54 protein-coding genes (2 of these 54 only partly in view) are annotated in these 57529 nt (G+C 61.3%); 21 read left to right on the top strand and 33 right to left on the bottom strand.

Features of this window, described 5'->3' with window-relative positions; genetic code table 11:
• From cyoB to EKL15_RS07885, 5 genes are all read left to right on the top strand, one after another.
• Window positions 1-862, top strand: the final stretch of a protein-coding gene (gene cyoB / locus EKL15_RS07905) for a cytochrome o ubiquinol oxidase subunit I (protein WP_033637313.1). It extends 1130 nt beyond the left edge of the window; only the last 862 of its 1992 coding nucleotides appear in the window; its start codon lies off the left edge, out of view; its stop codon occupies window positions 860-862.
• Complete coding sequence (locus EKL15_RS07900) at window positions 852-1466, top strand: cytochrome o ubiquinol oxidase subunit III (protein ID WP_100396221.1); 615 nt, start codon at window positions 852-854, stop codon at window positions 1464-1466. Before cyoB ends, EKL15_RS07900 begins: the two co-directional genes overlap by 11 nt.
• A complete protein-coding gene (locus EKL15_RS07895; protein WP_004940369.1) occupies window positions 1466-1804 on the top strand; it encodes a cytochrome o ubiquinol oxidase subunit IV in 339 nt (112 codons plus the stop codon). Before EKL15_RS07900 ends, EKL15_RS07895 begins: the two co-directional genes overlap by 1 nt.
• 17 nt (window positions 1805-1821) lie before the next feature.
• A complete protein-coding gene (gene cyoE / locus EKL15_RS07890) occupies window positions 1822-2712 on the top strand; it encodes a heme o synthase (protein WP_015376842.1) in 891 nt (296 codons plus the stop codon).
• A gap of 198 nt (window positions 2713-2910) precedes the next feature.
• Window positions 2911-4275 carry an MFS transporter gene (locus tag EKL15_RS07885; protein ID WP_060423360.1) on the top strand — a complete coding sequence of 455 codons (1365 nt, stop codon included), beginning with the start codon at window positions 2911-2913 and terminating at the stop codon, window positions 4273-4275.
• Window positions 4276-4309: 34 nt separating this feature from the next.
• Here EKL15_RS07885 and EKL15_RS07880 read toward each other — a convergent pair whose 3' ends face one another.
• Window positions 4310-4801, bottom strand: a complete 492-nt coding sequence (locus EKL15_RS07880) for a YajQ family cyclic di-GMP-binding protein (protein WP_025301759.1) — start codon at window positions 4799-4801, stop codon at window positions 4310-4312.
• 182 nt (window positions 4802-4983) lie between these two features.
• On the opposite strand from EKL15_RS07880, the gene panE reads away from it, so the two are divergent.
• Both panE and yajL read left to right on the top strand, forming a co-directional pair.
• Window positions 4984-5895 (top strand): 2-dehydropantoate 2-reductase, encoded by a 912-nt coding sequence (panE, locus tag EKL15_RS07875; RefSeq protein ID WP_060423353.1) that lies wholly within the window; start codon window positions 4984-4986, stop codon window positions 5893-5895.
• Window positions 5858-6448 (top strand): protein deglycase YajL, encoded by a 591-nt coding sequence (gene yajL / locus EKL15_RS07870; RefSeq protein ID WP_197785991.1) that lies wholly within the window; start codon window positions 5858-5860, stop codon window positions 6446-6448. The genes panE and yajL overlap by 38 nt, the downstream gene beginning before the upstream one ends.
• Window positions 6449-6514: 66 nt before the next feature.
• On the opposite strand, the gene thiI is transcribed toward yajL, so the two are convergent.
• Window positions 6515-7963 carry a tRNA uracil 4-sulfurtransferase ThiI gene (gene thiI / locus EKL15_RS07865; protein ID WP_047728729.1) on the bottom strand — a complete coding sequence of 483 codons (1449 nt, stop codon included), beginning with the start codon at window positions 7961-7963 and terminating at the stop codon, window positions 6515-6517.
• A gap of 160 nt (window positions 7964-8123) precedes the next feature.
• Here thiI and xseB point away from each other — a divergent pair, with 160 nt between their 5' ends.
• The 4 genes from xseB (at window position 8124) to EKL15_RS07845 (ending at window position 12301) form a co-directional block, all read left to right on the top strand.
• A complete protein-coding gene (xseB, locus tag EKL15_RS07860; protein WP_015376838.1) occupies window positions 8124-8387 on the top strand; it encodes an exodeoxyribonuclease VII small subunit in 264 nt (87 codons plus the stop codon).
• A 5-nt stretch (window positions 8388-8392) separates the two neighbouring features.
• Window positions 8393-9313, top strand: a complete 921-nt coding sequence (gene ispA, locus EKL15_RS07855) for a (2E,6E)-farnesyl diphosphate synthase (protein ID WP_203089195.1) — start codon at window positions 8393-8395, stop codon at window positions 9311-9313.
• A 34-nt stretch (window positions 9314-9347) separates the two neighbouring features.
• Window positions 9348-11213: a 1-deoxy-D-xylulose-5-phosphate synthase gene (dxs, locus tag EKL15_RS07850; RefSeq protein ID WP_055316790.1), complete on the top strand. Its 1866-nt coding sequence runs from the start codon at window positions 9348-9350 to the stop codon at window positions 11211-11213.
• 113 nt (window positions 11214-11326) lie between these two features.
• Complete coding sequence (locus EKL15_RS07845; RefSeq protein ID WP_100396223.1) at window positions 11327-12301, top strand: aldo/keto reductase; 975 nt, start codon at window positions 11327-11329, stop codon at window positions 12299-12301.
• A 32-nt stretch (window positions 12302-12333) separates the two neighbouring features.
• Here the strand turns inward: EKL15_RS07845 and pgpA are convergent, their stop codons facing one another.
• The 6 genes from pgpA to nrdR form a co-directional block, all read right to left on the bottom strand.
• Entirely contained in the window at window positions 12334-12828 is a 495-nt protein-coding gene (gene pgpA / locus EKL15_RS07840; protein WP_100396224.1) for a phosphatidylglycerophosphatase A, read from the bottom strand.
• On the bottom strand, window positions 12821-13813 hold the full coding sequence (gene thiL, locus EKL15_RS07835; protein ID WP_060440581.1) for a thiamine-phosphate kinase: 993 nt from the start codon (window positions 13811-13813) through the stop codon (window positions 12821-12823). Before thiL ends, pgpA begins: the two co-directional genes overlap by 8 nt.
• Before the next feature lie 51 nt (window positions 13814-13864).
• Entirely contained in the window at window positions 13865-14281 is a 417-nt protein-coding gene (nusB, locus tag EKL15_RS07830) for a transcription antitermination factor NusB (RefSeq protein WP_004940384.1), read from the bottom strand.
• Between the two features lie 20 nt (window positions 14282-14301).
• On the bottom strand, window positions 14302-14772 hold the full coding sequence (gene ribE, locus EKL15_RS07825) for a 6,7-dimethyl-8-ribityllumazine synthase (RefSeq protein ID WP_004940385.1): 471 nt from the start codon (window positions 14770-14772) through the stop codon (window positions 14302-14304).
• Window positions 14773-14879: 107 nt separating this feature from the next.
• Window positions 14880-15989, bottom strand: a complete 1110-nt coding sequence (gene ribD / locus EKL15_RS07820; RefSeq protein WP_100396225.1) for a bifunctional diaminohydroxyphosphoribosylaminopyrimidine deaminase/5-amino-6-(5-phosphoribosylamino)uracil reductase RibD — start codon at window positions 15987-15989, stop codon at window positions 14880-14882.
• Window positions 15990-15999: 10 nt separating this feature from the next.
• Window positions 16000-16449, bottom strand: coding sequence for a transcriptional regulator NrdR (gene nrdR, locus EKL15_RS07815; RefSeq protein WP_004940387.1), 450 nt, complete (start codon window positions 16447-16449; stop codon window positions 16000-16002).
• Window positions 16450-16624: 175 nt separating this feature from the next.
• On the opposite strand from nrdR, the gene EKL15_RS07810 reads away from it, so the two are divergent.
• Entirely contained in the window at window positions 16625-17185 is a 561-nt protein-coding gene (locus tag EKL15_RS07810; RefSeq protein WP_060440583.1) for a DUF3251 domain-containing protein, read from the top strand.
• A gap of 64 nt (window positions 17186-17249) precedes the next feature.
• On the opposite strand, the gene secF is transcribed toward EKL15_RS07810, so the two are convergent.
• The 5 genes from secF to queA all read right to left on the bottom strand — a co-directional run bounded on the left by secF (window position 17250) and on the right by queA (window position 22734).
• Window positions 17250-18218, bottom strand: coding sequence for a protein translocase subunit SecF (secF, locus tag EKL15_RS07805; RefSeq protein ID WP_019454209.1), 969 nt, complete (start codon window positions 18216-18218; stop codon window positions 17250-17252).
• Between the two features lie 10 nt (window positions 18219-18228).
• Window positions 18229-20076 (bottom strand): protein translocase subunit SecD, encoded by a 1848-nt coding sequence (gene secD / locus EKL15_RS07800; protein WP_071845295.1) that lies wholly within the window; start codon window positions 20074-20076, stop codon window positions 18229-18231.
• Window positions 20077-20100: 24 nt separating this feature from the next.
• Window positions 20101-20433 (bottom strand): preprotein translocase subunit YajC, encoded by a 333-nt coding sequence (gene yajC, locus EKL15_RS07795; RefSeq protein WP_004940391.1) that lies wholly within the window; start codon window positions 20431-20433, stop codon window positions 20101-20103.
• A gap of 33 nt (window positions 20434-20466) precedes the next feature.
• Window positions 20467-21591 carry a tRNA guanosine(34) transglycosylase Tgt gene (gene tgt / locus EKL15_RS07790; RefSeq protein WP_033647322.1) on the bottom strand — a complete coding sequence of 375 codons (1125 nt, stop codon included), beginning with the start codon at window positions 21589-21591 and terminating at the stop codon, window positions 20467-20469.
• A gap of 72 nt (window positions 21592-21663) precedes the next feature.
• Window positions 21664-22734, bottom strand: coding sequence for a tRNA preQ1(34) S-adenosylmethionine ribosyltransferase-isomerase QueA (queA, locus tag EKL15_RS07785; RefSeq protein ID WP_016928878.1), 1071 nt, complete (start codon window positions 22732-22734; stop codon window positions 21664-21666).
• 120 nt (window positions 22735-22854) lie between these two features.
• Between queA and EKL15_RS07780 the strand changes: the two genes are divergently transcribed.
• The 3 genes from EKL15_RS07780 (at window position 22855) to ggt (ending at window position 26266) form a co-directional block, all read left to right on the top strand.
• Window positions 22855-23436: an ACP phosphodiesterase gene (locus EKL15_RS07780; protein ID WP_046688353.1), complete on the top strand. Its 582-nt coding sequence runs from the start codon at window positions 22855-22857 to the stop codon at window positions 23434-23436.
• Window positions 23437-23665: 229 nt separating this feature from the next.
• Complete coding sequence (locus tag EKL15_RS07775) at window positions 23666-24268, top strand: peroxiredoxin C (protein WP_019454212.1); 603 nt, start codon at window positions 23666-23668, stop codon at window positions 24266-24268.
• Between the two features lie 234 nt (window positions 24269-24502).
• The gene (gene ggt, locus EKL15_RS07770; RefSeq protein ID WP_070915531.1) at window positions 24503-26266 is read left to right on the top strand and encodes a gamma-glutamyltransferase; all 1764 of its coding nucleotides are present in this window, start codon (window positions 24503-24505) and stop codon (window positions 26264-26266) included.
• Window positions 26267-26319: 53 nt separating this feature from the next.
• Here ggt and malZ read toward each other — a convergent pair whose 3' ends face one another.
• Window positions 26320-28143, bottom strand: coding sequence for a maltodextrin glucosidase (gene malZ, locus EKL15_RS07765; RefSeq protein ID WP_100396226.1), 1824 nt, complete (start codon window positions 28141-28143; stop codon window positions 26320-26322).
• A 247-nt stretch (window positions 28144-28390) separates the two neighbouring features.
• On the opposite strand from malZ, the gene EKL15_RS07760 reads away from it, so the two are divergent.
• Together EKL15_RS07760 and EKL15_RS07755 are read left to right on the top strand one after the other, a co-directional pair.
• A complete protein-coding gene (locus EKL15_RS07760) occupies window positions 28391-29647 on the top strand; it encodes a mechanosensitive ion channel family protein (RefSeq protein WP_100396227.1) in 1257 nt (418 codons plus the stop codon).
• A gap of 132 nt (window positions 29648-29779) precedes the next feature.
• Entirely contained in the window at window positions 29780-30043 is a 264-nt protein-coding gene (locus EKL15_RS07755; RefSeq protein ID WP_038873243.1) for a hypothetical protein, read from the top strand.
• A gap of 32 nt (window positions 30044-30075) precedes the next feature.
• Here EKL15_RS07755 and proY read toward each other — a convergent pair whose 3' ends face one another.
• The 5 genes from proY to phoB all read right to left on the bottom strand — a co-directional run bounded on the left by proY (window position 30076) and on the right by phoB (window position 36365).
• Window positions 30076-31482 carry a proline-specific permease ProY gene (gene proY / locus EKL15_RS07750; RefSeq protein WP_019454218.1) on the bottom strand — a complete coding sequence of 469 codons (1407 nt, stop codon included), beginning with the start codon at window positions 31480-31482 and terminating at the stop codon, window positions 30076-30078.
• 73 nt (window positions 31483-31555) lie between these two features.
• A complete protein-coding gene (brnQ, locus tag EKL15_RS07745) occupies window positions 31556-32872 on the bottom strand; it encodes a branched-chain amino acid transport system II carrier protein (protein WP_038873241.1) in 1317 nt (438 codons plus the stop codon).
• Between the two features lie 485 nt (window positions 32873-33357).
• On the bottom strand, window positions 33358-34320 hold the full coding sequence (locus tag EKL15_RS07740) for a PstS family phosphate ABC transporter substrate-binding protein (RefSeq protein WP_049199839.1): 963 nt from the start codon (window positions 34318-34320) through the stop codon (window positions 33358-33360).
• Window positions 34321-34334: 14 nt separating this feature from the next.
• A complete protein-coding gene (phoR, locus tag EKL15_RS07735) occupies window positions 34335-35651 on the bottom strand; it encodes a phosphate regulon sensor histidine kinase PhoR (RefSeq protein WP_025301740.1) in 1317 nt (438 codons plus the stop codon).
• Window positions 35652-35675: 24 nt separating this feature from the next.
• Complete coding sequence (gene phoB / locus EKL15_RS07730) at window positions 35676-36365, bottom strand: phosphate response regulator transcription factor PhoB (RefSeq protein WP_004940438.1); 690 nt, start codon at window positions 36363-36365, stop codon at window positions 35676-35678.
• Window positions 36366-36580: 215 nt separating this feature from the next.
• Here phoB and sbcD point away from each other — a divergent pair, with 215 nt between their 5' ends.
• The 3 genes from sbcD to licT all read left to right on the top strand — a co-directional run bounded on the left by sbcD (window position 36581) and on the right by licT (window position 42141).
• On the top strand, window positions 36581-37813 hold the full coding sequence (gene sbcD, locus EKL15_RS07725; protein WP_087763275.1) for an exonuclease subunit SbcD: 1233 nt from the start codon (window positions 36581-36583) through the stop codon (window positions 37811-37813).
• On the top strand, window positions 37810-41061 hold the full coding sequence (gene sbcC, locus EKL15_RS07720; RefSeq protein ID WP_203089193.1) for an exonuclease subunit SbcC: 3252 nt from the start codon (window positions 37810-37812) through the stop codon (window positions 41059-41061). Before sbcD ends, sbcC begins: the two co-directional genes overlap by 4 nt.
• Before the next feature lie 231 nt (window positions 41062-41292).
• A complete protein-coding gene (gene licT / locus EKL15_RS07715) occupies window positions 41293-42141 on the top strand; it encodes a BglG family transcription antiterminator LicT (RefSeq protein ID WP_100396230.1) in 849 nt (282 codons plus the stop codon).
• Here licT and EKL15_RS07710 read toward each other — a convergent pair.
• From EKL15_RS07710 to mak, 3 genes are all read right to left on the bottom strand, one after another.
• Window positions 42138-42524: a type II toxin-antitoxin system VapC family toxin gene (locus EKL15_RS07710; protein ID WP_033637281.1), complete on the bottom strand. Its 387-nt coding sequence runs from the start codon at window positions 42522-42524 to the stop codon at window positions 42138-42140. The two genes, licT and EKL15_RS07710, sit on opposite strands and share 4 nt — an antisense overlap.
• Window positions 42521-42754, bottom strand: a complete 234-nt coding sequence (locus tag EKL15_RS07705) for a type II toxin-antitoxin system Phd/YefM family antitoxin (RefSeq protein ID WP_049199831.1) — start codon at window positions 42752-42754, stop codon at window positions 42521-42523. Before EKL15_RS07705 ends, EKL15_RS07710 begins: the two co-directional genes overlap by 4 nt.
• Window positions 42755-42856: 102 nt before the next feature.
• The gene (mak, locus tag EKL15_RS07700) at window positions 42857-43771 is read right to left on the bottom strand and encodes a fructokinase (protein ID WP_060440588.1); all 915 of its coding nucleotides are present in this window, start codon (window positions 43769-43771) and stop codon (window positions 42857-42859) included.
• Window positions 43772-43987: 216 nt separating this feature from the next.
• Between mak and rdgC the strand changes: the two genes are divergently transcribed.
• Complete coding sequence (gene rdgC / locus EKL15_RS07695; RefSeq protein WP_004940461.1) at window positions 43988-44899, top strand: recombination-associated protein RdgC; 912 nt, start codon at window positions 43988-43990, stop codon at window positions 44897-44899.
• A 65-nt stretch (window positions 44900-44964) separates the two neighbouring features.
• On the opposite strand, the gene ppnP is transcribed toward rdgC, so the two are convergent.
• From ppnP to EKL15_RS07640, 11 genes are all read right to left on the bottom strand, one after another.
• Window positions 44965-45255, bottom strand: coding sequence for a pyrimidine/purine nucleoside phosphorylase (ppnP, locus tag EKL15_RS07690; protein WP_004940463.1), 291 nt, complete (start codon window positions 45253-45255; stop codon window positions 44965-44967).
• A 211-nt stretch (window positions 45256-45466) separates the two neighbouring features.
• Window positions 45467-46144, bottom strand: coding sequence for an AroM family protein (locus EKL15_RS07685; protein WP_060423313.1), 678 nt, complete (start codon window positions 46142-46144; stop codon window positions 45467-45469).
• A gap of 4 nt (window positions 46145-46148) precedes the next feature.
• On the bottom strand, window positions 46149-47078 hold the full coding sequence (locus tag EKL15_RS07680) for a DUF1177 domain-containing protein (protein WP_060440589.1): 930 nt from the start codon (window positions 47076-47078) through the stop codon (window positions 46149-46151).
• Window positions 47079-47112: 34 nt separating this feature from the next.
• The gene (locus EKL15_RS07675) at window positions 47113-48669 is read right to left on the bottom strand and encodes an OPT/YSL family transporter (RefSeq protein WP_060420419.1); all 1557 of its coding nucleotides are present in this window, start codon (window positions 48667-48669) and stop codon (window positions 47113-47115) included.
• Between the two features lie 219 nt (window positions 48670-48888).
• Complete coding sequence (locus EKL15_RS07670) at window positions 48889-49662, bottom strand: IclR family transcriptional regulator (protein ID WP_060423304.1); 774 nt, start codon at window positions 49660-49662, stop codon at window positions 48889-48891.
• 253 nt (window positions 49663-49915) lie between these two features.
• A complete protein-coding gene (locus EKL15_RS07665; RefSeq protein ID WP_100396231.1) occupies window positions 49916-50707 on the bottom strand; it encodes an energy transducer TonB in 792 nt (263 codons plus the stop codon).
• Window positions 50708-50709: 2 nt separating this feature from the next.
• Window positions 50710-52041, bottom strand: a complete 1332-nt coding sequence (locus tag EKL15_RS07660) for an HlyD family type I secretion periplasmic adaptor subunit (RefSeq protein WP_064290409.1) — start codon at window positions 52039-52041, stop codon at window positions 50710-50712.
• Window positions 52038-53816 (bottom strand): type I secretion system permease/ATPase, encoded by a 1779-nt coding sequence (locus EKL15_RS07655; RefSeq protein ID WP_201965192.1) that lies wholly within the window; start codon window positions 53814-53816, stop codon window positions 52038-52040. The genes EKL15_RS07660 and EKL15_RS07655 overlap by 4 nt, the downstream gene beginning before the upstream one ends.
• Before the next feature lie 72 nt (window positions 53817-53888).
• Entirely contained in the window at window positions 53889-54455 is a 567-nt protein-coding gene (locus EKL15_RS07650; protein WP_033642038.1) for a heme acquisition protein HasA, read from the bottom strand.
• Window positions 54456-54533: 78 nt separating this feature from the next.
• Window positions 54534-57233, bottom strand: a complete 2700-nt coding sequence (locus EKL15_RS07645; protein ID WP_100396233.1) for a TonB-dependent receptor — start codon at window positions 57231-57233, stop codon at window positions 54534-54536.
• 156 nt (window positions 57234-57389) lie between these two features.
• Window positions 57390-57529, bottom strand: the 3' portion of a protein-coding gene (locus tag EKL15_RS07640; protein ID WP_060440594.1) for a FecR domain-containing protein. It continues 814 nt past the right edge of the window; the window shows 140 of its 954 coding nt (coding positions 815-954); the start codon falls outside the window, past its right edge — the gene reads right to left on this strand; the stop codon is at window positions 57390-57392.

The raw sequence follows: 57529 nt of genomic DNA, 5'->3' as shown, positions 1-57529 counted from the left end.
CAACTCCGCGATGCTGTGGACCGTTGGCTTCATCATCACCTTCTCCGTAGGTGGTATGACCGGCGTTCTGCTGGCGGTGCCGGGCGCGAACTTCGTGCTGCACAACAGCCTGTTCCTGATCGCTCACTTCCACAACGTCATCATCGGCGGCGTGGTGTTCGGTTGCTTCGCGGGCCTGACCTACTGGTTCCCGAAATCCTTCGGCTTCACGCTGAACGAAAAATGGGGCATCCGCGCGTTCTGGTTCTGGATCATCGGCTTCTTCACCGCCTTCATGCCGCTGTACGCATTGGGCTTTATGGGCATGACCCGTCGTATCAGCCAGAACATCAACCCTGAGTTCCACCCTCTGCTGCTGGTTGCAGCCGGCGGTGCGGCGCTGATCGCCTGCGGCATCCTGTGCCAGCTGATCCAGATCTTCGTCAGTATCCGTGACCGCGAACAGAACCGCGATCTGACCGGTGACCCATGGGGTGCTCGTACTCTGGAGTGGTCAACTTCGTCTCCACCGCCGTTCTATAACTTTGCCGTAGTGCCGCAGATTCATGACCGTGATGAATTCTGGGACATGAAAGAAAAAGGCGAAGCGTATAAGAAACCGGCTAAATACGAACCGATTCATATGCCTAAGAACACCGGCGCCGGCGTGATCATCGCCTTCTTCAGCCTGGTCTTCGGTTTCGCAATGATTTGGGAAATCTGGTGGATGGCTCTGGCCGGCTTCATCGGTATGATCGTTGTCTGGATCGGCAAGAGCTTCGATCACGATGTTGACTACTATGTGCAGGTTGATGAAATCGAGCGCATTGAGAACCAACACTACGAACAAATCCGTAAAGCAGGCGTGAACCATGTCAACTGAAACTCTGACCAATCATAACGCAGCCCATGCAGAGCATGGGCACCACGACGCGGGTGGAACCAAGGTCTTCGGATTCTGGATCTACCTGATGAGCGACTGTATTTTGTTTGCGAGCTTGTTCGCAACTTATGCAGTCCTGGTGAACGGGACCGCGGGCGGTCCCTCAGGCAAAGACATCTTCGACCTGAAGTTTGTCCTAGTCGAAACTTTCCTGCTGTTGTTCAGCTCCATCACCTACGGCATGGCGATGATCGCCATGAACAAGGGTAAAGTTGGCGGTGTAAACACCTGGCTGTTCCTGACCTTCCTGTTTGGTCTGGGCTTTGTGGCGATGGAAATCTATGAATTCCATCACCTGATCGCCGAAGGCTTCGGTCCGGATCGCAGCGCGTTCCTGTCCAGCTTCTTCGCGCTGGTCGGCACCCACGGTCTGCACGTAACTTCCGGCCTGATTTGGATCATCGTGATGATGATTCAGGTGAGCAAGTTCGGTCTGACCGCGACCAACAAAACCCGCCTGATGTGCCTGAGCCTGTTCTGGCACTTCCTGGACGTGGTCTGGATCTGCGTATTTACCGTTGTCTACCTGCTGGGGGTTATGTAATGAGCCATTCATCCCATGAAACCTCTCACGGCGGCGCAAGCCACGGCAGCGTGAAGTCATACCTGATCGGCTTTATCCTGTCGATCATCCTGACGGTAATTCCATTTGCGATGGTAATGAACGGCACTGCCTCTCATTCCACCATCCTGGCGGTTGTTGTCGGTATGGCGGTTATCCAGGTGATTGTTCACCTGGTTTACTTCCTGCACATGAACACCTCATCGGAAGAGCGCTGGAACCTGGTGGCATTGCTGTTCACCGCTATGATCATCGGTATCGTTGTTGTAGGTTCACTCTGGATTATGTACAACCTCAACATCAATATGATGGTCGATTAAGAGCTGAGCTGCACGTGATGATTAAGCAATACCTGCAAGTCACTAAACCAGGAATTATTTTCGGCAATTTAATTTCTGTCGTTGGGGGATTCCTGCTCGCTTCCAAAGGGAGCATCGACTATCCCCTGTTTCTCGCCACCCTGGTGGGTGTCTCGTTGGTGGTCGCGTCGGGCTGTGTGTTTAACAACTACATCGACCGCGACATCGACAAGAAAATGGAGAGAACGAAGAATCGGGTGCTGGTAAAAGGCCTGATCGCGCCGAGTGTCACCCTGGTTTATGCGACCGTGTTGGGTATTGCGGGCTTCGCGTTGCTGTATATCGCGGCCAACCCGCTGGCCATGTGGCTGGCGGTGATGGGCTTCGTGGTTTATGTCGGCGTTTACAGCCTGTACATGAAACGCCACTCGGTCTACGGCACGCTGATCGGCAGCCTGTCGGGCGCCGCGCCGCCGGTTATCGGCTATTGCGCGGTGACCAACGAGTTCGACGCCGGCGCGTTGATCCTGCTGGCTATCTTTAGCCTGTGGCAGATGCCGCATTCTTATGCGATCGCTATCTTCCGCTTTAAAGATTACCAGGCGGCCAACATTCCGGTCCTGCCGGTGGTGAAAGGCATTTCCGTCGCCAAGAACCACATCACGGTCTACATCCTGGCGTTTATGATCGCCACGCTGATGCTGACCCTGGTAGGTTATGCCGGCTACAAGTACCTGATCGTCGCTGCGGCGGTGAGCGTATGGTGGCTCGGCATGGCGCTGCGCGGTTACAAGACCGAAAACGACAGCGTCTGGGCGCGTAAACTGTTCGTGTTCTCCATCGTCGCCATCACCTCGCTGAGCGTGATGATGTCGATCGACTTCAGCGCCACGGCGGCGCCTGAAGCGCTGGTGACCTACGTTTGGTAAGCCAAATCATCTGTGAATGGGCCGCTTTTGCGGCCCATTTTATTTGTCACGCCGAAAAGCGGCCGAACTGTAATATCTGTTAAACAACATTCGATTTACCCCCCCTGCCCTGCACACTAAAATGACGCAGCTTTACAGAAGTCATGCCATCAGGCGCTGTTTCAACGTCTGATGGCATGGTTTTTACCGAGGTTTGATGTGAACGATAATTCAATGACCCCGCAGGAGCGCCGCGCCACCTGGGGATTGGGCACCGTATTCTCCCTGCGCATGCTCGGCATGTTTATGGTACTGCCGGTGCTGACCACCTACGGCATGGCGCTCAACGGCGCCAGCGAAGCGCTGATCGGCATCGCCATCGGCATCTACGGCCTGGCGCAGGCGGTGTTTCAAATCCCGTTCGGCCTGGTGTCCGATCGCATCGGCCGCAAGCCGCTGATCGTCGGCGGCCTGCTGATCTTTGCCCTCGGCAGCGTGATCGCCGCCGCGACCGATTCGATCTGGGGCGTGATCCTCGGCCGCGCGCTGCAAGGCTCCGGCGCGATCGCCGCCGCGGTCATGGCGCTGCTCTCCGATCTGACCCGCGAGCAGAACCGCACCAAGGCGATGGCGTTTATCGGCGTCAGCTTCGGCATCACCTTTGCCATCGCCATGGTATTGGGCCCTATCATCACCCACGCCTTCGGCCTGCATGCGCTGTTCTGGATGATCGCCGTACTGGCGCTGGCCGGCATTGTCATCACCCTGGCGGTAGTGCCTTCCGCCGACACTCACCTGCTGAACCGCGAGTCCAGCATCGTGCGCGGCAGCTTCCGCAAGGTGCTGAGCAACTCGCGCCTGCTGAAGCTCAACTTCGGCATCATGTGCCTGCATATCCTGCTGATGTCGAGCTTCGTGGCGCTACCGCTGGCGATGGAAAAAGCCGGGCTGGCGGCCAGCGAGCACTGGATCGTCTACCTGGTCACCATGCTGGTATCGTTCGCCGCCGTGGTGCCTTTCATCATCTATGCCGAAAAATATCGCCGCATGAAGCAGGTCTTTATGGGCTGCGTGGCAGTGCTGTTCTGCGCCGAAGTGCTGCTGTGGCTCTCCGGCGCGCACCTGTGGGGCATCATCGCCGGCGTGCAGCTGTTCTTCATGGCCTTCAACGTGATGGAAGCCATTCTGCCTTCGCTGATCAGCAAAGAGTCACCGGCCGGCTACAAGGGCACCGCGATGGGGGTCTACTCCACCAGCCAGTTTATCGGCGTGGCGATCGGCGGCAGCCTCGGCGGCTGGCTGTACGGTTTGCAGGGGGCGGGCTTGGTGTTTATCGCCGGCGCCGTGCTGGCCGCGCTCTGGTTCCTGGTCAGCAGCACCATGAAAGAACCGCCGTATGTCAGCAGCCTGCGCATTACGCTGTCGGAACTGGCGGTGAAAGATTCGGCGCTGGAAAGCCGCCTTAAGGCGCAGCCCGGCGTGGCCGAGGCGATCGTAGTGCCGGAAGAGCGCAGCGCCTACGTCAAGGTGGATACCAAGCAGACCAATCGCGGTCAGCTGGAAGCGCTGGTCAATTCGCTGTAAAGAATCAGGGCCGGCAATGCCGGCCCTGTAGAGATTAATCGCGGAAGTTCTTGAACTGGAACGGCTGCCCCAGATCGCCGCCGCGCACCAGCGCCATCACGCTCTGCAAATCGTCGCGTGACTTACCGGTCACCCGCACTTCTTCGCCCTGGATCTGCGCCTGCACCTTCAGCTTGCTGTCTTTGATCAGCTTGACGATTTTCTTCGCCACAGAGGTTTCAATCCCCTGCTTCAGCTTGGCTTCCACGCTGTAGGTTTTACCGCTGTGGGTAAACTCTTCCGGGATCTCCAGCGCGGCGCCGTCGATGCTGCGCTTGCTCAGCTTTTCGCGCAGAATATCGAGCAGCTGCTGCACCTGGAAATCAGACTCGGTGGCAACCTTGATGCTTTGGTCTTTCTCGTTTAGCTCAAAGCTGGCCGGCACGTTGCGAAAATCCCAGCGGGTGCCGAGATCGCGGGTGGCGTTCTCAACGGCGTTACGCACTTCCTGCATATCAATTTCGGAAACGATGTCGAAAGATGGCATACTTCTTCCTCCTGAATGAGTGCCTAATAGCTTAGGCGATTTTGATGCCGAGCATGATAACCGCTTTGCCGCCTCAGACAAAATCTGCTGAACGCACGCAGGGATAGCGCTTCGGGCTGCCATAAAGCCTATAGTTAATTCACGGTAATTGAGCGGTATTCCCGTGTTTCCAAGGAGACTGAATGAAAATAACCATTCTTGGTTGCGGCGCGCTCGGACAACTGTGGCTCTCCCGGCTGTATCAGCAGGGCCACGATGTACAGGGATGGCTAAGAGTGCCGCAGCCTTTTTGCGCGGTGAACGTGATAGAGCCGGAAGGCGTCTCGTTTAATCGCAACTTGCCCACTAACGATCCGCAGCACCTTGCGCAAAGCGAGCTGCTGCTGGTGACGCTGAAAGCCTGGCAGGTGTCCAGCGCGGTCAGCGCGCTGCTGCCGAAGCTGAACCCCCAGTGCGCCATTTTGCTGCTGCACAACGGCATGGGCACCCAAGAGGAGCTGCCGCCGAACGGCCAGCCGATCCTGCAGGGCACCACCACCCACGCCGCGCGCCACGAAGGCAGCACCATTATCCACGTCGCCACCGGCATCACCCACATCGGCCCGACCTCGCCGGCCGCCCAGCACCTCAGCCACCTGGCGGAAGTGCTGCATCAGGCGCTGCCCGACGTTGCCTGGCACAACAACATCGCCTCGGCCAACTGGCGCAAGCTGGCGGTCAACTGCGTGATCAACCCGCTGACGGCGCTGTACGGCTGCCGTAACGGCGATCTGCAGCGCTACCCGGAACAGATCGAAACGCTGTGCCGTGAAGTCGCCAGCGTGATGGCGATGGAGGGCTACCACACCTCCTGCGAAGGCCTGATGCAATACGTGATGGACGTGATCCACAGCACCGCCGACAACGTTTCGTCGATGCTGCAGGACATCCGCAGCCAGCGGCACACCGAGATCGACTACATCACCGGCTATCTGCTGCGCCGCGCGCGCAGCCACGGCCTCGCGCTGCCGGAGAATGCGCGGCTGTTTGAACTGATTAAACGAAAGGAAAATGAATATGAGCGTATCGGCGCTGGTCTGCCTGGCACCTGGTAGCGAAGAAACCGAAGCCGTCACCACCATCGATCTGCTGGTGCGGGCGGGCGTAAAAGTCACTACCGCCAGCGTTGCCGGCGACGGCGAGCTGACTATCGTCTGTTCGCGCGGCGTCAAGCTGCTGGCCGATGCGCCGCTGGTGGCGATCGTCGATGAGCCGTTCGACGCCATCGTGCTGCCCGGCGGCCTGAAAGGCGCGGAATGCTTCCGCGACAGCCCGCTGCTGGTGGAAAAAGTGCGGCAGATGCATCTGCAGGGCAACATCGTCGCCGCCATCTGCGCGGCACCGGCGCTGGTGCTGCAGCACCACGATCTGTTCCCGGTCGGCAACATGACCGGCTTCCCTGGCCTGAAAGACCAGATCCCGGCGGATAAATGGATGGAGCGCCGCGTGGTGTACGACACCCGCGTCAACCTGCTCACCAGCCAGGGGCCGGGCACCGCGATGGAGTTCGCGCTGAAGCTGATAGACCTGCTGCTCGGCAAGGCCAAAGCGGCGGAGATCGCCGCGCAGCTGGTGTTGATCCCGGGGATGTACGATTTTCGCGACTGAGCGGCTTGCCGATAAAAAAAGGGCTGAACACCGGTTCAGCCCTTGTCGTTTATGCCGCTCCGTGCGTTACGGGCGATAAACCTTCACGTTGCTGAAGCCTTGCTCCAGCAGGTACAGCGCCTGCAGGCGGCTCATCACGCCGCGCTCGCAATACAGCAGATAGGTTTTGCTCTGATCCAGATCGCCGAACTGGGTGCTCAGCTTGTAGAACGGTAGCGCTTTCACTTCAACCTGTTCCAGCTGCAGCGGCTTCTCTTCCTGCTCATCGTTGGAGCGGATATCCAGGATCACCTCGTCGGCGCCGAAGGCCGCGACGGTTTCCACCTCGGTCACCTGCTCCTGTGCCTGCTCGGCGATAGAGCGAATATCGACGTTCTTCGCTTCGCTCACCACCCGGTCGAGAATGCTGAAATCGAAGTGGCTCTCTTCCTCTTCGATCTTGGCCTTGATCGCTTTCACCGTCGGGCTCTTCGAAATCACACCGCAGTATTCCGGCATGGTTTTGGCGAAGTCTTCGGTGCCGATTTCGCGCGCCAGTTTGATGATGTGCTCTTTATCGTGCGAGATCAGCGGACGCAGGATCAGGGTATCGGACGCATTGTCGATCAAACGCAGGTTGGTCAGCGTCTGGCTGGAGACCTGCCCCAGCGCCTCGCCGGTCACCAGCGCCTGCACGCCGTAGCGTTCGGCCACTTGCGAAGCGGCTCGCACCATCATGCGCTTGAGCACCACGCCCATCTGGCCGTCGTCGACCTTCTCCAGGATCTCACCCACCACCGGCTCGAAGTCGATGGCGACGAAGCGCACCTTGTGCGAGCTGGCGAAGCGATTCCACAGGTAGTGCGCCACCTGCTTCACGCCGATCTCGTGCGCGGCGCCGCCCAGGTTGAAGAAGCAGAAGTGCACGCGGCAGCCGCGGCGCATCAGCATGTAGCTGGACACGCCCGAGTCGAAACCGCCGGAAATCAGCGACATTACGTCTTCCTGAGTGCCGACCGGGTAACCGCCGATGCCTTCGAGGCGGCGTTTGACCAGCATCAGCTTGTCGTCTTCGATCTCCAGGTTTACCGTGACCTGCGGGCGGGTCAGGTTAACGCGCGCGCTTTCGATGTGTTGGTTCAGGCCGCCGCCGACGTAGCGCTCCACGTCCTGCGAGTTGAACGCCTGCTTGCCGCGGCGCTTGACGCGCACGCAGAAGGTTTTGCCTTCCAGCTGGGCGCGGTAGGCTTCCAGCGTCTGCTCGAAGATGTGGTGGATATCGGTATAAGCGCGATCTTCCACCTCCAGAATATGGTGAATACCGGGAATGCGCGTCAGGGCGTCGGCAATGATCGGCCGCTGGTTTTCATCTTTGGCGCGAACTTCGATATGATCCCAGTGACGGACGACCGCCAGCGTTTCATCATACTGCTTCAGGACGTTGCGAATATTGGTCGAGAGAATCTTGATAAAGCGCAAGCGCACAGATTGGCTCTTGATGGTGATTTCCGGGAACAATTTAATGATAAACTTCATGGCGGTCTTTGTTGTCAGATAAGAATTACGGCGCGGAGTATATCACCATATCGCCGTGCTCTGCGCACAAAACCACACATGAGCGCCATGATTTGCTAATCAAGATCCGCTAGGATAGGCTCTGGCGCCACGGTTCACATGATGACGTAAAAAGAAAATTATGCCGAAAAAACCAGCACAATCAGCCAGTACAGAGCAAACTGCCAGCTTTGAAAGCGCCCTCGGCGAGCTGGAAAGCATCGTGACGCGTCTGGAGTCGGGCGAACTGCCGCTGGAAGACGCGCTGAACGAGTTCGAACGCGGCGTACAGCTGGCGCGTCAGGGCCAGCAGAAACTGCAACAGGCGGAACAGCGTGTGCAGATACTTCTTAACGACAGCGCTGACGATGCGGCGCTGGCGCCTTTCACACCGGATGCCGAGTAACCGACATGTCTGAGATCGCCCCATCGGCCGCTTTTGCCGATCAACTGCAGATTTTCCGCCAGCGCGCCGATCGCGCGCTGCTGGACTTCATCGCCCCGCTGCCGTTCAACGACGGCAACATGGTGGCGGCGATGCGTCACGGCGCCTTGCTGGGCGGCAAGCGCCTGCGCCCGTTCCTGGTGTACACCACCGGCCAGATGTTCGGCGTGTCGCTGAACAACCTGGACGCGCCGGCGGCGGCGGTGGAATGCATTCACGCCTACTCGCTGATCCACGACGATCTGCCGGCGATGGACGACGACGATCTGCGCCGCGGCCAGCCGACCTGCCACATTAAATTCGGCGAAGCCAACGCGATACTGGCCGGCGATGCGCTGCAAACGCTGGCGTTTTCGATCCTGGCCGATGCCGAAATGCCTGACGTGGCCCTGCGCGATCGGCTGGCGATGGTCTCTGAACTGGCGACCGCCAGCGGCGTAGCCGGCATGTGCGGCGGCCAATCGCTGGATCTGGAAGCCGAAGGCAAGCGCGTTGACCTGCAGGCCCTGGAGCAGATCCACCGCCATAAAACCGGCGCGCTGATCCGCGCGGCGGTGCGCCTGGGCGCGCTGAGCGCCGGCGAAGCCGGACGTGCAGCGCTGCCGCAGCTGGATCGTTATGCCGCCGCGGTTGGCCTGGCGTTCCAAGTGCAGGATGACATTTTGGACGTTGTCGGCGAGACTGAAAAAATCGGCAAGCGCCAGGGAGCGGACCAACAACACGGAAAGAGTACCTACCCGGCGTTACTCGGGCTTGACAGCGCGAAAGCAAAAGCGTGGGATCTCTATCAGGAAGCATTAGCTGCATTAGACACTTTGGCAGCGCAATCTTATAACACAGCGCCATTGCGAGCGTTAGCCAGCTTCATTATTGAACGCGACAATTAACGTATGACGTTAACTCCTCTGATATGAGTATCGAATGAGTCTTGATATAGCCAAATACCCAACCCTGGCGCTAGCGGAAAACCCCGAGGAACTCCGCTCACTGCCCAAAGAGAGCTTGCCGAAGCTGTGCGATGAGCTGCGGCAATACCTGCTGAACAGCGTCAGTCGCTCCAGCGGCCACTTTGCCTCCGGGCTGGGTACCGTCGAACTGACGGTGGCGTTGCATTTCGTCTACAACACGCCGTTCGATCACCTGGTGTGGGACGTCGGCCACCAGGCCTACCCGCACAAAATTCTGACCGGCCGCCGCGACCGTATCGCCACCATTCGGCAAAAAAACGGCCTGCATCCGTTCCCGTGGCGCGCCGAAAGCGAATACGACGTGCTGTCGGTCGGCCACTCGTCGACCTCGATCAGCGCCGGCCTAGGCATGGCGGTGGCGGCGGAGCGTGAAGGCAAAGGCCGCCGCACGGTGTGCGTGATCGGCGACGGCGCCATCACCGCCGGCATGGCGTTCGAAGCGATGAACCACGCCGGCGACATCAACCCGGACATGCTGGTAGTGCTGAACGACAATGAGATGTCGATCTCGGAAAACGTCGGTGCGCTGAACAATCACCTGGCGCAGCTGTTGTCCGGCAAGCTTTACTCCACCCTGCGCGAAGGCGGCAAGAAAGTGCTGGCCGGCGTGCCGCCGATCAAGGAGCTGGTGAAACGCACCGAAGAGCACCTGAAAGGCATGGTGGTGCCGGGCACGCTGTTCGAAGAGCTGGGCTTTAACTACATCGGCCCGGTAGACGGGCACGACGTGCAGGGGCTGGTTGCCACGTTGAAAAACATGCGCGATCTGAAAGGCCCGCAGCTGTTGCACATCATGACCAAGAAAGGCCGCGGTTACGCACCGGCGGAGAAGGATCCGATCAGCTTCCACGCCGTACCGAAGTTCGATCCTGCCAGCGGTACGCTGCCGAAAAGCGCCGGCGGTCTGCCGACCTATTCGAAAATCTTCGGCGACTGGCTGTGTGAAACCGCCGCCAAAGACAGCTCGCTGATGGCAATCACGCCGGCCATGCGCGAAGGTTCCGGCATGGTGCAGTTCTCCCGCGACTACCCGCAGCAATATTTCGACGTGGCGATCGCCGAGCAGCACGCGGTCACCTTCGCCGCCGGGCTGGCGATCGGCGGCTACAAGCCGGTGGTGGCGATCTATTCCACCTTCCTGCAGCGCGCCTACGACCAGCTGATCCATGACGTGGCAATCCAGAACCTGCCGGTGATGTTCGCCATCGATCGCGGCGGCATCGTCGGCGCCGACGGCCAGACTCACCAGGGGGCTTTCGATCTGTCGTTCATGCGCTGCATCCCGACCATGGTGATCATGACGCCGAGCGACGAGAACGAATGCCGCCAGATGCTGTATACCGGCTATCACTACAATGCCGGCCCGAGCGCCGTGCGCTATCCGCGCGGCACCGGCACCGGCGCGGCGCTGGAGCCGCTCAGCCTGCTGCCGATCGGCAAAGGCGTGGTACGCCGCCAGGGGGAGAAGATCGCCATTCTCAACTTCGGCACCCTGCTGCCGGAGGCCGCGCAAGCGGCGGAAGCGCTCAACGCCACGCTGGTCGACATGCGCTTCGTCAAACCGCTGGACGAGCAGCTGGTGCTCGAACTGGCCGCCAGCCATGAAACGCTGGTCACGCTGGAAGAGAACGCGATCATGGGCGGCGCCGGCAGCGGCGTCAACGAACTGCTGATGGCCAAACGCCGTCCGGTGCCGGTGCTGAACCTCGGCCTGCCGGACAGCTTCGTCTCGCAGGGCACCCAGGAAGAACTGCGCGCCGATCTGGGGTTGGATGCCGCTGGCATTCAGCGCCAAATCGAAACCTGGCTGGCGCAGTAATCGCCACTCGCGCCTGACAAAACGCCTCCGCCTTCGGGGGCGTTTTTGTTTCCGCCCCCTCTCCCCGAGATCCGCGCTACAGTTACTGTCTGAGTTGTGAATGGGAGGCAAGCATGAAGTACCTGAAACTGGGCAACACCGATCTGAACGTCTCGCGTATCTGCCTGGGTTGCATGACCTACGGCGAACCGAACCGCGGCAATCACGCCTGGACGCTGCCGGAAGAGAGCAGCCGCCCGCTGCTGAAACAGGCGCTGGAAGCCGGCATCAACTTTTTCGACACCGCCAACAGCTATTCCGACGGCAGCAGCGAGGAAATCCTCGGCCGGGCGCTGCGCGACTATGCACGCCGCGAAGACGTGGTGGTCGCCACCAAGGTGTATTTCCCGCTGAGTAACCTGAAGCGCGGTTTATCGCGCGCCAACATCATGCAGTCCATCGACGACAGCCTGCAGCGCCTGGGCACCGACTATGTCGATTTGCTGCAGATCCACCGCTGGGATTACGAAACGTCGCTGGAAGAGACGCTGGAAGCGCTGCACGACGTGGTGAAAGCCGGTAAGGCGCGTTACATCGGCGCCTCCTCGATGTACGCCTGGCAGTTCGCCAAGGCGCTGTATACCGCCGATCTGCACGGCTGGACGCGCTTCGTCAGCATGCAGGATCAATACAACCTGATTCAGCGCGAAGAAGAGCGCGAAATGCATCCGCTGTGCGCCGCCGAAGGCATCGCCGTGCTGCCGTGGAGCCCGCTGGCACGCGGCCGCCTGACCCGCCCCTGGGGCGAAACCACCGCGCGACTGGTTTCCGACCAGTTCGGCAAGAGCCTGTATGAGGAAACTGAAGGCATCGACGCCATTATCGCCGAGCGCGTCGCCAGCCTCGCCGAGGAACGCGGCGTTTCACGCGCACAGATCGCGCTGGCCTGGCTGCTGAACAAACCGGCGGTCAGCACGCCGATCGTCGGCGCTTCGCGCAGCGAACAGCTGGACGACGCCATCGCCGCGGTCGATTTGAGTTTGTCGCCGCAAGAGGTCGCGGAGCTGGAGACGGCTTACGTGCCGCATCGGGTGACGGGATTTGAATAAGAGAGACGGGCGCGAAACAGCGCGCCCGTCTGTCAGAACAGCCCGATCGGCCAGTGGTGCCCAATCAGGTAGATGATGCCGGCGGACAGCACGCCGGCGATGATATCGTCGACCATGATGCCCATGCCGCCATGCACGTTGCGGTCGAACCAGCGGATCGGCCACGGTTTCCACATATCCAGAATGCGGAAGATGACGAAACCGGCGACAACCCAGCGCCAGTCGTTGACCGGCAGCGCCATCAGCGTGATCCACATGCCGACGAACTCGTCCCAGACGATGCTGCCGTGATCGTGCACCTTCATGTCTTTTGCCGTGCGGTGGCAAATATAGACGCCGATGCAGATGCTGAACATCACCGCCAGCGAGTAAAGCTGCCACGGTAGCTGGATCAGCAGCAGCCAGAACGGGATCGCCGCCAGCGATCCCATGGTGCCCGGCATCACCGGCGACAAACCGCTGCCAAACCCGGTGGCCAGCAGGTGCCACGGATTGCTCATCCGCAGCCGACGCTTGGCCTCATCCATGGGTGCCCGGCTCCGCGTTGAAATGATCGAACCCAATCCAATCCAGCTCTACCGCTTCGTCGTTGCGATAATAGCGGATGCCTTCAGACAGCGGGCCAATTTGGCCGATGCAGGTGTAGTCGGCCCCGAGGTGGCTCAGCGCCACTTCCAGCGCGCCGCGGTTGATCTCCGGCACGGTGAAGCACAGCTCATAATCTTCGCCGCCCGCCAGCGCCCAGCGCAGCGCCTGCTCGGCATCGGCGTGGCCGCTCAGCGCCTGCGACATCGGCAGCTCGTCCAGCACGATGCGCGCGCCACAGTCGCTGGCCTTCAGGATATGCTTCAGATCGGAAATCAGGCCGTCGGAGATGTCGATCGCCGAGCTGGCCAGATCCCGCAGCGCCTGCCCCTGCAGCACCCGCGGCTGCGGCCGCAGATGGCGGGCGACCAGATAATCGCGCGCCGCCGCATCCTTCACCGCCAGGCGATCCTGCAGGATCGCCAGACCGGCGGCGCTGTCGCCCAGCGTGCCGGTCACATAGATCCAGTCGCCGATGCGCGCACCGCTGCGGGTCAGCGCCCGGCCGGCCGGGATCAACCCCTGAATGGTCAACGTCATGCTCAGCGGCCCGCGCGTGGTATCGCCGCCGATCAGTTGCATGCCATAATAGTTGAGCTGATCGAACAGGCTGTCGCTGAAGGCCTTCAGCCAGGGCTCGTCCACCTCCGGCAGGGTCAGCGCCAGCGAAAGCCAGGCCGGATCGGCGCCCATCGCCGCCAGATCGCTCAGATTGACCGCCAGCGCCTTATAGCCGAGATCGGCCGGATCGATGTCCGGCAGGAAGTGAATGCCCGCGACCAACGTATCGGTACTGACGGCCACCAGCTGTTTTTCCGGCACTGCCAGCAGTGCGCAGTCATCTCCAATGCCCAACTGTACATCCCGGCGCACGCGCTTAAACCGGTCAAAATAGCGGGCAATGAGGTCAAATTCGCCGCATGCCATATCGATATTCCACTAGAAGAAATTAAGGCCGGGAATGCCGGCCTTAAAGTTTTACTTTTTCTTGCGAAGGGTTGGCGCCACTTTATCCAGCACCCCGTTCACAAACTTGTGGCTGTCTTCCGCGCCGAAGGTTTTCGCCAGTTCGATCGCTTCGTTGATTGCCACCTTGTAAGGGACATCCTCGCGCATTTTCAGTTCAAACAGCGCGACGCGCAGCACCGCGCGCTCCACCTGACCCAGCTCTTCGAGCTGACGCGACAGGTAAGGCGCCATCAGTTCGTCCAGCATACCTGCATTCACTGCCGCGCCGGACAGCAACTCGCGAAAATAGGCGACGTCAACATCTTTGACATCCTGCTCCGTCAGGAACTGGTGTTCAACATCGGCAAGGTCGTTTTTAGACAACTGCCAAGAGTAAAGCGCTTGAACAGCGCACTCACGAGCGCGGCGACGAGCAGCAGGTTTCACGGAATTCCCCTTAACTAAATTCAGGCTTTAATAGCTTTGATAACATTAATCATTTCAAGTGCGGTCAGCGCGGCTTCAGCGCCCTTGTTGCCCGCTTTGGTGCCGGCGCGTTCGATCGCCTGCTCGATGCTTTCGGTGGTCAGCACGCCAAAAGCAACCGGGATTTCGGCATTCATCGCAACGTTGCCGATGCCGGAGCTGGCTTCGCCCGCCACATATTCGAAGTGCGCGGTGCCCCCACGGATAACGGTGCCCAGCGCGATAACCGCGTCGTATTTGCCGGTTTTGGCCAATACGCTCGCCGTCAGCGGCAGCTCGTAAGCGCCCGGGACCCAGACAACGGTGATGTTGTCGTCAGCAACCTGACCAATGCGTTTCAGCGCGTCGATGGCGCCTTCCAGCAGGCTGTCGTTGATGAAATTGTTAAAACGTGCAATTGCGATCGCCACACGGGCATTTGGAGTAGCAACAACACCTTCGATAACTTTCATGGGCTTTCCTTAAAAATGGGTTCAATACCCCGCAGGGGGGCGGATTCTATCATATTCTTTCATCGCCTGCGCGGCGCTTTTGTAAAACCGGCGCGCGGGCGCGAGATTCAGTGTTTCGCCCGCAGGCGCAAACGCAGATCGGGGCCGACCTGACGCACGTCGCTAAAGACGAATTCCGGCGCGTCGGCCAATCGCTCCAGGCCCGGCAGGTGGCACAGGCCACGGCCATTATCGCCCAACAGTTTCGGCGCGATGTACAAAATGAGCTCATCCACCAGGCCGGCCTGCAGCAACGCACCGGCCAGCGATGCGCCCGCCTCCACCCAGATTGAATTCACCTGGCGCTTGGCCAACAGCATCATCATCACCACCAGATCGACGCCGCCGCCGTGCGCCGGGCAGATAAACTGTTCAACGTCTTGCGGCCAGGTCCGTTCATCCGCCTGCAGGCGCGCCAGCCAGGTGGCGCCCGGCTGCTGCACCACGCGGTGCTGCGGGGTAATGCGGTTTTGGCTGTCGAGCAGGATGCGCAGCGGCTGGCGTAGATTGTCGCGCGGATAGAGGCGCTGCGTCTCGGCGTCCAATTCATCCCAACGCACCGTCAGCGACGGATCGTCCGCCAGCACGGTGGCGCTGGTGCTGAGGATGGCGGCGCTCTGCGCGCGCAGGCGCTGCACGTCCTGACGCGCTTCGGGTGAGGTGATCCACTGGCTCTCACCGGAGGCCATCGCCGTGCGGCCGTCCAGCGACGCGCCCAGCTTCAGCTGCACGTAAGGGAAGCCGGTGCGCATGCGCTTGAGGAAGCCCAGATTGACCGCTTCGGCCTCGGCCAGCATCAGGCCGTGCCGCACCTCGACGCCGGCCTGCTGCAGCTTGTACAGCCCGCGTCCCGCCACCTGCGGGTTAGGATCTTGCATCGCCGCGACCACCCGCGTCACGCCGGCGGCCACCAGCGCATCGGCACAGGGCGGCGTGCGGCCGTGATGGCTGCACGGCTCGAGCGTGACATAGGCGGTGGCGCCGCGCGCCTTGTCGCCCGCCATGCGCAGCGCGTGCACTTCTGCGTGCGGCTCGCCGGCGCGCAGATGATAGCCTTCACCGACAATTTCGCCGTCGCGCACGATAACGCAGCCGACGTTCGGATTGGGCGCGGTGGTAAAACGCCCCAGCCGCGCCAGTTCGAAGGCGCGCGCCATGTAAAATTCGTCGTGATGCATGAAAGATCCTTTAGTCTTGCAGGCGGGCAATCTCTTCGCCGAACTCGCGCACGTCTTCGAAGCTGCGGTACACCGACGCGAAGCGAATATAGGCGACCTTATCCAGCTTTTTCAGCGCGTCCATCACCAGATTGCCCACCAACTTGGTCGGCACTTCGCGTTCGCCGGTGGCGCGCAGTTGGGATTTGATATGGTTAAGGGCGTTTTCCACGTCGTCCGAGCTGACCGGGCGCTTTTCCAGCGCTTTCAGCATGCCGCGGCGCAGTTTGTCTTCGTTGAACGGCTCGCGCACCTCATCGCTTTTAATCACTCGCGGCATCACCAGCTCGGCCACCTCAAAGGTGGTGAAGCGTTCATTGCACACCAGACACTGGCGGCGACGGCGCACTTGCGAACCATCCCCCACCAGGCGGGAATCAATGACTTTGGTATCAACGGCGGCGCAGAAAGGGCAATGCATAACACGTCCTGATAAACGTTTTTTATAGATAAAAGCAGTTTACCCCGAAGTGCAGCCACAACAAAGGGCGGCGGCCATTTGTTGCGACACGCGGCCAGGAAGCGGCACCGATATGACTTTCCCCTCCGGGCGGACTAAGCTGATAGCAGGAGATTCAGCATAGGAAATCGCCGACATGACAACCTGTTACCCCAAAATCGCCCTGCTCGCCGCCGCCGTGTTGTTGACGGGCTGCGCGCACAACGCCGCCGTGCCTCAGCTGCGCCATCAGGTCGCCGCGCTGAACCAGAAAGTGAGCGTGCTGACCGATCAAACCACCGCGCTGGAGCGGCAGAATCAGCTCAATCAGCACTCCGACAACGGCGTCTACCTGCTGCCGGCAGCCCGGAGCGCCGCCCGTTTGCAGAGCAGCCTCGGCGAACTGAGCGTTTCGCTGAGCCACATCAAGAGCGAAGCCAACGGCACGCAGGCGCAGCTGCATGTGCGCATCCTCTCGCAGGCCACGCTGCCGCCGTTCAACGCGGTGGTGGAATGGGGCCCACTGGATGAAGCCACCGGCCGGCCGTTGACCGCCGAGGCGCTGTCGCAACCGATCGCCAGCGCCGATTCACTGCTGCCAAAACCCGGCCAGGACTTCGAACTGCGCTTCAGCGGCCTGACGCCGGAACAGCTGGGCTATATCCGCCTGCACAGTCTGGTTTCGACCGCCCAACCGGCGGTGGTGCAGCCGCACTGAAACCCGAAGCAAAAAAAAGGAGCGCCATCGGCGCTCCTTCTCATTTCGCTGAATACTGCGGCGGTTAAGGCAGAATCGAAGGCTGATCTGCGCCCTCTTTTTCCACTTTTTGCTGCAGCATGTGTTCGCGTTTCATCCCCAGCTTCAACGCCAGCGCGGACGCGACGTAGATGGAGGAAACGGTACCGATCGACACGCCGATCAGCATCGCCAGCGAGAAGCCTTGCAGCATCGCGCCACCGAAGATGTACAGCATCAGCACCACCATCAGGGTGGTCCCGGAAGTCATCAGCGTACGGCTCAGCGTCTGGGTCAACGACACGTTCATGATTTCGTAAGGCGTGCCGCGGCGGATCTTGCGGAAGTTCTCACGAATACGGTCGGAAACCACGATGCTGTCGTTCAGCGAGTAACCGATAACCGACATCAGGGACGCGACGATGGTCAGGTCAATCTCGATGTGGAACAGCGACAGCACGCCCAGCGTGATGATCACGTCGTGCGCCAGCGCGATAACCGCCCCCAGCGCCAGGCGCCATTCGAAGCGGAAACCGACGTAGATCAGGATACAGATCAACGCCACCAGCAGCGCCATGCCACCGGTTTGCGCCAGCTCGCTGCCCACGCTCGGGCCGACGAACTCAATGCGCTTCACGGTGGCGTTTTTGTCCACCGAGTCGTTGATCACGCCGATCACCTTGTTGCCCAGTTCCTGGCCTGCGGTGCCGGTCGCCGGTGGCATACGCACCATCACGTCGCGGCTGCTGCCGAAATTCTGGATGATCGGATCCTGGAACCCGGCCTTCTCCAGCGTATCGCGCATCAGGTCGAGATTGGCCGGTTTCTCCAGGTTGATTTCAATCACCGTACCGCCGGTGAAATCCAGACCCCAGTTAAACCCGCGCACCGACATGGTGGCGATCGACGCGACCAACAGCACCAACGAGATGCCGAAGGCCACGTAGTCCCAGCGCATAAAGTCGTAGACTTTACGGCCGTAGTTGAGTTGCTCAACAGTATAATCCTGTGCCACAACGCACTCCTCAGATAGACAGCTTGTTAATGCGTTTGCCGCCGTAAAGCAGGTTGACGATGGCACGGGTACCGACAATCGCGGTGAACATGGACGTCGCCACACCGATAGCGGTGGTGATCGCAAAGCCTTTGATCGAACCGGTGCCCACTGCGTACAGGATGACCGCGGTGATCAGCGTGGTGATGTTGGCGTCGACGATACTGGAGAACGCGCCTTTATAGCCTTCATGGATCGCCTGCTGAACGGACCTGCCGTTCTTCAGCTCTTCCTTGATACGTTCGTTAATCAGTACGTTGGCGTCAACCGCCACCGCCAGCGTCAACACGATCCCGGCAATGCCCGGCATGGTCAGCGTCGCCCCTGGCAACAGGGACATCACGCCGACGATCAGCACCAGGTTGGCGACCAGCGCCGTGGTGGCGATCACGCCGAACTTACGGTACCAGACCACCATGAAGACGATGGACGCCACCAGGCCCCACAGACAGGCTTCCAGACCTTGGGTAATGTTCTGCTGACCCAGGGTTGGACCGATGGTGCGCTCTTCGACGATCTGAATCGGCGCGATCAGCGCGCCCGCACGCAGCAGCAGCGAAAGCTGACGCGCTTCGTTCGGGTTGCCGATACCGGTGATGCGGAAGCTGTTGCCCAGACGCGACTGAATGTTCGCCACGTTGATCACTTCTTCCTGTTTCACCAGCACCGCACGGCCGTTGGCGTCTTTCTTGCCGCTGTCCTTATACTCCACGAACAGGGTCGCCATCGGCTTACCGATGTTGTCCTTGGTGAAGTTGGACATGGACGTGCCACCGGCGCTGTCCAGCGAGATGTTAACCTGCGGCTGGTTGTATTCGTCGGTGCTCGAGGTGGAGTCGGTGATGTGGTCACCGGTCAGGATCACGCGCTTGTACAGCACGATCGGCTGGCCGTCACGGGTGTATTTCACCTCGGAATCGCCCGGCACGCGGCCGTTGGCCGCCGCAGTGGCGTCCGCATTGGTGTTCACCAGACGGAACTCCAGGGTCGCGGTGGCGCCCAGAATTTCTTTGGCACGCGCGGTGTCCTGAATGCCCGGCAGCTCGACCACGATGCGGTCGGCGCCCTGGCGCTGCACCAGCGGTTCGGCGACGCCGAGCTGGTTGACGCGGTTACGCAGGATAGTGATGTTCTGCTGGACGGCGTATTCGCGCGCTTCGCTCAGACGGGCGTCCGTCAGGCTGGCTTTCATGGTGTTGGCGCCGTTGGCGGACAGCACCAGATCGCGCTGACGCGGGCCGATGTAGCTGATGGCCTGATCGCGGGCCGCATCGTCACGGAAGCGAACTTCCACGCCGTTGTTGTCCAGCTTGCGGATAGACGCGTAAGGAATGCCCTTCTCGCGCAGCTCGCTGCGCAGGGTATCCATGGTCTGTTCCTGCAGCTTACTCAGCGCGGTGTCCATGTCCACTTCCATCAGGAAGTGCACGCCGCCGCGCAGGTCCAGGCCGAGTTTCATCGGCTCTGCGCCCAGCATGGCCAGCCAGGTCGGCGTGGCCGGCGCCAGGTTCAGCGCCACGACGAATTTGTCACCCAGCTCGGTCACCAGCGCTTCGCGGGCGCGCAGCTGAACGTCAGGATCTTTAAAGCGAGCCAGGATGGCGCCATTTTCCAGCGCAATCGACTTGCTCGCGATGTTGTCTTTTTCTAATACGGTACGGACCTGGTCCAGCGTAGTTTCACTGGCGGCGACGCCGCGCGCGCCAGTGATTTGTACGGCCGGATCCTCACCGTAGATGTTGGGAAGCGCATAAAGCAGACCGACGAGGATCACGACGATCAACATCAGATACTTCCACAAAGGATAACGGTTTAGCACGGCAATTCCCTTCGGGAAAAAAGATTACAGGGCCTTCATGGTACCTTTCGGCAGAACGGCCGCCACGAAGTCACGCTTGATCATCACTTCCGTGGTGTCGTTCAGCGCGATGGCGATGATGCCGGTGTCGGCCACTTTGGTCACACGACCGATCAGGCCGCCGGTGGTCAGCACTTCGTCGCCTTTACCGATGGAGTCCATCAGCTTCTTGTGATCTTTAGCGCGCTTCTGCTGTGGGCGCAGGATCATGAAGTAGAAGATCAGGCCGAACACCACCAGCATAATGATCAGAGAGTACGGGCTTCCCTGAGCCGGAGCCCCTGCGGATGCGACGGCGTCAGAAATGAAAAAGCTCATTGAAATTCCCTCATTAAGTTATCAATTATTAGATCAAGCGTTTAAAGGCGGAATCGGCTTGCCGATCCGACCATAGAAATCCGCAACAAACTGCTCTAATTTACCCTCTTCGATAGCCTGGCGTAAACCCGCCATGAGGCGCTGGTAGTGACGCAGGTTATGAATCGTGTTCAGTCGAGCACCCAATATTTCGTTGCAACGGTCGAGATGGTGCAAGTAGGCGCGGCTGTAATGGCGACACGTGTAGCAATCACAGTCCTTATCCAGCGGAGAAGTATCATCCTTGTGCTTGGCATTACGGATTTTTACCACACCGTCAGTCACGAACAGATGGCCGTTGCGGGCGTTGCGGGTCGGCATGACGCAGTCGAACATGTCGATGCCGCGACGCACGCCTTCCACCAAATCTTCCGGCTTGCCGACGCCCATCAAATAGCGTGGCTTATCTTCCGGAATTTGCGGGCAAACGTGTTCAAGAATGCGATGCATATCCTCTTTCGGCTCGCCTACAGCCAAGCCGCCCACAGCGTACCCGTCAAAGCCGATATCCACCAGCCCTTTGACGGAAACATCACGTAAATCTTCGTAAACACCGCCCTGAATGATGCCGAACAGCGCATTTTTATTTTCCAGCTCGTCGAAACGCTTGCGGCTGCGCTCCGCCCAGCGCAGCGACATTTCCATCGAACGCTTGGCGTAGTCCCAGTCGGCCGGATACGGCGTACATTCGTCGAAGATCATCACGATGTCGGAACCCAGGTCATACTGGATTTCCATCGATTTTTCCGGGCTCAGGAACACCTTGTCGCCGTTGATCGGGTTGCGGAAGTACACGCCTTCCTCTTTGATCTTGCGCATCGCCCCCAGGCTGAATACCTGGAAACCGCCGGAATCGGTAAGGATCGGCCCATGCCACTGCATGAAGTCGTGCAGATCGCCGTGCAGTTTCATGATCTCCTGGCCCGGGCGCAGCCACAGGTGGAAGGTGTTGCCCAGCAGGATCTGTGCGCCGGTCTCTTTCACTTCTTCCGGCGTCATGCCCTTGACCGTGCCGTAGGTACCGACCGGCATAAAGGCCGGGGTTTCCACCACGCCGCGGTCGAAGATCAGGCGGCCGCGACGCGCGCGGCCATCGGTAGTTTGTAGTTCGTACTTCACAAAGCCTCCAGCATCAGAGAAACAGTCTGATGTCGTTGAAACGGGGCCGCGCCGTGGGCGCAGCCCGGGAAATTAACCGCCGACGGACTCGTTTTCCGCCTGCGGGTTACGGCTGATGAACATCGCATCGCCGTAGCTGAAAAAGCGATACTGCTCGGCCACCGCCTGCTGATAGGCGTTCATGGTATTTTTATAGCCGGCGAAGGCCGACACCAGCATGATCAGGGTCGATTCCGGCAGGTGGAAATTGGTCACCAGCGCGTCGATCACCTGATAGTGATAGCCCGGATAGATAAAGATGCTGGTATCGCCGAAGAACGGCGCAATCAGCGCCTCTTTGCTGGCCGCCGCGGCGCTTTCCAGCGAGCGCACCGAGGTGGTGCCCACCGCCACGACGCGTTTGCCGCGCGCCTTGCAGGCCAGCACCGCATCGACCACGTCCTGCGGCACTTCGGCGTATTCGGCGTGCATCACGTGATCTTCGATGGTTTCCACGCGCACCGGCTGGAAGGTGCCGGCGCCGACGTGCAGCGTCACGAACGCCATTTCCACGCCCTTGGCGCGCAGCGCCGCCAGCAGCGGTTCGTCGAAGTGCAGGCCGGCGGTCGGCGCGGCGACCGCGCCGGGTTTCTCGCTGTAGACCGTCTGATACAGCTCGCGGTCCGCGTCTTCATCCGGGCGGGCGATATAAGGCGGCAGCGGCATGTGGCCAGCGGCGTTGAGGATAGTGAACACGTCGCGTTCGTCGTTGAAGCGCAGCTCGAACAGCGTCTCGTGGCGCGCTACCATGGTGGCGGCGATGCTCTCGTCATCCCCCAACAGCAGCTCGGCGCCCGGCTTCGGCGCTTTCGACGCGCGCACGTGCGCCAGCACGCGATGGTCGTCCAGCACGCGCTCCACCAGCACTTCAATCTTGCCGCCACTGACCTTGCGGCCGAACATGCGCGCCGGGATCACGCGGGTATTGTTGAACACCAGCAGGTCGCCGGCTTCCAGCTTATCCAGCAGATCGGTGAATACGCCGTGCGTCAGCGCCCCGCTCGGCCCGTCCAGCTGCAGCAGGCGGCATGCGCTGCGTTCGGCCTGGGGATAGTGGGCAATCAGGGATTCGGGAAGTTCAAACGAAAAATCAGCGACGCGCATGGGTATTCACTTCTTCAATTTAGGGCTGGTTGGTAAAAAACAGGCGGCCTAGTCTAAAGCCGGGGGCGGTCAGCGGCAAGAAATAAGGAGGATTTGCCTGACTTCGGGTATAGTTGAGGGATGAATTTTCTCGCTCATCTTCACCTGGCCATGCTGGCGGACAGCTCGCTGCTGGGCAACCTGCTGGCCGATTTCGTGCGCGGCAACCCCGCCGCCGACTACCAGCCCGACGTGGTGGCCGGCATCATGATGCACCGCCGCGTCGACGTGCTGACCGACAGCCTGCCGCAGGTCAAAGCCAGCCGCGACTATTTCAGCGCCCCCTACCGCCGCGTGGCGCCAATCACCCTCGACGTGGTGTGGGACCATTTTCTGGCGCGCCACTGGCAGCAGCTGGAGCCTTCGCGCGACCTGCACCAGTTTACCCAGGAAGCCCGCAGCCAGATCGAACCTTTTCTGCCGCTCACGCCGCCGCGCTTTCAAAACCTGAACGGCTACCTGTGGCCGGAACGCTGGCTGGAGCGCTACGCCGAATTGCCGTTCATCGCCCGGGTGCTGCAGGGCATGGCCAGCCGCCGCCCGCGCCTCGATGCGCTGGCCGGCTCGTTCGCCGACGTCGAGCAACATTATCATCAGCTTGAAACACAGTTCTGGCAGTTTTACCCGCAAATGATGCGGCAGGCGAAGGACAAAGCGCTCTGAGGTCAAGCCCAAGCCATTGAAATTGCAACGCCTTGCAAGAATTTACGTTTTGCCGCTTGCCCTTTTGTGGGAAAAGGTTATTTTTAAAGCTCGCTAAATTATATCAACGACTTTGATAGGTGAAAGCTATCTCATCGATTGGTCTTTTACCCTTTATTCACCAAGTCGCGGCCCCTATACTGGCCCTTGTTTTTACATCCACCCTTTAACACCTATTACAGGAGTAATTATGGTCCTGGTAACTCGTCAAGCCCCTGACTTCACTGCAGCTGCCGTACTGGGTAGCGGCGAAATCGTTGAAAACTTCAACCTGAAGAAGCACCTGAACGGCAAACCGGCCGTGCTGTTCTTCTGGCCAATGGACTTCACCTTCGTATGCCCTTCCGAGCTGATCGCTTTCGATCACCGCTATGAAGAGTTCCAGAAGCGTGGCGTTGAAGTGGTTGGCGTTTCCTTCGACTCAGAGTTCGTCCACAACGCATGGCGTAAAACCCCTGTCGACAAAGGCGGCATCGGTGAAGTGAAATACGCAATGGTTGCTGACATCAAGCGTGAAATCCAGAAAGCTTACGGCATCGAACACCCGGAAGCCGGCGTTGCGCTGCGCGGCTCCTTCCTGATCGACAAAGACGGCATCGTGCGTGCTCAGGTTGTTAACGACCTGCCAATCGGCCGTAACATCGACGAAATGATCCGTACCGTTGACGCGCTGCAATTCCACGAAGAGCACGGTGAAGTGTGCCCGGCTCAGTGGGAAAAAGGCAAAGCAGGTATGGGCGCTTCCCCAGACGGCGTTGCAAAATACCTGTCTGAAAACGCTGCCAAGCTGTAATTTCAGCCTGATAGTGAATCAACCGGCCCACGCGGCCGGTTTTTTTATGCCCCTTTATGGGGCAGACCGCCCACCTTCAGTGCTTTATTTCCCTGTTTCCGCTCACATTTCCCACCCTGCTCGCCGCGCGCACGCCCATCTGCGGCTACTATCAATAACGCTGGCTCGCGCTTTGCAAGTGAACAGCGGCAAGCAAACACAACACAATAAAAAACTGACAGGGTAGGAATAACTATGTTTTTACAGAAATGGAGCAAACCCCTGACCATGGCGGCGCTGCTGGTCAGCGGCAGCCTGTATGCGGCATCCAACCCAGCGGTGGAAGCCAAAAACGGCATGGTGGTCACCTCGCAACACCTGGCCTCGCAGGTCGGCGTGGATATCCTGAAGATGGGCGGCAACGCCATCGACGCCGCCGTGGCGGTGGGCTATGCTCAGGCGGTGGTTAACCCTTGCTGCGGCAACATCGGCGGCGGCGGCTTTATGACCGTCCACCTGGCGGACGGCACCGACACCTTCATCAACTTCCGTGAAACCGCGCCGGCGGCGGCCAGCGCCAACATGTATCTGGATGCCGACGGCAAGGTAAAGAAAGACGCCAGCCTGTACGGCTATCTGGCGGCGGGCGTGCCGGGCACCGTGCTGGGGATGGAAACCGCGCGTGAGAAGTACGGCAAGCTGAGCCGCGAACAGGTGCTGGCGCCGGCTATCAGGCTGGCGCGCGAAGGCTTTGTGCTGACCCGCGCCGATACCGATATCCTCGACACCACCGTCGCACGCTTCAAACAGGATCCCGAGTCGGCCAAAATCTTCCTGCGCCCGGACGGCAGCCCGCTGCAGCCGGGGGACAAGCTGGTGCAAACCGATCTGGCCAATACGCTGGAAGCCATCGCCAAAGGAGGAACCGACGCCTTCTATAAAGGCAAGATCCCGCAGGCGGTGGAGGCGGCGGCCAAACAGAGCGGCGGCATATTGACCGCCGCCGACTTCGCCAATTACAAGGTCACCGAAACGCCGCCGATTACCTGCAGCTATCGCGGCTACAAGTTCGTGTCGGCGCCGCCTCCCAGCTCCGGCGGCGTGACGCTGTGCGAAATCCTCAACGTGGTGGAAGGCTACGACCTGAAAAGCATGGGCTTCAACTCGGCGGCGGCCATTCACACCATGACCGAAGCGATGCGCCATGCCTATATGGACCGCAACACCTACCTCGGCGACCCGGAATTCATCAAGAACCCGATCGACCGGCTGGTGAGCAAGAGCTACGCCGAGCAGATCCGCAAGAAAATCGTCGCGGACAAGGCCACGCCGTCGGAAAACGTGCAGCCCGGCATGGAACCGCATGAGAAACCGGAAACCACCCACTATTCGATCGTCGATCACGACGGCAACGCGGTCTCCACCACCTATACCGTCAACGGCCGCTTCGGCGCCGTGGTGATCGCACCGGGCACCGGCTTCTTCCTCAACGACGAGATGGACGACTTTACGGTCAAAGTGGGCGAGAAAAACCTGTACGGACTGGTGCAGGGCACCGCCAACAGCATTGCCCCCGGTAAGCGCCCACTATCGTCGATGAGCCCGACGCTGGTGACCAAGGACAACAAGATCTTTATGGTACTGGGCTCGCCGGGCGGTTCGCGCATCATCACCATCACCCTGCAGACCGCGTTGAACGTGATCGACCACGCCATGGCGCCGCAGGAAGCGGTGGACGCACCGCGCATCCATCACCAATGGTTGCCGGATGAGGTGTACTACGAACAGCGCGGCGTTTCCGCCGATACGCTGAAGCTGCTGAGCGGCATGGGCTATAAGATGGTCGAGCAAACGCCGTGGGGCGCCGCCGAACTGATTCTGGTCGGTTTGCCGGGCGCGGCGGGCGTCAGCCCGGCCAACTCCGGCAACGACTCGGCGGTTTCCGGCAAGGTGCGCGAAGGCTATCTGTACGGCGCCAACGACGTGCGTCGCCCGGCAGGTTCTGCGGTCGGTTACTGATGTAAACGCCTACTCACTTTTATCGCGGGGGCCCTTTGGCCCCCGCAGTTGCTTTAGCCTTCGCAGCGCCACACGGTGGCCGACTCTTCCGCCAGCTGCAGGCGCAGCCCGCCTGCCGTTTCGCTCAACTCTCCCCGCCCTTCCACACGCCGCCACGGGCCGCGCGCCAACAGTGGGTTGTGCGGCAGCTGCGCTTGGCCGCTGCCGTCGCGCTGCAGCGCCACCAGCACCTGCTCCTGCTGATACAGGCGCACGAACACCAGCGTTTCTCCGCTGGCATACAGCACCTGACAGCCGCCGCGACGCAATGCCACGCTCTGTTTACGCAGCGCCGCCATGCGCTGGAACAGCGCCAACAGCGGCCGGTCCCAGTCGCCGACGTCCCACGGGAACGGCTTGCGGCAGAACGGATCGTTGCCGCCGTCCAGACCAATCTCATCGCCGTAGTAGAGACAAGGCACGCCAATCCAGCTCAGCAACCACACCGCCGCCATTTGCATGCGCGCCGCGTTCCCCTGCAACAGCGTGAGAAAACGCGCGGTATCGTGGCTGTCCAGCTGGTTGAACTGGATCAGCTGGCGGCCGTGCGGCAGCCCGGCGCGGTAACCGTCCATCCACTGCGCACACCCGGCGGCGTCCAGCCGCACCGGGTGATAGGCCACGTCCAGCCCCGCCAAAAATGCCCGCACCGGCAGCGCGAACCCCATGTAGTTCATCGCCGCATCCTCCACGCCGGCGTGCAACCAGCGGCGCGCGTCGCCGAAGTGCTCGCCCAAGACGTAGGCCTGAGGGTTCTCCTGCTTCACCGCCTGATAGATGCCAGCCAGGTGATGTAGGTTGCCGGTGGCGCCGCCGTTCTCCCCCAGCATGTGCACCACGTCCAGCCGCCAACCGTCGATGCTGTACGGCGGGCGCAGCCAGTGGCGCACCACGCTGCCTTCTCCGCTATAGATCGCTTCCGCCACTTGCGGCTCGGCGAAGTTGAGCTTCGGCAGGCTGGCGTTGCCCTTCCAGTCGAGCGCGCGGCCGTCCGGGTAAAAGTTGAACCAGCCGCGATACGGTGAATCAGGGTGGTGACAGGCGCCGTTTTCGCCCTGGCGATGGCGGTCGAACCACGGATGCGAGTCGCCGGTGTGGTTGAATACCCCGTCCAGCACCAGTTTCATGCCCACCTTGTGAGTGCTCACTCGCAAACGCTGCAGCGCCGCGTTGCCGCCAAAGTGCGGATCGACCTGGTAATAGTCCTCGGTATCGTACTTATGCACGCTCGGCGCGGTAAAAATCGGGTTCAGATACAGCGCCGTCACGCCCAGCTGCTGCAAATACGGCAGTTTGGCGCTGATGCCGTCCAGATCGCCGCCGTAAAAGGTCGAGGCGGCGTGGCGATCCTCCAACGGGTGCTGCCAGTCACGCCGAATCACCTCGGCGCCGGCCGCGTGATGGCGGTAGCTGCCGCTTTGGATGCCGTGCTCGCCGCCGCTGCTGGCGAAGCGATCGGGGAAAATCTGGTAGAACAGCTGATCCGCCACCCACTCGGGGCCATGGTCGGGCTCGTCGACGGCGAACTGCGCCAGCTGGCCCGGCGGCGTTGGCGACCAGCCCTGCGGGCCGAACCACTGCTGGCGATCGGCCCACAGCAGCTTGAAGCAGTAACGCCGCGTCGGCTCGCCCTCATTCAGCGTCAGGCTGGCCTGGTAGCGCCGCATTCCCTCGTGGCGCTGCGCTTTCATCACCAGCAGCCACTCTTCGTTGTCCGGTTCGGCGCGCAAAAACACCCGTTCCGGCAGTTCATCCCCCTGTAACCACAGCGTGATATCCAAACGTTGCCCTTGCTTCACCACAAAAGGCGGGACCGGTTGATGCCAGGCGTTAAGCATACTGTTTCTCCTGCTGTACCAAACGAAATCGACGGCGTTCTTCAAGAAGCGAACAATGCCACGTTAAGTGCAACTCCCCCTCCTCTCTGGCCGCAAAACCCGGGGATGAGCCGGGGGGCGGAGACCGAAAAATAACGCTAACCCGATGTAAAAAAAGGTAAACAGGCACAAATCCTGCACGTTACCCCTTAGGCTAACGCGTTTTAAGTTTACAGGATATTTTTTGCGCATTTTTTAAGGAGCGGTAATGCAACAACAGATAACGCGCTGGCTGGAACAATTTGGTTTGGAATTCGGCGGAGTGATGTCGCTGTTGATGGTATTGGGGTTGATTGTCCTGATCTCGGTCGCGATCCACCTGGTGCTGCACCGGGTGGTGCTGGCCGCCCTTCAGCGCCGTGGCCAGCAATCGCAGCGCGTCTGGCAACAGGCCATCACCCAATACAAACTGTTCCAGCGCGTGGCGCTGCTGCTGCAAGGGGTGATCATCAGCATCCAGGCGACGCTGTGGCTGCAGAGCGGCAGCCAGACCCAGGCGGTGATCGTCACCGCCGCGCAGGTGTGGATACTCGCCTTCACCCTGCTGTCGCTGTTCTCGCTGCTGGATACGCTGCTGGCGCTGCTGCGCCAAAGCCCGATCTCCAATCAGCTGCCGCTGCGCGGCATTTTCCAGGGCCTGAAACTGGTGGCGGCGATCCTGATCGGCATCATGATCGTCTCGCTGCTGATGGGCAAATCGCCGCTGCTGCTGCTTAGCGGCCTGGGCGCCATGACCGCGGTCTTGATGTTGGTGTTCAAGGATCCGATCCTCGGGCTGGTGGCCGGCATTCAGCTCTCCGCCAACGATATGCTGAAGATCGGCGACTGGCTGGAAATGCCGAAATATGGCGCCGACGGCGCGGTCACCGACATCGGCCTGACCACGGTCAAAGTGCGTAACTGGGACAACACCGTCACCACCATTCCCACCTACGCGCTGATCTCCGACTCGTTCAAAAACTGGCGGTCGATGTCGGAATCCGGCGGACGTCGCATCAAACGCAGCCTGAATATCGACACCGGCAGCGTGCACTTCCTGTCGGAAGAGGAACAGCGCCGCCTGCAGCGCAACCCGCTGCTGCACAGCTACCTGAACGTCAAGACCCAGGAGCTGAGCCAGCATAACCAGGAGATCGCCGTCGATCTGGCCTCGCCGCTCAACGGCCGCCGCCTGACCAACCTCGGCACGCTGCGCGCCTATCTGGAAGCCTATCTGCGCGTTCACCCGCGCATTCACCAGAACATGACGCTGATGGTGCGCCAGCTGGCGCCGACGCCGGAAGGCCTGCCGCTGGAAATCTACGCCTTCACCAACACCACGGTCTGGGCGGAGTATGAAAGCATTCAGGCGGATATTTTCGATCATATTCTGGCGGTGATCGACGAGTTCGGCCTGCGCGTGCATCAAACGCCAACCGGCAATGACCTGCGCGGCATGCTGCTACAAAACGCGAACGCTTCCTGACGTCGGCTGACGTAACTGTGTCTGCTGGTAATGATGTTCTTTCAATTGCCAGCAGATATCTCCATCCCCTTCTTTTCCCCGGCGAAAACGGCGTTAATGCGCCATCACCTTCACCACCGAGAGGGAAAGCCCTTGCTGAAACGGTTACGTCATCGGCTGTTTACCCTGATGGCCACCCTGCTGTTTATCGGCTGCCTGCACAGCGCTTCGCTGGACGAAAGCCGCATGCCCCGCAATCTGCAACCTTCGCTGAGCGCCCTCAGCAGCAATATGCAGGACATTCGCGAAGTGCTGGCGCGCTGCGCCGGCGAGGAAGAGGAAGAACGCCTTAACGGCGGCGACATGCGTATCGAAGCGCGCGCCGCCGGGGAGGATGAAGTGGAAGACAAACGCTAAAAAAACACCGGCCTTAGCCGGTGTTTTTCCATTTAGTCTTGCTGCGTCGCCAGCGGCGCGCGTTTTTTCTGATGGTTGACCTTGAACCAGTATCCCGCCAGCAGCAATACCACCCAGACCAGGCCGGCGTACAGCGAGACGCGCGTGGTCGGGAAGTAGCCGATCAGGCCGATGATGAACACCAGGAACACGATCGCCACCACCGAGGTGAACACCCCACCGCGCAGCGGGAACGCCAGCTGCTTCACCTGCTCTTTGCTCAGGCTGCGGCGGAAGGCGATTTGGGAGAACAGGATCATGATCCACACCCACACGGTGGCGAAGGTCGCCAGGGACGCGATCACCAGGAACACGCTCTCCGGCATGATGTAGTTGAGATATACCGCCAGCAGCAGCGCCAGCATCATCACCACCACCGTCACCCAGGGAATGCCGCGTTTCGACACCTTGCTGAACATCTTCGGCGCGTGGCCCTGCTCGGCCATGCCGTGCAGCATGCGGCCGACGCCGAACACGTCGCTGTTGATCGCCGACAGCGAAGCGGTGATCACCACGAAGTTGAGAATGCCCGCCGCCACGGTGATGCCCATATGCTGGAAGGTCAGCACGAACGGGCTGCCGTTGGTGCCTACCTGGTTCCACGGGTAGATAGACATAATGACGAACAGCGTGCCGACGTAGAACACCAGAATGCGCCACGGCACCGAGTTGATGGCTTTGGGAATCGATTTTTTCGGATCTTTGGCTTCGCCGGCGGTGATGCCGATGATTTCAATGCCGCCGTAAGCGAACATCACCAGCTGCAGCGACAGGATCATGCCGATAAAGCCGTTGCTGAAGAAACCGCCGTTCGACCACAGGTTATGAATGCCGGTCGGTTGCCCGCCATTGCCGATGCCCCAGATGATGATGCCGATGCCGGCCGCGATCATGATGATGATGGTGGCGACCTTGAAGAACGAGAACCAGAACTCCAGCTCACCGAATACCTTGACGCTCATCAGGTTGATGGCGCCGATGATCAGCACCACGCTCAGCACCCAGATCCAGTGCGGCACTTCCGGGAACCAGACCCCCATATAGATGCCGAAGGCGGTCACGTCGGCGATGGCGACGATCAGGATTTCAAAGCAGTAGGTCCAGCCGGTGATGTAACCCGCCATCGGGCCGAGGTAGTCCTGCGCGTAGCGGGAAAACGAGCTGGCCTGCGGGTTGTTGACCGACATCTCCCCCAGGGCGCGCATGATGATAAAGGCCACGATGCCGCCGATCAGGTAAGCCAGCAGCACGCTCGGGCCGGCCATTTTGATGGCGTCCGCCGAGCCGTAGAACAACCCGGTGCCGATGGCCGATCCCAGCGCCATAAAGCGGATATGACGCGTACTGAGGCCGCGTTTCAGCTTATTGTCGGGGGCAGTGGTGGGTGACTGTTGTTGCATGAAGATGACCCATAGTTTTAAACGTAAAAAAGCCACGGACATGTCCGTGGCCCTGGATTAAGCCGGGGGATTATCAGTGCGCGGTCACTTGGGAACGCGTGCACACCCGATCATAAATCGCGACCAGCACCAGCATCAGCAGCGAAGGCGGCAACCATGCCAACCCCTGCTCCGCCAGCGGCAGGTGAGTGGTCCAGGCCGGCAGCAGCTGCTGGAAACTGGAGGCTTTCACCGCGTCAAGGATACCAAACAACAGGCTGACAAGCATCACCGGCGCGATGATGCGTGGCGCGCTGTGCCACCAACGCAGGGTGAAGCTCAGCACCACCAGCACGATGCACGGCGGATAAATCGCGGTCAGCACCGGAATGGAGATCTGGATCAGGTGGCTCAGGCCGAGGTTGGACACCACCATCGAGAACAGGCCCAGGATAAATACCAGCGTCTTGTACGAGAACGGCAGGTATTGCGCGAAGAACTCGGCGCAGGCGCAGGTCAGGCCGACTGCGGTCACCATACAGGCGATGAAGATCAGCGCCGCCAGGAAGAAGCTGCCCAGGCCGCCGAAGGTGTTCTGAACGTAAGCGTGCAGGATCACCGCGCCGTTGGTGGCGTCAGGCACCAGCGCGCCGCTGCCGGAGCCCAGCTTGAACAGGCTCAGGTAAACCAGCGTCAGGCCCACGCCGGCAATCAAACCGGCCAGAATGGTGTAACGGGTCAACAGACCGGCGTCTTTCACGCCGCGCGAGCGCGCCGCGTTGACGATAACGATGCCGAATACCAGCGCACCCAGCGTATCCATGGTCAGATAGCCGTTAACGAAGCCGGAGGAGAAAGGCACGCTCTGGTAAGCCGCCGTCGCCGGGATCGGCGCGCCGGCAGGCCACAGCAGCGCGGCGATGCCCAATACGGCCAGCGCCACAATCTTCAGCGGTGCCAACACGTGGCCGACGGTGTCGAGCAGACGGCCCGGATACAGGGAGATGCCGATCACCAGCGCGAAGTACACCAGGCTGTAGATGAACAGCGGCATGGCGCCGTCGCCGGTCAGCGGGGCGATACCCACTTCAAACGACACGGTGGCGGTACGTGGCGTGGCGAACAGCGGGCCGACGGCCAGGTAGCAGACGGTCGCCAGCAGCAGGCCGGCGCCACGGCCGATCGGTGAGCTGAGGGCGTCGATGCCGCCGCCGACGCGCGCCAGCGCGATGACGGTGATGACCGGCAGACCGACGGCGGTGATCAGGAAGCCCAGCGCCGCGGTCCAGACGTGTTCACCGGACTGCAAGCCGACCATCGGCGGGAAGATGATGTTCCCGGCCCCGACGAATAAGGCAAAGGTCATAAAGCCCAGTGCCAGGATATCTTTTGACGTTAAACGATGACTCATACGATGTCGTGTTGCCTGTTCAAATGAAAAATAGTGTCCGATAGCGTGGTGGCGTGACGCCCCACCCGGTTGCCGGCATGCCCGATCGTTGCAGCGCCAAATAAGCACCCTAAACGCAATAGATCCGGCGTTTATGTCCCTATTCGAAAGTGGCCGCTCATGAAGATGGGCAAAATTTTAGGAGTTATAAAAATGGAGGTTTAATCCGACAACGAAGGCTAAGGTAAACGTTTATAGCGCTTCAAGGCAAGGCGCACGGCGAAAAGCAGAGCTATCGACCATATAAACTTTTGCCACCAGTCGATCATATTGGCTATCAATAAATATACACTACATGATTTGTATCATTTTTGAACAACAGATTCACGAAACGTGAAGCATATATCACTTTACCGCGCGAAAACGCCAATAAATGCCCGGTTTTCGCGTGGCATAAGCTCCGTTTGGCCGTGAAAAAAGGCGAAAATTACGCCGCTTTTTGCCGCTTATTGCACCGTAGCCGACGCGAGCGGCTGCAAGCCGAGCGCCTGGCGGGTCTTCTGCAGGGCGGCCGGCGGCAGCGGCAGATAGCCGTCGTGATTGACCAGGCTCTGCCCTGCGGTCGACAGCACGCGGTCGAGGAACGCGGCGGTCAGCGGCTCGAGCGGTTGATTGGGGGCTTTGTTGATATAGATATAGAGATAGCGCGACAGCGGGTAGCGATCGTTGCGCACGTTGGCGGCGGTAGGTGCGACATAGTCCTCTCCCGACTCCGCCAACGGCAGCAGCCGCACGCCGCTGGCGCGAAAGCCGATGCTGGCATAGCCGATGCCGTTGAGCGAACCGGCCACCGCCTGCACCACCGAGGCCGAGCCGGGCAGCTCATTGACGCGCGGCATAAAATCGCCGCCGCACAGCGCGCGCAGTTTGAAATAGCCGTAGGTGCCCGAAGCCGAGTTGCGGCCGAAGCGCTGCAGCGAGCGCGTCGCCCAATCGCCGCTGAGCCCCAGCTCGCCCCAGCGCGTCAGCGGTTTGCTCTCACCGCAGCGCCGGGTGGCGGAGAAAATGCGATCGAGCTGCTGCAGATTGAGGCCGCGCAGCGGGTTGTCCTGATGCACCAACACCACCAGCGCATCCACCGCCACCGGCACCGCCAGCGGCGCATAGCCGTAACGGTGTTCGAACGCCGAAACCTCAGCCGCCTTCATCGGCCGGCTCATCGGGCCCAGCTGCGCGGCGCCCGCCGCCAACGCGGTCGGCGCGGTCGACGAGCCGGCGGCCTGGATCTGCAGGTTAACGTTGGGGTAATGCCGGCTGAAATCCTGCGCCCACAACGCCATCAGATTCGCCAGGGTGTCGGAGCCGACGCTGGACAGGTTGCCCGCCAACATGCCATCGGGCTGCGCCAGCGCGCCGCGTCCGGCCAGCAGCGCCAGGCAAAGCAACAGCCCTCGGGTTATTCGGGTCATACCGGTGTCTCGCGTTAATTTTTCACCGCATTCTCTGATAAAGCGGCGGGAACAATCAACCGGTTGGGTAAGGTAAAGATAAAGCGCGTGCCGATCCCCGGCTCGCTGAGGATCTCCAGCCGCGCGTCGTGATGGCTGAGCGCGTGTTTGACGATCGCCAGCCCCAGCCCGCTGCCGCCGGTTTGGCGCGAACGGGCCTTGTCGACGCGGTAAAAACGCTCGGTCAGGCGCGGAAGGTGTTCGGCGGCGATGCCCGGCCCGTTATCGCTGACCTGGAACTGCGCGCCGTGCGCCGTCTGCTGCCAGCTCACTTCGATATGGGTGCCCTTCGGCGTATGGTTGACCGCGTTGTACACCAGGTTAGACACCGCGCTGCGCAACTGGTCTTCATTACCGAACACGTTGAGCTGTTCGTTCACCCGGAAGGTGATCTCGTGATTGCCGCCGCTCAGCGACTGCGCCTCGCGCTGCAACACCCGCAGCATCAGCGGGATATCCACCCGCTCGTTCATGTCGACATTGGGCGCCGCCTCGATGCGCGACAGCGTCAGCAGCTGCTTGACCAGCCCGTCCATCCGGCGGGTCTGCTCTTGCATGGTGCCGAGCGCCTTGCTGCGCAGCGAGCCGTCCTGCTCTTCGTCGCCCATCATCTCCAGGTAGCCCTGCAGCACCGTCAGCGGCGTGCGCAGTTCATGGCTGACGTTGGCGAAGAAGTTGCGCCGCGCGCCCTCCAGCTGGCGCATCTGGGTGACGTCGCGCGCCACCATCAGCAGTTGCCCTTCGGAATAAGGCATCACGCGGAATTCGACGTAGTGTTCGTTGTTCAGCTGCAGCGTCAGCGGGCGCGAGAACTCTTGCTGTTGCAGGTAGTGGCTGAATTCCGGATAACGCAACAGGTTGAGGATGTGCTGGCCGTTGTCTTCCGGCCAGCGAAAGCCGAGCAGATGCTGCGCCAGCCCATTACACCAGAAGATATTGCCTTCGACGGTGGTCATCACCACCGCATCAGGCAGCGATTCGGCCCCGCTGCGAAAGCGCTTGATCAGCAGCGCCAGCTCGCGCCGGCGGCGGCGATTGCGCTGCTGCATCTGATACAGGCCATAGAACAGCGGCTCCCAGCTCCAGCGGCCGGGCGGCGGCGTCATGCTGCGGTCGATCCACAGCCAATGGGAGAGTTTGAGCTGGTTGTAGAAATTCCACACCAGCGCCGCCAGCGCGGAGGCCAGCAGGAACCAGGGCAGATAACCGAAAATCAGCCCCAGCAATAAGGCGGGCAGACAAAAAAGAGCCAGCTCCAGAGCCAGCCTCTTCCACGACAGACGTTCTAACACGGCATATTCTCCAGCGCGGCGCGATCAGTAGCGCGTTGAGAACCGGTAGCCGGTGCCCCGAACGGTTTGAACCATTTTATCATGCCCACTGGTTTCTAACGCCTTGCGGAGCCGACGGATATGCACGTCAACGGTACGGTCTTCCACATAAACGTTAGTGCCCCAGACGTGATTAAGCAACTGCTCACGGCTATAAACCCGCTCTGGGTGGGTCATAAAGAAGTGCAGCAGCTTGAACTCGGTCGGCCCCATGTCCAACGCCTGATCGTTAGCCATCACGCGGTGGGAGGACGGATCCAGGCTCAGCCCTTGCATTTCAATCACTTCTTCCACCGCCATCGGTGAAATGCGGCGCATGACCGCCTTGATGCGCGCCACCAGCTCCTTGGGCGAGAACGGCTTGGTGATATAATCATCCGCCCCCACTTCCAGGCCGCGCACGCGGTCTTCCTCTTCGCCGCGCGCGGTCAGCATCATGACCGGAATATCGCGGGTCAGCGCTTCGCGCTTCATATGTTTGATAAACTGAATGCCGGAACCGCCGGGCAACATCCAGTCGAGCAACACTAAATCAGGGAACGGCTCAGACAGGCGCGTCACGGCGCTGTCATAATCCTCGGCTTCCAACGGTTGGTAACCATTCTGTTCCAACACAAAGCACACCATCTCACGGATCGGCGCTTCGTCTTCCACCACCAGTATGCGTCTTGCCATCGTCAATCCTGCCAATGTGTTAGCGACTTTGCGGGCGCCATTATGCGTCAGTTTTGTGACACTTTTATGAAAAAAAGCGGCTGTTATAGGCAGTAAGCATAGCGATTATTTCCCGGCGCAAAGAAAAATCATTCCGTAGTCGTCGCCATTGCGTCGGGACAGCCGCCGCCGCGGCCTTTATAATCATCGCCATTACCTTTGCATCCGGGAGTGTCATGCGCCTGATCCACACCTCTGACTGGCATCTTGGCCAGTACTTTTTCACCAAAAGCCGCGCCGCCGAGCACCAGGCTTTTCTGAACTGGCTGATCGAACAGATCGAGCAGCAGCAGGTGGATGCGCTGATCGTCGCCGGGGATCTGTTCGATACCGGCTCGCCGCCCAGCTACGCCCGCGAGCTGTACAACCGCTTCGTGGTGGAACTGCAGCGCACCGGCTGCCAACTGGTGGTGTTGGGCGGCAACCACGACTCGGTAGCGACGCTGAACGAATCGCGGGAACTGCTCTCTTGCCTGAACACCACGGTGATCGCGAGTGCGCAGGGCTCCCTTGAGCAGCAGATCGTGGTGCTGAATCGGCGCGACGGCCAGCCGGGCGCCGTGCTGTGCGCCATCCCGTTCCTGCGGCCGCGCGATCTGCTCACCAGCCGCGCCGGCGAATCCGGCGCGCAAAAACAGCAGGCGCTGCAGGAAGCCATCGCCGAACATTACCAAACGCTGTATCAGGCGGCCTGCGACCGCCGCGAGCGGCTGGGCCTGCCGCTGCCGATCGTCGCCACCGGCCACCTGACCACCGTCGGCGTCACCACCTCCGACTCGGTGCGCGACATCTATATCGGCACCCTCGACGCCTTCCCGGCGCAGGCCTTCCCCCCTGCCGATTACATCGCGCTGGGCCACATTCACCGCGCGCAGAACGTCGCCAAGTCGGAACATATTCGCTATAGCGGTTCACCGATTCCGCTCAGCTTCGATGAACTGGGCAAAGCCAAAAGCGTCTTCCTGGTCGATTTCGCCGACGGCGCCCTGCAGCAGGTAGAGGCGTTAACGATCCCGCAGTTCCAGCCCATGCAGCTGATTAAAGGCGATCTGGCCGAGATCGAACGGCAGCTGCAGCAATTTGCCGACTATGCCGGCGAGCTGCCGGTGTGGCTGGATATCGAAGTGGCGACGCAGGACTACCTCAGCGATATCCAACGCCGCATCCAGCTGATGGCGGATGAGCTGCCGGTGGAAGTGGTGCTGCTGCGGCGCAGTAAAGAGCAGCGTCGCCAGGCGATCGCGCAGCAGGACAAGGAAACGCTGAACGAGCTGAGCGTCAATGAGGTGTTCGAACGGCGCCTGGCGCAGGAGGCCGACATGCCCGAAGCGCGCCAACGGCGGATGCATCAACTGTTCCGCCAGGTGGTCGAGGCGGTGCAGCACAATCCTGAGGAGACCCAACCATGAAGATCCTCAGCCTGCGGTTAAAAAACCTCAACTCGCTGCAGGGCGAGTGGAAAATTGACTTCACCGCCGAGCCGTTCGCCAGCAACGGCCTGTTCGCCATTACCGGCCCGACCGGCGCGGGCAAAACCACCCTGCTGGACGCCATCTGCCTGGCGCTGTACCACCAGACGCCGCGTCTCAACGTCACGCCGAGCCAGAATGAACTGATGACCCGCCACACCGCCGAATCGCTGGCGGAGGTCGAATTCGAGGTCAAGGGCGTCGGCTATCGCGCCTTCTGGAGCCAGCGCCGCGCCAAAAACGCGCCGGACGGCAATCTGCAGGCGCCGAAGGTCGAACTGGCGCGGCGTGAGGACGGCAAGATCCTGGCGGATAAAGTGCGCGATAAGCTGGAGATCACCGCGGCCATCACCGGGCTGGACTTCGGCCGCTTCACCAAATCGATGATGCTGTCTCAGGGGCAGTTCGCCGCGTTCCTCAACGCCGACGCCAACGATCGCGCCGAGCTGTTGGAAGAGCTGACCGGCACCGAAATCTATGGGCGGCTGTCCGAACAGGTGTTCGAATCCCACAAGCAGGCCAAAACCGACCTGGATGCGTTGCACCAGCGAGCCAGCGGCATCGAGCTGCTGAACGATGAACAGCGTCACTCCCTGACTGAACGGCTGACGGCGCTGAGCGCGCAGGAAAGCGCTCTCGGCAAGCAAACCCAGCAACAGCAACAGGCGCTGAGCTGGCTGCAGCAATGGCAGCGCCTCCAGCAACAGCAAAACGAGGGGCAACGGCGGCTGGAAACCGCCCAGCGCGAGCAGGCCGAGGCCGCCCCGCAGCTGCAGCGGCTGGCGCTGAGCGAACCGGCCGAGAAATTGCGGCCGCTGCGCGGCGAACGCGATCGCTGCCGCGTCGAGTTGCAGACGATACAACAGCAGGCAGCCCAGCTGACGCAGCAACAGGAGCAGCACTCGGCACAGCTGGCGCCGCTGCAGCAGGCGGTGGAAAAGGCCCGTCTGGCGCAGCAAGCCCATGCCGAGCATATGCGGCAGCAGCAACAGCTGATCGATGACCAGGTCGCCCCGCTCGACCATCAGATCGCCCAACTGCAATCGACGCAGGCCGAGCGGCGACAGGCCGGCGATGCCGCCGCGCAGCAGTGCGCCCAGCAGCAGACCGCACTGGAGCAGCTCACCGCCCAGCGCAGCCAACTGACGGCGCAGGCCGCACAGCATCAGCAGCAGTTGAACGCGCTGACCGAAGCGCTGGCCGCTCAACGGCAACGGCAGCAGGCGCTGGAGGCGCAAACCCCGCTGGCCCCGCTGCGCCAGCGCCTGAGCGCCCTGGCGGATCTGCGCCCGACGCGCCAGCAGTTATTCACGCTCGCTTCCCTTTACCGTCAGACCCGCGAGCGTCTGGCCCGGCAACAGGCAGAGCACGCCGAGCGGCAAACGCAGCTCGCCGGGCTGCAACACCAGCTGGAGAACGCGCGTCAGCAATTCAAACAGCACAAGGCGCAGCTGCAGGAAGTGGAGCGGATCCACGAGCTGGAAAAACGCATCGTCAGCCTGGAAGCGGAGCGCGCCCTGTTGCAGAGCGGCGCACCCTGCCCGCTGTGCGGCTCCACCAGCCATCCGGCGGTGGAGCAATATCAGGCCGTGCAGCCTTCGGCGACGGAACAACGCTTGGTTGAGATGCGCACCCTCGCCGAGAAACTGCAAACCCAGGGCACCGAGCTGCGCACCCGCTGTGAAGGCCTGCAAGAGCAGCAGCAACGCCAGCAGCAGGCTATCGCGCAGGATGAGCAGCAGCTGGCTGCCCAACAGCAGCAATGGCAGCAGCTCAGCGCGCCGCTGGCATTCGACTTTACCCTGGCGGAGGGCGAGCAACTCAGCGCCTGGCTGAGCGGCTGCGACGACGAAGAGCGGCGCGGGCAGCACGCGCTGCAGCAGCATGAACAGGCGGCGCAGGCGGTGCAACAGGCAAAAGACGCGCTCGCCGCTCTGCAAACGCAGCAGCAGCAGGCGCAGCAACAGCTGGCGCTGCTCGAAGAGCGCTTTACGCTGCTGCAGAAAACCCACGCCGACAGCCTGCAACAGCAGCAAGACCTGCTTCAACGCAGGCAGGAAGGCGAGAAGACCCTCGCCGAGCGGCGCGCGCAGCGGCTGGCGCTGTTCGGCGAACAGCGAGTCGCCGAGGTGCGGGAACAGCTGCGCGCCAAACAAACCGCCTGTGAACAGGCCAGCTTGCAGGCCGCCGAGCAGTGGCAAAAGGCGCAGGAACTGCGCGAGCGCCTGGCCGGCCAGCAGGCCGGGTTGCAACAACAGCACACCCAAATGCAGGAACGGCTGCAGCAGGCGGAGCAGCAATGGCAGCAGGCGCTGGCCGACAGCGAATTCGCCGATGAAACTGCCTTCGCCGCCGCGCTCCTGGACGACGCCCTGCGCCGCGAATTGCAGCAGCGCAAAGAGCAGCTGCAGCAGCGGCAGGTAGAGGCTGCGGCCCTGCTGGCTCAGGCAACGCAAACGCTGGAGCAGCATCGGCAGAACCGCCCGGAAGGGGTGGATGAAGCCAACGCGGATCTCGACGCACTCACCCAATCGTTGGCCGAGCTGGCACAGCAGTTGAAGGCGCTGCAGCTGAGCCAGGGCGAGCTGCGCAACCAGCTGGAAAGCGACGCCGCCCGCCGTCTCAATCAACAGGCGCTGTTCGAGCAAATCGCCCGCAGCCAGCAAGACTACGACGACTGGAGCTACCTCAACCAGCTGATCGGCTCGAAAGAAGGCGACAAATTCCGCCGCTTCGCGCAGGGGCTGACGCTCGATCATCTGGTTTATCTGGCCAACCTTCAGCTCGGCCGGCTGCACGGGCGCTACCTGCTGCAGCGCAAAACCAGCGACGCGCTGGAGCTGCAGGTGGTGGACACCTGGCAGGCCGACGCGCTGCGCGATACCCGTACCCTGTCCGGCGGCGAGAGCTTCTTGGTCAGCCTGGCGCTGGCGCTGGCGTTGTCCGATCTGGTCAGCCACAAAACCAGCATCGACTCGCTGTTCCTCGACGAAGGCTTCGGCACGCTGGACGCCGAAACCCTCGATACTGCGCTGGACGCGCTGGACAGCCTGAATGCTTCCGGTAAAACCATTGGCGTGATCAGCCACGTCGAGGCGATGAAAGAGCGCATTCCGGTGCAGATCAAAGTGAAAAAGGTCAACGGGCTCGGCGTCAGCCGGCTGGAGGCGCACTTCAGGCTGGAATGATCCCGCCGTGCGCGGTACAGAAGTGTGACCGCGGCGGCACTCCGCGGTGAAAAGCGTTGAGCCGCGGCGAGCACGGGTTATTATGCAGGCATAACAGGATTGTTACTGTATCCCCTCCGCCGCTCAGGCCACAGGACAGAAACATAAAATACAGGCAAAACCTGACGCCCGGGATCGCTTCCGGGCGTCAGGTTTTTTCGTTTTCAGGATGCTGAAACACCGGGAAAGACCATGAAAATCGCTAAAATACTCAATAATAACGTGGTGATTACGCTGGACGACCGTCAGGAAGAGACGGTGGTAATGGGAAAAGGAATCGGCTTTAAAAAGAAGCCCGGCGACACGCTGGACGAAAGCCTGATCGAAAAGGTGTTCACCCATAACGGCGGCGAAATCGCCGAGCGTTATAAAGAGCTGCTCTCCGAGATCCCGCTGGCCTGCGTCACCACCGCCGACAAGATTATTACCCTCGCCCGCGAACGGCTGCCGGGCAAGTTGCATAACATCGTCTACATCACGTTGACCGACCACATCCATTTCGCTCTGCAGCGCCATGCGGAAGGGTTGGATATCAAAAATGCGTTGCTGTGGGAGATTAAAAAGCTCTATCCGGCCGAGTTCGCCGTCGGCCTGGAGGCGCTGGCCCTGATCGCCCAACGGCTGGATACCGCGTTGCCGGAAGACGAAGCCGGATTTATCGCCCTGCACCTGGTCAACGCCCAGCTTAACGACGAGATGCACAATACGCTGCACATCACCCGCGTGATGCAAGAGATCCTCAACCTGGTCAAATACCACTTCCGCTTTGATTACAACGAGGAAGCCCTGAGCTACCACCGTTTCGTCACCCATTTGAAATTCTTCGCCCAGCGCCTGCTGGGGAAAAACTACGTCGACAGCGACGACGACTCGCTGTATCAGGTGGTGAAAGAGAAATACCGTGAGTCATTCGCCTGCGCCGGCAAGATCAACCGCCACATCGAAAAGCACTATCAGCATCAGCTCACCACGGAAGAGATGATGTTCCTGACCATTCATATCGAACGGGTGCGCAGCGAAAGCGAGGAAAAACCGGCTTAACGGCGGGCGTCCGCCACCCGTACGCCGTACTGCGGAAACACCGCGTCGGCGGAGATCAGCGTCAGGCCTTCGGCCTGCGCCTGTGCGATCAGCATGCGATCGAAAGGATCCTGATGATAGGGCGGCAGTTGCCCGGCCTGTTGGCAGTGAAAGGCGTCCATCGGCAGCGCCAGAAAATCTTCGGCCTCGATGATCGCAAAGATGTCTTCCGGCAGCGCCAGCTTGCCCAGCGCCTGTTTGATCGAGATCTCCCAAATGCTGGCCGCGCTGACGTATACCGCGTTGCCGGGATCGGCGATCTGCCTTTTGGCGTTCGCGCCCAGGCAGGCGTCATCAATCAGCCACCACAGCAACGCGTGGGTATCCAGCAGCAAGCGCTTCATTCATCGCCCTCAAACAGCGCCGCAATGGCCGCGTCCCCCGCGTTGAAATCCGCCGGCACGGTAAACTTGCCCTTGGCGGCGCCAGGGCGGCGCGCTTCGCCCTGGATGGCGACCAGCTGTACGTACGGCTTCCCTGCTTTTGCAATAATCACGGTTTCTCCCTCCGCGGCTCTGTCCGCCAGCTGGCTCAGATTGGATTTGGCTTCGTGCATATTGGCCTGAATTGCCATACGCGTCCTCCTTAGCTAAGTTAGCTAAAGCATAAAGTGCCGTCCAGTTTTTGTACAGGGAGTCGTTTAAAGCGCGAGCAGTCTCGCGCTTTGTTGCAACGCTTAGCGCTGCTGTTGCGGCCACAGCCAGGCCGCACCGCGTACGCCGCTGGAGTCGCCGTGCACCGCCTTGCGGATCGGCGTTTCACACTCGCCGCCAAATACCCAACCTTTCACCCTTTCAGGCACCGTGCGGTACAGGCGATCCACGTTGCTCATGCCGCCGCCGAGCACCACCACGTCCGGATCCAGAATGTTGATCACGTGCGCCAACGCTTTCGCCAGCCGCATTTCGTAGCGAACGATCGCCTGCTCCGCCAGCGCATCGCCCCGCTCGCTCAGCGCCATGATCTCGTACCCTTGCAGCGCGTTGCCGCTCAGGCGCGCATAGTCGGTGGCGAAACCGGTGCCGGAAATAAAGGTTTCGATGCAGCCCGGCTTGCCGCAGTAGCACGGCACTTCGCGGGCGTAACGCAGCTCATCGTCATCCTGCCACGGCAGCGGATTGTGGCCCCATTCGCCGGCGATGCCGTTGCCGCCGGAATGCGCCTGGCCGTTCAGCGCCACGCCGGCGCCGCAGCCGGTGCCGATAATGACCGCAAACACGGTTTGCGCGCCGGCGCCTGCGCCGTCGGTAGCTTCCGACACCGCCAGGCAGTTGGCGTCGTTGGCGATACGCACCTCGCGCGCCAACAGCACCGACAGATCCTTGTCCAACGGTTGGCCGTTGAGCCATACCGAGTTGGCGTTTTTCACCCGCCCGGTAAACGGCGACAGCGTGCCGGGAATGCCGATCCCGACCGATCCCTGTTCGCCGGTATGATCTTCCGCCAGTTTCACCAGCCCGGCGATCGCCGCCAGGGTTTGCCCGTAGTCATGGCGCGGCGTGGCGATACGATGGCGAAACAGCTCCCGCCCGTCGTCCGCCAACGCAATCACTTCAATTTTTGTCCCGCCCAAATCGATGCCAATGCGCACGTTTTTTTCTCCTCGATGCAGCGCAGCGTTGCCACAGCCTAATGTAAGCGCGCGGATGAATCACCTGTTTCCCTCTCCCCGGCCAGGCCTTTTCCGCTGCGTACGGCGACGCAATTCGGAGAGAATGGGGCGATTTTTCAGCGTCAATTCGTTATCATGCCGCCCTGCTTTTGACGAATCAGCGTGCCGAACGCACGCCCAGCCAGGGATAACATTATGCTGTGGTTTAAGAATTTGATGGTTTACCGTTTGAGCCGCGAAGTGGCGTTAAACGCGGATGAAATGGAAAAACAACTCAGCGCGTTCGCCTTCACGCCGTGCGGCAGCCAGGACATGGCGAAGACCGGCTGGGTCTCCCCGATGGGCTCGCACAGCGATGCGCTGACGCACGCGGTCAACGGCCAGATCGTCATCTGCGCGCGCAAGGAAGAGAAAATCCTGCCGTCGCCGGTCATCAAGCAAGAGCTGCAGGCCAAGATTGAGCGCCTGGAGGCGGAACAACACCGCAAACTGAAGAAAACCGAGAAAGACGCGCTGAAGGACGAAGTGCTGCACAGCCTGCTGCCGCGCGCGTTCAGCCGCTTCAATCAGACCTTCATGTGGATAGACACCGTCAACGATCTGATCATGGTCGATGCCGCCAGCGCCAAACGCGCCGAAGATACACTGGCGCTGCTGCGCAAGAGCCTCGGCTCGCTGCCGGTGGTGCCGCTGACCATGGAAAGCCCGATCGAACTGACGCTGACCGAATGGGTGCGTTCCGGCGAGATGCCGGCCGGCTTCGCCATTCAGGATGAAGCGGAACTGAAAGCGATTCTGGAAGAAGGCGGCGTGATCCGCTGCAAGAAACAGAATCTGATCAGCGACGAAATCGCGGTGCATATCGAAGCCGGCAAGCTGGTGACCAAACTGGCGGTGGACTGGCAGGAACGCATTCAGCTGATGCTGTCGGACGACGGCTCGCTCAAGCGCCTGAAGTTCGCCGACACGCTGCGCGAGCAGAACGACGATATCGATCGCGATGACTTCGCTCAGCGCTTTGACGCCGACTTTATCCTGATGACCAGCGAGCTGGCGGCGTTGATCAAAAACACCATCGAAGCGCTCGGCGGCGAAGCCCAGCGTTAATCCCGCCGCAGAAACGACCAGGGCCCAGCATCCGCTGAGCCCTGCGTTCCCCTAACGAACAAAATTTATTTGCTCAGGTAGCGGCACAGATAGGCGGTCGCATCGGCCACCTGCAGGTTGAACTCGCTGTGCCCCGGCACGAAGAACTTCTCGCCCGGCGTAAACACCTGCCAGTCCGGCGCCCCCGGCAGCAGCACTTTCAGCGCCCCGGTGATCACCGTCATTTCTTCCGGTTGCGCGGTGGAGAAGGTGTATTCCCCCTCTTCCATCACGCCCACGCTGGTAAGACCGATGCTGCTACTGTCAAAACCGATAGACTTCACTTTTCCGGCAAAATACTCATTCACTTTCAGCATAGACTGGCACCCGCGTAATCATCTTGATGGAAAATCCATATTGGGGGATTGCGGTTGATCTGTCACTGGTTTTTCGCGCGAAATGCGATCGCGGCGCAGAGGAAAACGCTGCAGGGCCTCTCACCGGCAGCCAGGGCTGCTGAAGCCCTGGGCGATCCCTGGGCGCAAAGCGCCTGAAGCCGCGTCGAGCGGTGACTTATCGCTATTTGAATCAGTCGATTAACTCTGCGGCCAGCTTGGCGACCAGTACGTTCGACAGCAGCACCGGCACCGACAGACGCGCCTGCAAAAAGGCGCGATGGCGCTGGTGATAACCGATGCAGTCGAGCACCACCACCTCCGCCCCTTGCCGCAGCAGTGCGCAAGCCGCCTGCTCCAGCGCGGCCTCATCTGCCAGATAGGGGCTGGCGACGGCATAGCTCGGCGGCGTCGCCAGCTGCCGCCATTTACCCGCCTGCTGCCCAACCTGTTCCGCCATCGGCACCACGATGCCGACGCGGTGTGCGCCGACGATCGCGGAGATCAACGGCGGAATAATGCGATCCGGCTCCAGCAACAGCGCCTGTTCCGCCTGCAAGCGGCCGAATTCGCCGGTGCACAGCAACAGGATCACCTGGCACCCCGCCGCCTCCAGCTCGCGGATCTTCTGCTGCAACCCGCTTTCGACGCGAGCGGCACCGAGCGTCACCTGCGTGCCGTCCAACAGGCGCGACACCAGCAGCTTATCGCCCTGTTGCGGCGCATAACGCTCGGCGATCTGCCCGGCATCCAGGCCGTCCAGCAAACCGACGTGCCTCACCCGCTCCGCCGGCAGATAAGCAGACAGCAGCGGCATGATATCGCTGCGCGGCGCCTGACCGAGGGTCAGCGTGGCGAATGAAGCCGTCATGGATCTATCTCCTTTTTTGCAGGTGGCTCAGGCTGCCGTACAGCGCCAGCAGCTGGCCGTATTCGGCGGCATCGTAGAACCGGCAGGTGCCGCGGCCGAATTCTTTGGCAACTTCCACCGCGAATTTGGCCGCCAGCGCGATGTCCGTTTCGTGGCTGGCGCCGGTGCCGCAGCCCGGCACCACCGATTCGCTGCAAATCGCCACGCCAACCACCGGCGCCGCAGTAGCGGTCGAGGGCTGCAGGATGCTGTTGAGGTGATGCACGCCGTTGCCGTAAGGGGTGATGTCCTGCGTGGTGATCGGGAAGGTCACCGCCGGGCGGCCGCTGGTCATCTCCATGATGCGCAACAGATCTTCCGCCACCCGCAGGATGTAGCCCTCTTTCACCGTCGGCGACAGCGCATAGCCTTTGTGGTTGATGATACGGTTGCCTTTGGTGGTATCGATCGACAGGATGGCGTCCGCCTCCGGCACCACTTCATTATCGTTCATCGTCACGTCATCGATCGGCGAATCCATAAAATCGACTGGATCGTGCGGGCGGGTCGGCGCGTTCGGGCAAATATGGGTGGTGACGATCACATCGCCTGGCAGCGTGTCGCCCTTACGCTGCATCTCCGCCAGCTTCAGCGCGGCGGCAATGGCAGCGATCGCACCGTCGCCGTCGGACACCAGCCCGATACGCGTCGGCCGCGCGCCGATGCCGCCCAGGCGGCCGATAATGCCCAGCGTCGGCGCCGCACCGCCAGCGAATTTGCCTGCGCTACCGGGGATCTCGATGCGCACGAAATCGGTGCCACCCTTCGGCCCGTCGGCGCGCAAGGTGCTGGCCCGGATCGCCGGGTAAGGCGCAAACAGATCGACGACGTCCTGGCCGCTGACGAATGCGCTATCCATCAATTCAAAAACCTGCAGCGTTTGTTGCAAACTCATGGTCGTTTTACCTCACCAATGTCATCGGCAGGGGCTATTTGCCCTTGCTGGAAAAAATCGAGCTGAAGAAGTTGTAGAGCGCGTCGCCGGCGATAAACCCAGCCGCCATGATCTCCATCGGCGTGCGGCCGCGATCGCCCCAACGGCGCAGGATCGCCACGCGCAGCGCGATGCCCACCAGCACCGCCCACCCGGCCAAGGCGTTGTTGATCAGCAGGCCGGTCGCCAGCAGCACGCCGAGCTGGCGCTTAGGGCCGCCGATCAGCTGTACCACGGCGCCGGGGATCGCCCAGATCAAAAGGCTCCAGGCGATGCCCGGCTGCGCACCGGCTTCGATGGTCTTCGCGTAAACGCGCGCGACCGGCGGGATCAGGTCCTGCAGGAAATAGCTGTGATAAGAGAGGTAAACCACCGGAATGGCGATGAGGAAGGCGATCAGCGCCGCAAACAGCTGAATGCGGCGCCCCAGCAGCTCCTGCCGCAGATCCTCGCCGTAGCCGCGCAGGATGAAGCCGGCTTTCAAATCAAAGCCCATGTCGGCGAAAGCCGGCCCGGTGGCGGCGGTAAAACCGGTCAGGATGCACAGCGCCAGCGGTGGGAAACCGATCAGGATACCGACGATCAGGGTGATCAACGCCACCGCGAACGCCGGAAACCAGCCGGAGTGCATGGCGGCGATACCGACGATCAGCTCATGAACGAAAGCGGCGAACGCCGCGTAAATCACGAACAGCGCCAACATCGGCAGCGACATCTCGCTAAACAGCCCGCCGACCAGAGCCAAAAACGCGGCGATGGCAATGTAGCCGACTGCGCCCAGGCCGAGCGCTTTGCTTACCGCACTGTCCGGCTGGGTATAACCGGCGCTATCGGCGCGGCGGCTACGGATCACCTGCGCAACCTGGATCAGCGCCACCAGGCCGGCGCCGACCATCACGCCGTGCGGAATAAAATGGGCATTGATATCGAAACCGGCCACCGGCTCGGCGTAAGCCCGCAGCAATAGCCCGACGCCGAACATGCTCAGCGCCCAGATATTGCCGATAAAGGCGGTGCCGAAGGCCGCCATGGGGATCTTGAGCATTGATCCGGCGATGCCCACCCCTACGCCCACCACCAAAAGCCAGGCCTGCTTGCCGCCGCGATCGCCGGCTTTAATCGCCTCCGCGGCGGCGACGCCGGGCGGCCAGGCATTGGCGGCGGGGAACACTTTGGTATCGAACAGGCGATAAAGCAGATAGGCGTCGAGCAGCATCGCCGCCGCCACGCCGCAGAACATCGGTAAAATAAGCTGCGGTTGCCCCATCACGTAAGGCACCGCAATCGGCATCAGCAGGCAATTGGCCGCGCCGAAGGTGGCGGAGGAGATCACCGTCTGCGCCAGGTTCTGGGTGTGCACCGAGCGGTAGCGTTGGAACATTTGCAGCGGAATACGTGCCAACAGCATGGCGATCAGCGCACCGATGATCGAGGTGTTGGGCGTCACGCCCAGCGTGGTGATCAGCTGAACGCCGATGATCGCTCCCACCACCGAAAGCAGCGCCATGACCAACAGCGTGCCGGCCTCTTTTAGCGGATTATTTGATTTCATGCTTGGTTTCCCTGAATATTCCCTGCCGCGTGGCGGAAATAACGCCAGGCGATAGCTCGCCGCGGCAGTTCCATTATTTGGAACTGCCGGCGTCATAACGTGATTATTTTCTTATTTACCCTATCTATTTATCACCAATAAAATACGGTGAAATATAATTAATGAGTTCCCTGGTGTCGGCGCTCGTTAATTATGATGCAACACGATAGCTCAGGCGCGTTATTTGATCTGCTGCCAATAATCATCGCCATATTTTTCCGCCAGTTGGCGGCTGACTGCGATTAATTCAGCCAGGACTTCCGGTACAAACGGCTGCTCCTCGCCCTGCGAGGGGAAGGACAGGCACAACCCCACCGTCTCGCTGCCGTGCTTGTTCACCAGCGCGGTCGCCAGCGAACTGATGCTGTTCAGGGTTTCATTGCGCGCCAGCGACCATCCCTCACGCCTCACCTGCTGCAACTTCTGCAACAGCGCATCCAACGTTTGCGGCGCATTGGGCGAAGTCGCCCGGTAACCGCCGGCGTAACGCGCCCGAACCTGCTCGTCGCTTTCACGCGCCAATATCGCCCGGCCGACCGAGGTTTCCGCCGCCGGTGAACGGTAACCCGCCGGAGTCACCACCTGCAAAAAGTGGCGGCCGGGGAACATGCGCATCACCATGATTTCCTGCCCTTCCAATATCGAAAGGTAGCCGGTACAGGCCGTCTGGCGGCACAGCTGCGCCATACTGGCCGCCAGGCTGTCCACCAGCGGCATCGACAGGTAGTGGCTGGATGCCGCCAGCAACAGCGCGCCGATGCGGTAACGCCGGCTATCGGGATCGCGCTCCAGCATGCCCTGATTTTCCATGGTCTGCAGCAGGCGCGATACCGTGCTTTTCGGCAACGCCAGTTGGCCCACCACGTCGCTGAATGCAATGCCCGGCTGGCCATGCATCACGCGTTGTTGAGAAAAGAGTTTTAATACCGCAGCGGCATTTTCCAGCGTTGTCATGATCCGCCTTGTTCCATTATATGGAACTCAGTTCCTGTTTTATAATTAAAAACTAGAACCCGAACTCCTCAGCGTCAAGCTGTTTATTTTTTGTCAGCCGCGAAATAAAAGGCATTCGTGCTTTTTAAATGAAAATATCGCGCAGAACGCCAACTTATCCGCGCCAAATAAAATAACGATACGCTTCGAAAATAATGAATGGCAGGACAAGCTGCTGAAAAATGAGTTTATCAGGAGGAGATATTGTCGCGGCTCAAAAACCCGCGCCGCGCAAACTGAAATCGATCGGCAACGTCAATTCCACCGTGCCGTTGACGTAAGCATCCGCCGGCGGCGTAGGCAACGGCGAAGCGCGCTTGACCAGCGCCTGGATTTCGCGATCCAGCGACGGCAGCCCGGCGCTGCTGACCAGCGTCACCGCCAGCACATGGCCCTGCCTGTCCAACGTGAAACGCACCTGCCCAACGCCCTGGCGCTTCAGCCGCAATGCGTCTTTGGGGTAACGCTTAAAGCGATTAAGGCGGCTGTTGATGCGGCTGCGCCAGCTATCCTCCCCCGCCTGCGCATAGGGCATCAGGCGGGTTTGCGGCGCGGCCGTTTTATCTGCCCGGCCCGGCGGCGGCGCGCCGACGCTTTGCTCCTGAACCTTCGGCGGCGCGATCGTTTTCTCCTGCGGCGGCGTGCGCGGCGGGAGGGTTTTCTTCACCGGCTTGGGCGGTTTTTTCTGCTTCGGCGCTACGGCGATGTTCGGCCGTACGGCTTCAGGCACCTTCACCGTCGGCAAGGGTTCCGGCGGCGCCGGCGGCTCAACCGGAGGCGGGGGCGTCCTTTCTCCCGGCGGTTGTTTTACCTCGGCCGGGGCCTGCGGTGCGGCGGCCATCACCACCATGACCGCCGGCGGCGGCACCCACGGCGGCGCGGCCTTGTCTCGCCAGGGCCAGAGCAGCGCCGCGGCCAGCAGGTGCAGCGCCAGCACCAGCACCAGGCAACGGCGCCAGGGCATAGCGGCGCCGGGCGCGGCGAAAGGCAGTGGAGAAACCGACATGCTCACTCTTCCGTCAGCGCCAGATGAAGGCGATCGGTCAGCGGTTTGAACAGGTAGTTCATCATCGAACGCTCGCCGGTGCGGATGAAGCCTTCGACCGGCATCCCCGGGCGGATCTCCAACCCGTTCAAGCGCTGCAGGCCCGCTTCGCTGACCTTGGCGCGCACGCTGTAATAGGGCGCACCGCTTTTCTCGTCGGTCAGGCGATCGGCCCCGACCAGCGTCACTTCGCCCTCAACGCGCGGCGTGGTGCTTTGGTTAAACGCCGAGAACAACAGCTCGACCGGCAAGCCCACCTGCACCTTGTCGATCAGCTCGACCGGGATACGCGCCTCTACCTGCAGCCCTCGATCGCTGGGCACGATCTCCATCAACTGCTGACCGGCACCGATCACGCCGCCTTCGGTGAACACGCTCAGCCCCACCACGGTGCCTGCCACCGGCGCTTTCACCTGCGTATGGCCCAGATCGGCCTCCGCCTTGGCCAGGCGGTTATCCAGTTCGTCCAGCTTCATCCGCACCTCGGCCAGCTGGCTGCTGACCTCTTTCTGATACTCTTCCCGCCGCTGGATCGCCCGCAGCTTCAGCTCCAGGATCTGGCGCCCCAGGCGGCCGATATTGCCCGTGTCCTCGGACGCCTGGCCGTCGATCTGCGCATACTGCCCTTCCAGATCCAGCAGCCGGTTGCGCGCCACATACCCCTGCGCCGCCAGCTTGCGCATGCCGCCCAGCTGCTCCTGCAACATGGCCTTTTGCCGCTGTTTGCTGGCGTAAGACTGCCGGATCCCCTCCAGCATCGCCTGCGATCCGGCGATGCTCTCCGCGATCGCCGCCAGCTCGCTCTGCAACGCCGCACGGCGGCTGGTGAACAGCTGCTGTTGCAACAGCATCAACGACATCACCTCCGGCTCCTCCCGCCGCGCTTGCAACAACGCGGGGAAAACGATCGCCTGCAGGCCGTCGCGCTCGGCCTGCAGCCGCGCCCGCTGCGCGGCGTTGCTCAACTGCTGGCTGCGCAGCGCATCGCGCTGGGTGCGGCTGTCGACGGTATCCATCAGCAACAGCACCTGCCCGGCGCGGACCCGATCCCCCTCATGCACCTGAATTTGCGACACCACGCCGCCGCTCGGGTGCTGTACCGCCTTGCGGTTACCGGCCACCACCACGCTGCCGGAAACCGGCACGCCCTTATCCAACGGTGCCAACAGCCCCCACAGCAGGAAGCCGCCAAATCCCAGCAGCACCAGCCAGCCGCCGAGCCGCAGATGACGCCCTTCGTCGAACTGTCGGGAAAGGGCGTCGATATCGCCGGGGATCACACTCTGATTGCTCATACTTTTCGTTCACCGCTGGCCGTTTTGGCAAAGTTGGCGTAGTTGACGTTGAAACCGCCGCTGCTGCGGCCGGCATTGGCCGGTACGGCAGCGGGCGCAAAACCAGGCAGTTTCTTCAGGATGGCGTCGCTGGGGCCGAAGTGCTGCACCTGGCCGGCGGCCAGCACCAGCAGTTTGTCGGTCGTCGCCAGGATCGCCGGTTTGTGGGTCACCAACACGATGGTGGTGCCGCGCGCCTTCAGCGCTTCGATCGCCCGTTGCAGCGCCTCTTCCCCTTCACGATCGAGGTTGGCATTCGGTTCATCCAGCACCACCAACGCCGGAGAGCCATACAGCGCGCGCGCCAGCGCCACCCGCTGACGCTGGCCGCCGGACAGGCCGCTGCCGCCCTCGCCCAGCTCGGTTTCATACCCTTTGGGCAAATGCAGGATCAATTGGTGCACGCCGGCCAGCGCGGCGGCGGCCACCACCTTCTCGGCGTCAACCTGGCCAAAGCGGGCGATGTTTTCCGTCAGCGTACCGGCGAACAGCTGGATATCCTGCGGCAGATAGCCGATATGCGGCCCCAGCTGCTGTTTGTCCCACTGCCGGAGATCCGCGCCGTCCAGCCGCACGTCGCCGCTGAGCGGCGTCAGCGCGCCGACCAGTTGGCGCATCAGCAGCGTTTTGCCGGAGCCGGATGCGCCAATGACGCCCAGCACCTCGCCGGCCTCCAGACGAAAACTGACGCCGTGCAACACCGGTACGCTCCCCCCGGGCGCAGCGGCGGTCAGCTGATTCACGGCCAATGCGCCGCTGGGCGCCGGCAGCGGCAGGCTCGCCGCCTGCGGCGGGTTGGCGGCCAGCATCACCTCCAGCCGCTGCAGGGACTGGCGCGCCGACGACCACTGCTTCCAGGCGCCGATCAGCTGATCGATCGGCCCCAGCACCCTGCCAATCAGGATCGATCCGGCGATCATCATGCCCGGCGTAATGTCGCCGTTGACCGCCAGCAGCGCGCCGCAGCCCAACATCAGCGACTGCAGCGCCAGCCGCACGGTTTTCGACCAGGCGGTGACGGCGGCGATTTTCTCACTGGCGCGGTTCTGCAACAGCAGGAACTGCTGATGCTGCCGCAGCCAGCGCAGGCGCAAGTCGGTCAGCATCCCCATGGCGGCGATGGCCTCCGCATTGCGCAGGTTACCGTTGGCCTGCTGCGTGGCGCTCAGCGCGACCCGGCCGGCCTCCGCGAGCGGCGCCTGCGACACCCGCTGGTTGAGCCAGGCCAGCAGCACCAGCACGATCACTCCGGCGCTGGCCAACGCGCCAAGCCAGGGGTGGAGCAGAAAAACCACCAGCAGATAAACCGGGAACCAGGGGGCATCGAAAAAGGCGAACAGCGCATTGCCGGTGGCGAACTGGCGCAGGTTGGTCAGATCGTTCAGCGCCTGCCCTGCCAGCGGGTTGCCGGTTTTCAGATTGGTTTCGAAGGCGGCGTCGTAGACCCGCTGATTCAGGCGCATATCCATCTGGGCGCCGAGGCGGATCACCACCTGGCTGCGCACCCACTCCAGCAGCCCCATAAACAGGTAAAGGCCGACCACCATCAGGGTCAGCATCGCCAGCGTCATGCGGTTGCCCGACGGCAACACGCGATCGTAGACCTGCAGCATGTACAGCGCCGGGGCCAGCATCAGCAGGTTGATCACCGCGGTAAACAGCGCGATGCCCCAAAATCCGCGCCGGTATGCGGCCAGCACGCTCATCACTTCTCCGCGCCTGACGGCGTTTTTCATGGCGTTTTCCATCGGCTAAAAACGAGAAAATGCCCGCCGGGGCGCGCGGCACCGGCGGGCAAACGGCCGCGATCAGGCCGCCAGCAGTTCCGGGCTGTCGGCATGCTGCACGCCCACCGCCGTCGCTGCCGCCACCTGATCGAAGGTGGAATTGACGCTCAGGCCGTAGTCGTCGAGGATGCCGTTCAGCGCGGTTTCCAGCGCGCCGGTATCGCCGGACATCAGGCCGTACACCACCTGATGCACCACGCCATCGTGGCCCTGCGCCTGCAGGCTGCTGAGGTTCAGGCCGCCGAAGCTGACGTCAGGCACCTGGATGTTGTACGGCGTGGAGCCGCCGCCGTTCAGGCCGTCGCCGAACGACAGCGAATCCAGCTGGCCGTACAGGGTGTGCGCCGGGGCATTGAACAAAGTGTAGGTCAGGTTGCCGCCCGCCACGAACGAGGTAACGTTGTTGGCGGTGCTGGTCACGGCGTATTGGCTGCCGGACAGGCTGCCGCCATAGAAGCCGCCGCTGTTGGAGTCGGTGACGTTACCGTTGGTGTGGTTGATATCGCCAAATGACGACGCCCACTCGTTCAGATAGTTATGGATGCTGTAGCTGCCGAAGCTGCTGTCATAGTTGACTGAAAATGCCATTTCTCTATCTCCATTGATGAATGGCGCCCCTTGCGAGGCCGCCCTTGTGCTCAAGAATGAGCAACGCCCTTTTACTGCTTAAAAACGGTATTCCACCCCGCCCTGCACGGTACGGCCGCGCCCCAACGTGTTGGCCAGCGTCTCGCCGTAGCTGACGACGTAGGCGCGGTTGGTCAGGTTCTCCACCGAGCCGCGCAGCGTCAGGCTGTCGGTCAGCTTGTAGCTGGCGTACAGATCGAACAGGGTGTACTTCGGCCAGTCGGCCAGGTACGGGTAGTTGGACGGCACCGAACTGTCCTGATAGCCCGGCGCGAAGCGCACGGTCACCCCGGCGTCCAGCTTGCGATCGAAAGCGCGGCCGCCCAGCGTCACCGAGCCGCGATCGCCCGGCAGATAGGCGGCCGTGCCGAACTGCGAGCCCCCGTCGCACGTGACGGCATCATTGGACGCGGCATCCGGTTCAACATAGAAGTTGCCGCGGCGCGAACCGTCGCCGTAGCGCAGACGCCCTCCCAGCCAGGCTTTGTTCGAGCAGAACTCGTTTTTGCCGATCATATGGGTGTAGGTCAGGTCGGCGTAGAACACCCCGGCGTCATAGTTGAGCTGATACTCCAGCCCGCGGAAGCGGGTTTTCGACAGGTTGTTGACGTAAGCGGCATTGCCGATGCTCGGCTGCACCAGCCCCGGTTTATTGCGGTCTATCGCCAGGTTGATGTAGTTGTCCACTTTGGTGTCGAAGTAGGCCACCTTGGCCACCAGCCGATCGCCCTCAAACCACAGATCCGGCTGCTGCACGTTGAACCCGACTTCCCAGGCGCGCGAGCGTTCGGCCTGCAGGAACGGGTTGGGGTATTGCGTGGAGGTACTGTGCGCGCTGCCGTTGGTCAGCGTTTCGGTGATCGCCGGCGGCCGCCAGGATTTGCCGTAGGTGGAATACAGCTCCAGCCACTCCACGCCGGGGCGCACCGCCACCGCCAGCGTCGGCGACAGTTTGCCCTGATCGCGGTCAACCGCCCAATCCTCGCGGGTGGTGGTTGAACAACCAGTCAGACGCAGCGCTTTGCAAGGATTGTCAATCGTGTAGCGTTGCCCATCCTTAGCCAAATCCGGATAGCTCAGGCCGGTCTGGCCGCGCAGGCGATAGCGGTCGTAACGTAGCCCGCCCTCCAGCGTCAGCCAGCCGTCGTAGTCGTAGGTCAGGTTGGCGAACAGGCTGGCTACCGAACGGTTGCCGGCCGGCGTCACCCCTTCCATGCCCTGACGGGAAGAGTCGCTGGTCGCTTTGTCGTAATAGAACTCCAGCCCGTAGTTGGCGCGGAAGTCATGCCCCGGCGCCAGGCTGAAGCGCGAGGTGTTTTGCGCCTGCGCGCCATAGGTACGCAGACGAGTGCGCGTCGCGTAGCCGTTGTCCAGCAGCGAGCTGGTGCTGTAGGTGTCGCTGTCGTCCTGAGTATCGACGTAATACAGCTTGGCCTGAAAATCGAGCCAGTTGACGCCTTCCGGCGCCAGGCTGTAGTCGAACGCCGCGTTGCGCGCCATCACGTCGCTGTAACCGGTGCGCTTCCAGCCCAACTCATAGGGTGGCCGGCTGCCCAGGTTGGTCAAGGTGCCGGCGATCGGCGACGCGGTCTGGGTCTGCAGATAGCTCAGCTGCAGGCGCTGATTGGCGGGCAGGTTCCAGCCCACCTTGGCCAGCCGCGAGTGCATACGGTAATTTGTGTCGGGGATTTTGTTGTTCTTGATGCTCTCGGCGTAGCGATCGTAATTGCCGGTGTCGTTATTGATGCGAATGTTGCCGATATCGCCCTTGTTGCCGGGCCAATAGTCGCCGAGGTGGCGTTCGCTGGCGGCCAGCAGGATATCGCCGGTTTCGTTGCCCAATGCCAGTATGCCGCTGCCGATGAAGTGGGTGCCGTTATCACCGGTGCTGGCGTGCAGCTTGCCGCCCAGCTCTTTGCCCGGCGCCAGGAAATCGCTCGCGCTGACGGTATTGAAGGTGGCGATACCGCCGAGCGTACCGGCGCTGCCCATGCCGCCGGAGGTGCCCTTGTCGATGGTCACGCCGGACAGCAGCTCGGAATCGATGTACATGGTGCCGTTACGCTGGCCATGGCCGCTCTTTTGAAAATTCTGCCGCATGCCGTCGATGTTCATGTTCACCCGGCCATAGTCTTGTATGCCGCGGATGTTGACCGACAGCGCCGGATCTTGCTGGCTGACGCTGGAATATGCCCCCGTCGTCTGCTCCAGAATATCGGCCGCGTGTCGCGCCGGGCGGTTGTCCATCTGTTCGCGGCTGATGACGCTGACCGAGCGCGGTTCGTCGTAAACCCAATCGTTGGCGTTGATGCCGCCGGCGCCCAGCACCGTCAGGCTATCCAGCGCCAGCGCGCCGCCGTCGCCGTTTGCCGTCGGCAACCGGCTCAATACGATCTGCCCCTGCGGCTGCAGGCGGAAAGCCACCGGATTGTCGCCAATCAAGTGCCGCAGGCCCTGTTCAACGCTCATGCTGCCGTTCAGCGCCGCCGCCTGCATGCCGTCGAGCTTCACCTCGTCGAAAAATACCTGCATATCGACCTGCTCGGCGAAGCGCAACATGGCGCTCTGCAGCGGCTGCGCCGCAATGTTGAAATGCTTTTGCTGTGCGGCCTGCGCGCTGCTCGCGTCAGCCTGGGCGGCGAGCGCCACCGCCGGCTGAGTCAGCATCATCGCCGCCAGCGCGGCGCGTAGCGCCGTGGCCAATCGGCCGGCCGGCGTGGTTCCCTTGTGAATAAACATGCGTGTGTGTTCCACCCGAAAGAATGCCAAACCAAGTGATAATGGAAATCAATCTCGTTTAAACATAAGGACGTTCCGGGAGGCAAAAACCCGTAAAGATTTTTTACAGAAAGTGAAAATAGCGGCGAAACGGGCATCCCGGCCCGCCTTTGCCGCTCAGTACAGCAGCGTGATGCCGGGGAGATTCAGCTGACGGGCGGAGAGTTCCTGACGAATGGCGCCGACGCCGTCATCGAGTTTATTGAGCGCGAACACGCCGCTCACCGTGCGTGCTCTTAGCGCGGGGTTGACCGCCA

Origin of the sequence: Serratia sp. 4542 (assembly GCF_016805595.1) — a bacterium.
Taxonomy (GTDB): Bacteria; Pseudomonadota; Gammaproteobacteria; order Enterobacterales; family Enterobacteriaceae; genus Serratia; species Serratia nevei.
Note: the sequence above shows the minus strand (reverse complement) of the source record. Positions and strands in the feature narration are given on the sequence as shown.

Coding starts and splice junctions, on each gene's coding strand:
- EKL15_RS07675 (WP_060420419.1), bottom strand. CDS start 48,669: ATGAAATCAAATAATCCGCTAAAAGAGGCCGGCACGCTGTTGGTCATG.
- EKL15_RS07660 (WP_064290409.1), bottom strand. CDS start 52,041: ATGAGCAATCAGAGTGTGATCCCCGGCGATATCGACGCCCTTTCCCGA.
- dxs (WP_055316790.1), top strand. CDS start 9,348: ATGAGTCTTGATATAGCCAAATACCCAACCCTGGCGCTAGCGGAAAAC.
- EKL15_RS07760 (WP_100396227.1), top strand. CDS start 28,391: ATGCAACAACAGATAACGCGCTGGCTGGAACAATTTGGTTTGGAATTC.
- sbcD (WP_087763275.1), top strand. CDS start 36,581: ATGCGCCTGATCCACACCTCTGACTGGCATCTTGGCCAGTACTTTTTC.
- xseB (WP_015376838.1), top strand. CDS start 8,124: ATGCCGAAAAAACCAGCACAATCAGCCAGTACAGAGCAAACTGCCAGC.
- cyoE (WP_015376842.1), top strand. CDS start 1,822: ATGATTAAGCAATACCTGCAAGTCACTAAACCAGGAATTATTTTCGGC.
- EKL15_RS07650 (WP_033642038.1), bottom strand. CDS start 54,455: ATGGCATTTTCAGTCAACTATGACAGCAGCTTCGGCAGCTACAGCATC.
- malZ (WP_100396226.1), bottom strand. CDS start 28,143: ATGCTTAACGCCTGGCATCAACCGGTCCCGCCTTTTGTGGTGAAGCAA.
- EKL15_RS07705 (WP_049199831.1), bottom strand. CDS start 42,754: ATGGCAATTCAGGCCAATATGCACGAAGCCAAATCCAATCTGAGCCAG.
- thiL (WP_060440581.1), bottom strand. CDS start 13,813: ATGGCATGCGGCGAATTTGACCTCATTGCCCGCTATTTTGACCGGTTT.
- EKL15_RS07895 (WP_004940369.1), top strand. CDS start 1,466: ATGAGCCATTCATCCCATGAAACCTCTCACGGCGGCGCAAGCCACGGC.
- yajL (WP_197785991.1), top strand. CDS start 5,858: ATGAGCGTATCGGCGCTGGTCTGCCTGGCACCTGGTAGCGAAGAAACC.
- proY (WP_019454218.1), bottom strand. CDS start 31,482: ATGCAACAACAGTCACCCACCACTGCCCCCGACAATAAGCTGAAACGC.
- EKL15_RS07880 (WP_025301759.1), bottom strand. CDS start 4,801: ATGCCATCTTTCGACATCGTTTCCGAAATTGATATGCAGGAAGTGCGT.
- EKL15_RS07670 (WP_060423304.1), bottom strand. CDS start 49,662: ATGACAACGCTGGAAAATGCCGCTGCGGTATTAAAACTCTTTTCTCAA.
- phoB (WP_004940438.1), bottom strand. CDS start 36,365: ATGGCAAGACGCATACTGGTGGTGGAAGACGAAGCGCCGATCCGTGAG.
- licT (WP_100396230.1), top strand. CDS start 41,293: ATGAAAATCGCTAAAATACTCAATAATAACGTGGTGATTACGCTGGAC.
- EKL15_RS07665 (WP_100396231.1), bottom strand. CDS start 50,707: ATGTCGGTTTCTCCACTGCCTTTCGCCGCGCCCGGCGCCGCTATGCCC.
- yajC (WP_004940391.1), bottom strand. CDS start 20,433: ATGAGCTTTTTCATTTCTGACGCCGTCGCATCCGCAGGGGCTCCGGCT.
- panE (WP_060423353.1), top strand. CDS start 4,984: ATGAAAATAACCATTCTTGGTTGCGGCGCGCTCGGACAACTGTGGCTC.
- pgpA (WP_100396224.1), bottom strand. CDS start 12,828: ATGGATGAGGCCAAGCGTCGGCTGCGGATGAGCAATCCGTGGCACCTG.
- EKL15_RS07740 (WP_049199839.1), bottom strand. CDS start 34,320: ATGACCCGAATAACCCGAGGGCTGTTGCTTTGCCTGGCGCTGCTGGCC.
- ispA (WP_203089195.1), top strand. CDS start 8,393: ATGTCTGAGATCGCCCCATCGGCCGCTTTTGCCGATCAACTGCAGATT.
- EKL15_RS07845 (WP_100396223.1), top strand. CDS start 11,327: ATGAAGTACCTGAAACTGGGCAACACCGATCTGAACGTCTCGCGTATC.
- EKL15_RS07900 (WP_100396221.1), top strand. CDS start 852: ATGTCAACTGAAACTCTGACCAATCATAACGCAGCCCATGCAGAGCAT.
- EKL15_RS07780 (WP_046688353.1), top strand. CDS start 22,855: ATGAATTTTCTCGCTCATCTTCACCTGGCCATGCTGGCGGACAGCTCG.
- brnQ (WP_038873241.1), bottom strand. CDS start 32,872: ATGAGTCATCGTTTAACGTCAAAAGATATCCTGGCACTGGGCTTTATG.
- EKL15_RS07685 (WP_060423313.1), bottom strand. CDS start 46,144: ATGACGGCTTCATTCGCCACGCTGACCCTCGGTCAGGCGCCGCGCAGC.
- EKL15_RS07810 (WP_060440583.1), top strand. CDS start 16,625: ATGACAACCTGTTACCCCAAAATCGCCCTGCTCGCCGCCGCCGTGTTG.
- queA (WP_016928878.1), bottom strand. CDS start 22,734: ATGCGCGTCGCTGATTTTTCGTTTGAACTTCCCGAATCCCTGATTGCC.
- nrdR (WP_004940387.1), bottom strand. CDS start 16,449: ATGCATTGCCCTTTCTGCGCCGCCGTTGATACCAAAGTCATTGATTCC.
- EKL15_RS07680 (WP_060440589.1), bottom strand. CDS start 47,078: ATGAGTTTGCAACAAACGCTGCAGGTTTTTGAATTGATGGATAGCGCA.
- EKL15_RS07655 (WP_201965192.1), bottom strand. CDS start 53,816: ATGAAAAACGCCGTCAGGCGCGGAGAAGTGATGAGCGTGCTGGCCGCA.
- ribD (WP_100396225.1), bottom strand. CDS start 15,989: ATGCATCACGACGAATTTTACATGGCGCGCGCCTTCGAACTGGCGCGG.
- EKL15_RS07710 (WP_033637281.1), bottom strand. CDS start 42,524: ATGAAGCGCTTGCTGCTGGATACCCACGCGTTGCTGTGGTGGCTGATT.
- rdgC (WP_004940461.1), top strand. CDS start 43,988: ATGCTGTGGTTTAAGAATTTGATGGTTTACCGTTTGAGCCGCGAAGTG.
- EKL15_RS07645 (WP_100396233.1), bottom strand. CDS start 57,233: ATGTTTATTCACAAGGGAACCACGCCGGCCGGCCGATTGGCCACGGCG.
- ribE (WP_004940385.1), bottom strand. CDS start 14,772: ATGAAAGTTATCGAAGGTGTTGTTGCTACTCCAAATGCCCGTGTGGCG.
- ppnP (WP_004940463.1), bottom strand. CDS start 45,255: ATGCTGAAAGTGAATGAGTATTTTGCCGGAAAAGTGAAGTCTATCGGT.
- thiI (WP_047728729.1), bottom strand. CDS start 7,963: ATGAAGTTTATCATTAAATTGTTCCCGGAAATCACCATCAAGAGCCAA.
- ggt (WP_070915531.1), top strand. CDS start 24,503: ATGTTTTTACAGAAATGGAGCAAACCCCTGACCATGGCGGCGCTGCTG.
- EKL15_RS07775 (WP_019454212.1), top strand. CDS start 23,666: ATGGTCCTGGTAACTCGTCAAGCCCCTGACTTCACTGCAGCTGCCGTA.
- sbcC (WP_203089193.1), top strand. CDS start 37,810: ATGAAGATCCTCAGCCTGCGGTTAAAAAACCTCAACTCGCTGCAGGGC.